Annotated in this window: 59 protein-coding genes and 2 pseudogenes (1 of these 61 running past the window's edge); 38 read left to right on the forward strand and 23 right to left on the reverse strand. The window is 59.3% G+C overall.

Annotated features, from left to right (window positions below; translation table 11 throughout):
* A protein-coding gene (locus tag ISN39_RS07335; protein WP_074067933.1) for a DUF982 domain-containing protein crosses the window boundary here: on the reverse strand, positions 1-68 show its 5' end (the start). 196 nt of this gene lie to the left of the window's left edge; 68 of the gene's 264 nt are visible here — the first part of the coding sequence; its start codon is at positions 66-68; the stop codon falls past the left edge of the window.
* Between the two features lie 600 nt (positions 69-668).
* On the opposite strand from ISN39_RS07335, the gene ISN39_RS07340 reads away from it, so the two are divergent.
* A complete protein-coding gene (locus ISN39_RS07340; protein WP_194729617.1) occupies positions 669-956 on the forward strand; it encodes a DUF1330 domain-containing protein in 288 nt (95 codons plus the stop codon).
* A 265-nt stretch (positions 957-1,221) separates the two neighbouring features.
* On the opposite strand, the gene ISN39_RS07345 is transcribed toward ISN39_RS07340, so the two are convergent.
* The gene (locus ISN39_RS07345) at positions 1,222-2,115 is read right to left on the reverse strand and encodes an NAD(P)H-binding protein (RefSeq protein ID WP_194729618.1); all 894 of its coding nucleotides are present in this window, start codon (positions 2,113-2,115) and stop codon (positions 1,222-1,224) included.
* A gap of 86 nt (positions 2,116-2,201) precedes the next feature.
* Between ISN39_RS07345 and ISN39_RS07350 the strand changes: the two genes are divergently transcribed.
* Both ISN39_RS07350 and ISN39_RS07355 read left to right on the forward strand, forming a co-directional pair.
* A complete protein-coding gene (locus ISN39_RS07350; RefSeq protein ID WP_194730125.1) occupies positions 2,202-3,134 on the forward strand; it encodes a LysR family transcriptional regulator in 933 nt (310 codons plus the stop codon).
* Between the two features lie 174 nt (positions 3,135-3,308).
* Positions 3,309-3,887 carry an alkylhydroperoxidase gene (locus ISN39_RS07355; RefSeq protein ID WP_194729619.1) on the forward strand — a complete coding sequence of 193 codons (579 nt, stop codon included), beginning with the start codon at positions 3,309-3,311 and terminating at the stop codon, positions 3,885-3,887.
* 162 nt (positions 3,888-4,049) lie between these two features.
* Here ISN39_RS07355 and catB read toward each other — a convergent pair.
* Both catB and ISN39_RS07365 read right to left on the reverse strand, forming a co-directional pair.
* Positions 4,050-4,684 (reverse strand): annotated as a pseudogene (gene catB, locus ISN39_RS07360) (type B chloramphenicol O-acetyltransferase).
* A 246-nt stretch (positions 4,685-4,930) separates the two neighbouring features.
* Positions 4,931-5,356, reverse strand: coding sequence for a VOC family protein (locus ISN39_RS07365; RefSeq protein ID WP_074067875.1), 426 nt, complete (start codon positions 5,354-5,356; stop codon positions 4,931-4,933).
* 81 nt (positions 5,357-5,437) lie between these two features.
* Here ISN39_RS07365 and ISN39_RS07370 point away from each other — a divergent pair, with 81 nt between their 5' ends.
* The 3 genes from ISN39_RS07370 to ISN39_RS07380 all read left to right on the forward strand — a co-directional run bounded on the left by ISN39_RS07370 (position 5,438) and on the right by ISN39_RS07380 (position 7,689).
* Complete coding sequence (locus ISN39_RS07370; RefSeq protein WP_194729481.1) at positions 5,438-5,986, forward strand: TetR family transcriptional regulator; 549 nt, start codon at positions 5,438-5,440, stop codon at positions 5,984-5,986.
* Between the two features lie 150 nt (positions 5,987-6,136).
* Positions 6,137-7,243: an AI-2E family transporter gene (locus ISN39_RS07375; RefSeq protein ID WP_194729621.1), complete on the forward strand. Its 1,107-nt coding sequence runs from the start codon at positions 6,137-6,139 to the stop codon at positions 7,241-7,243.
* Entirely contained in the window at positions 7,240-7,689 is a 450-nt protein-coding gene (locus ISN39_RS07380) for a potassium channel family protein (protein WP_194729622.1), read from the forward strand. Before ISN39_RS07375 ends, ISN39_RS07380 begins: the two co-directional genes overlap by 4 nt.
* A 36-nt stretch (positions 7,690-7,725) precedes the next feature.
* Here ISN39_RS07380 and ISN39_RS07385 read toward each other — a convergent pair whose 3' ends face one another.
* The 3 genes from ISN39_RS07385 to ISN39_RS07395 all read right to left on the reverse strand — a co-directional run bounded on the left by ISN39_RS07385 (position 7,726) and on the right by ISN39_RS07395 (position 9,326).
* Positions 7,726-8,145 carry a GNAT family N-acetyltransferase gene (locus ISN39_RS07385; RefSeq protein WP_194729623.1) on the reverse strand — a complete coding sequence of 140 codons (420 nt, stop codon included), beginning with the start codon at positions 8,143-8,145 and terminating at the stop codon, positions 7,726-7,728.
* 408 nt (positions 8,146-8,553) lie between these two features.
* Positions 8,554-8,949, reverse strand: a complete 396-nt coding sequence (locus ISN39_RS07390; RefSeq protein ID WP_194729624.1) for a hypothetical protein — start codon at positions 8,947-8,949, stop codon at positions 8,554-8,556.
* Positions 8,949-9,326 carry a hypothetical protein gene (locus ISN39_RS07395; RefSeq protein WP_194729625.1) on the reverse strand — a complete coding sequence of 126 codons (378 nt, stop codon included), beginning with the start codon at positions 9,324-9,326 and terminating at the stop codon, positions 8,949-8,951. Before ISN39_RS07395 ends, ISN39_RS07390 begins: the two co-directional genes overlap by 1 nt.
* A 572-nt stretch (positions 9,327-9,898) precedes the next feature.
* Between ISN39_RS07395 and ISN39_RS07400 the strand changes: the two genes are divergently transcribed.
* Positions 9,899-10,885, forward strand: a complete 987-nt coding sequence (locus ISN39_RS07400) for a methyltransferase (protein WP_194729626.1) — start codon at positions 9,899-9,901, stop codon at positions 10,883-10,885.
* Between the two features lie 280 nt (positions 10,886-11,165).
* On the opposite strand, the pseudogene ISN39_RS36170 reads toward ISN39_RS07400, so the two are convergent.
* Positions 11,166-11,317, reverse strand: a pseudogene (locus ISN39_RS36170) (IS481 family transposase); the annotation flags it as partial.
* A gap of 106 nt (positions 11,318-11,423) precedes the next feature.
* Here ISN39_RS36170 and ISN39_RS07405 point away from each other — a divergent pair.
* Together ISN39_RS07405 and ISN39_RS07410 are read left to right on the forward strand one after the other, a co-directional pair.
* A complete protein-coding gene (locus ISN39_RS07405) occupies positions 11,424-12,179 on the forward strand; it encodes a nucleotidyltransferase domain-containing protein (protein WP_194729627.1) in 756 nt (251 codons plus the stop codon).
* Positions 12,180-12,214: 35 nt separating this feature from the next.
* A complete protein-coding gene (locus ISN39_RS07410) occupies positions 12,215-12,868 on the forward strand; it encodes an HAD family hydrolase (protein WP_246763303.1) in 654 nt (217 codons plus the stop codon).
* An 88-nt stretch (positions 12,869-12,956) separates the two neighbouring features.
* On the opposite strand, the gene ISN39_RS37605 is transcribed toward ISN39_RS07410, so the two are convergent.
* From ISN39_RS37605 to ISN39_RS07440, 6 genes are all read right to left on the reverse strand, one after another.
* The gene (locus tag ISN39_RS37605; protein WP_275593272.1) at positions 12,957-13,082 is read right to left on the reverse strand and encodes a hypothetical protein; all 126 of its coding nucleotides are present in this window, start codon (positions 13,080-13,082) and stop codon (positions 12,957-12,959) included.
* 285 nt (positions 13,083-13,367) lie between these two features.
* Positions 13,368-13,658: a hypothetical protein gene (locus ISN39_RS07420; protein ID WP_074067951.1), complete on the reverse strand. Its 291-nt coding sequence runs from the start codon at positions 13,656-13,658 to the stop codon at positions 13,368-13,370.
* A gap of 213 nt (positions 13,659-13,871) precedes the next feature.
* A complete protein-coding gene (locus ISN39_RS07425; RefSeq protein ID WP_022715463.1) occupies positions 13,872-14,639 on the reverse strand; it encodes an amino acid ABC transporter ATP-binding protein in 768 nt (255 codons plus the stop codon).
* Between the two features lie 16 nt (positions 14,640-14,655).
* Positions 14,656-15,810 carry an amino acid ABC transporter permease gene (locus ISN39_RS07430; RefSeq protein WP_074067953.1) on the reverse strand — a complete coding sequence of 385 codons (1,155 nt, stop codon included), beginning with the start codon at positions 15,808-15,810 and terminating at the stop codon, positions 14,656-14,658.
* A 1-nt stretch (position 15,811) separates the two neighbouring features.
* Positions 15,812-17,014 carry an amino acid ABC transporter permease gene (locus ISN39_RS07435; protein ID WP_074067955.1) on the reverse strand — a complete coding sequence of 401 codons (1,203 nt, stop codon included), beginning with the start codon at positions 17,012-17,014 and terminating at the stop codon, positions 15,812-15,814.
* Between the two features lie 97 nt (positions 17,015-17,111).
* Positions 17,112-18,137, reverse strand: coding sequence for an amino acid ABC transporter substrate-binding protein (locus ISN39_RS07440; RefSeq protein WP_074067956.1), 1,026 nt, complete (start codon positions 18,135-18,137; stop codon positions 17,112-17,114).
* Positions 18,138-18,504: 367 nt separating this feature from the next.
* On the opposite strand from ISN39_RS07440, the gene ISN39_RS07445 reads away from it, so the two are divergent.
* Entirely contained in the window at positions 18,505-19,695 is a 1,191-nt protein-coding gene (locus ISN39_RS07445) for a cystathionine beta-lyase (protein ID WP_074067958.1), read from the forward strand.
* Here the strand turns inward: ISN39_RS07445 and ISN39_RS07450 are convergent, their stop codons facing one another.
* Complete coding sequence (locus tag ISN39_RS07450) at positions 19,696-20,844, reverse strand: FAD-dependent monooxygenase (protein WP_194729629.1); 1,149 nt, start codon at positions 20,842-20,844, stop codon at positions 19,696-19,698.
* Between the two features lie 23 nt (positions 20,845-20,867).
* Positions 20,868-21,113, reverse strand: a complete 246-nt coding sequence (locus ISN39_RS07455; RefSeq protein WP_028739675.1) for a zinc-finger domain-containing protein — start codon at positions 21,111-21,113, stop codon at positions 20,868-20,870.
* Positions 21,114-21,269: 156 nt separating this feature from the next.
* Here ISN39_RS07455 and ISN39_RS07460 point away from each other — a divergent pair, with 156 nt between their 5' ends.
* The 8 genes from ISN39_RS07460 to ISN39_RS07495 all read left to right on the forward strand — a co-directional run bounded on the left by ISN39_RS07460 (position 21,270) and on the right by ISN39_RS07495 (position 27,870).
* Positions 21,270-22,055, forward strand: coding sequence for an alpha/beta hydrolase (locus tag ISN39_RS07460; protein WP_194729630.1), 786 nt, complete (start codon positions 21,270-21,272; stop codon positions 22,053-22,055).
* A gap of 126 nt (positions 22,056-22,181) precedes the next feature.
* The gene (cysE, locus tag ISN39_RS07465; protein ID WP_039844787.1) at positions 22,182-23,012 is read left to right on the forward strand and encodes a serine O-acetyltransferase; all 831 of its coding nucleotides are present in this window, start codon (positions 22,182-22,184) and stop codon (positions 23,010-23,012) included.
* A gap of 136 nt (positions 23,013-23,148) precedes the next feature.
* Positions 23,149-23,352 (forward strand): DUF3126 family protein, encoded by a 204-nt coding sequence (locus tag ISN39_RS07470; protein ID WP_022715471.1) that lies wholly within the window; start codon positions 23,149-23,151, stop codon positions 23,350-23,352.
* Between the two features lie 159 nt (positions 23,353-23,511).
* Positions 23,512-23,922, forward strand: coding sequence for a DUF3597 domain-containing protein (locus ISN39_RS07475; protein ID WP_194729631.1), 411 nt, complete (start codon positions 23,512-23,514; stop codon positions 23,920-23,922).
* 255 nt (positions 23,923-24,177) lie between these two features.
* Complete coding sequence (locus ISN39_RS07480; protein WP_039844789.1) at positions 24,178-24,546, forward strand: phasin family protein; 369 nt, start codon at positions 24,178-24,180, stop codon at positions 24,544-24,546.
* A gap of 260 nt (positions 24,547-24,806) precedes the next feature.
* The gene (gene clpS / locus ISN39_RS07485) at positions 24,807-25,160 is read left to right on the forward strand and encodes an ATP-dependent Clp protease adapter ClpS (RefSeq protein ID WP_027509391.1); all 354 of its coding nucleotides are present in this window, start codon (positions 24,807-24,809) and stop codon (positions 25,158-25,160) included.
* Positions 25,161-25,170: 10 nt separating this feature from the next.
* Positions 25,171-27,657 (forward strand): ATP-dependent Clp protease ATP-binding subunit ClpA, encoded by a 2,487-nt coding sequence (gene clpA, locus ISN39_RS07490; RefSeq protein WP_074067965.1) that lies wholly within the window; start codon positions 25,171-25,173, stop codon positions 27,655-27,657.
* Between the two features lie 18 nt (positions 27,658-27,675).
* On the forward strand, positions 27,676-27,870 hold the full coding sequence (locus ISN39_RS07495; protein WP_194729632.1) for a hypothetical protein: 195 nt from the start codon (positions 27,676-27,678) through the stop codon (positions 27,868-27,870).
* Positions 27,871-28,006: 136 nt separating this feature from the next.
* Here ISN39_RS07495 and ISN39_RS07500 read toward each other — a convergent pair whose 3' ends face one another.
* From ISN39_RS07500 to ISN39_RS07515, 4 genes are all read right to left on the reverse strand, one after another.
* Positions 28,007-28,438: an HIT family protein gene (locus tag ISN39_RS07500; protein WP_194729633.1), complete on the reverse strand. Its 432-nt coding sequence runs from the start codon at positions 28,436-28,438 to the stop codon at positions 28,007-28,009.
* A gap of 53 nt (positions 28,439-28,491) precedes the next feature.
* Positions 28,492-29,682 carry a GNAT family N-acetyltransferase gene (locus tag ISN39_RS07505; protein WP_074067969.1) on the reverse strand — a complete coding sequence of 397 codons (1,191 nt, stop codon included), beginning with the start codon at positions 29,680-29,682 and terminating at the stop codon, positions 28,492-28,494.
* Between the two features lie 78 nt (positions 29,683-29,760).
* Positions 29,761-30,480: a glycerophosphodiester phosphodiesterase gene (locus tag ISN39_RS07510; protein WP_194729634.1), complete on the reverse strand. Its 720-nt coding sequence runs from the start codon at positions 30,478-30,480 to the stop codon at positions 29,761-29,763.
* Positions 30,477-30,947, reverse strand: a complete 471-nt coding sequence (locus tag ISN39_RS07515) for a RidA family protein (protein ID WP_194729635.1) — start codon at positions 30,945-30,947, stop codon at positions 30,477-30,479. Before ISN39_RS07515 ends, ISN39_RS07510 begins: the two co-directional genes overlap by 4 nt.
* Positions 30,948-31,084: 137 nt before the next feature.
* Between ISN39_RS07515 and ISN39_RS07520 the strand changes: the two genes are divergently transcribed.
* The 16 genes from ISN39_RS07520 to lpxB all read left to right on the forward strand — a co-directional run bounded on the left by ISN39_RS07520 (position 31,085) and on the right by lpxB (position 46,768).
* Positions 31,085-31,924 (forward strand): cell envelope integrity EipB family protein, encoded by an 840-nt coding sequence (locus tag ISN39_RS07520; protein WP_194729636.1) that lies wholly within the window; start codon positions 31,085-31,087, stop codon positions 31,922-31,924.
* A gap of 143 nt (positions 31,925-32,067) precedes the next feature.
* Positions 32,068-32,778 carry a pentapeptide repeat-containing protein gene (locus ISN39_RS07525; protein WP_194729637.1) on the forward strand — a complete coding sequence of 237 codons (711 nt, stop codon included), beginning with the start codon at positions 32,068-32,070 and terminating at the stop codon, positions 32,776-32,778.
* A gap of 52 nt (positions 32,779-32,830) precedes the next feature.
* On the forward strand, positions 32,831-33,475 hold the full coding sequence (locus tag ISN39_RS07530; protein ID WP_074067977.1) for a metallophosphoesterase family protein: 645 nt from the start codon (positions 32,831-32,833) through the stop codon (positions 33,473-33,475).
* 188 nt (positions 33,476-33,663) lie between these two features.
* Complete coding sequence (gene rpsB, locus ISN39_RS07535) at positions 33,664-34,428, forward strand: 30S ribosomal protein S2 (RefSeq protein ID WP_022715483.1); 765 nt, start codon at positions 33,664-33,666, stop codon at positions 34,426-34,428.
* Positions 34,429-34,669: 241 nt separating this feature from the next.
* Positions 34,670-35,596 carry a translation elongation factor Ts gene (gene tsf / locus ISN39_RS07540; protein WP_194729638.1) on the forward strand — a complete coding sequence of 309 codons (927 nt, stop codon included), beginning with the start codon at positions 34,670-34,672 and terminating at the stop codon, positions 35,594-35,596.
* Positions 35,597-35,691: 95 nt separating this feature from the next.
* On the forward strand, positions 35,692-36,414 hold the full coding sequence (gene pyrH / locus ISN39_RS07545; protein ID WP_022715485.1) for a UMP kinase: 723 nt from the start codon (positions 35,692-35,694) through the stop codon (positions 36,412-36,414).
* A 53-nt stretch (positions 36,415-36,467) separates the two neighbouring features.
* Positions 36,468-37,028, forward strand: coding sequence for a ribosome recycling factor (gene frr / locus ISN39_RS07550; RefSeq protein WP_022715486.1), 561 nt, complete (start codon positions 36,468-36,470; stop codon positions 37,026-37,028).
* A gap of 34 nt (positions 37,029-37,062) precedes the next feature.
* A complete protein-coding gene (locus tag ISN39_RS07555) occupies positions 37,063-37,806 on the forward strand; it encodes an isoprenyl transferase (protein WP_194729639.1) in 744 nt (247 codons plus the stop codon).
* A 3-nt stretch (positions 37,807-37,809) separates the two neighbouring features.
* Positions 37,810-38,646: a phosphatidate cytidylyltransferase gene (locus ISN39_RS07560; RefSeq protein ID WP_194729640.1), complete on the forward strand. Its 837-nt coding sequence runs from the start codon at positions 37,810-37,812 to the stop codon at positions 38,644-38,646.
* A 29-nt stretch (positions 38,647-38,675) separates the two neighbouring features.
* Positions 38,676-39,809 (forward strand): RIP metalloprotease RseP, encoded by a 1,134-nt coding sequence (gene rseP / locus ISN39_RS07565; protein ID WP_022715489.1) that lies wholly within the window; start codon positions 38,676-38,678, stop codon positions 39,807-39,809.
* A 194-nt stretch (positions 39,810-40,003) separates the two neighbouring features.
* Positions 40,004-42,346, forward strand: coding sequence for an outer membrane protein assembly factor BamA (gene bamA / locus ISN39_RS07570; RefSeq protein ID WP_074070253.1), 2,343 nt, complete (start codon positions 40,004-40,006; stop codon positions 42,344-42,346).
* A gap of 37 nt (positions 42,347-42,383) precedes the next feature.
* A complete protein-coding gene (gene lpxD / locus ISN39_RS07575; protein WP_074070254.1) occupies positions 42,384-43,445 on the forward strand; it encodes a UDP-3-O-(3-hydroxymyristoyl)glucosamine N-acyltransferase in 1,062 nt (353 codons plus the stop codon).
* Positions 43,442-43,909, forward strand: a complete 468-nt coding sequence (gene fabZ / locus ISN39_RS07580; protein WP_194729641.1) for a 3-hydroxyacyl-ACP dehydratase FabZ — start codon at positions 43,442-43,444, stop codon at positions 43,907-43,909. The genes lpxD and fabZ overlap by 4 nt, the downstream gene beginning before the upstream one ends.
* Positions 43,906-44,724, forward strand: coding sequence for an acyl-ACP--UDP-N-acetylglucosamine O-acyltransferase (lpxA, locus tag ISN39_RS07585; RefSeq protein ID WP_194729642.1), 819 nt, complete (start codon positions 43,906-43,908; stop codon positions 44,722-44,724). Before fabZ ends, lpxA begins: the two co-directional genes overlap by 4 nt.
* Before the next feature lie 2 nt (positions 44,725-44,726).
* Entirely contained in the window at positions 44,727-45,605 is an 879-nt protein-coding gene (locus ISN39_RS07590; protein WP_074067985.1) for an LpxI family protein, read from the forward strand.
* Positions 45,605-46,768, forward strand: coding sequence for a lipid-A-disaccharide synthase (gene lpxB / locus ISN39_RS07595; RefSeq protein ID WP_246763304.1), 1,164 nt, complete (start codon positions 45,605-45,607; stop codon positions 46,766-46,768). Before ISN39_RS07590 ends, lpxB begins: the two co-directional genes overlap by 1 nt.
* 26 nt (positions 46,769-46,794) lie before the next feature.
* On the opposite strand, the gene gltA is transcribed toward lpxB, so the two are convergent.
* Positions 46,795-48,084, reverse strand: coding sequence for a citrate synthase (gene gltA, locus ISN39_RS07600; protein WP_022715495.1), 1,290 nt, complete (start codon positions 48,082-48,084; stop codon positions 46,795-46,797).
* A gap of 941 nt (positions 48,085-49,025) precedes the next feature.
* A complete protein-coding gene (gene lexA / locus ISN39_RS07605; protein ID WP_194729644.1) occupies positions 49,026-49,742 on the reverse strand; it encodes a transcriptional repressor LexA in 717 nt (238 codons plus the stop codon).
* Positions 49,743-49,947: 205 nt separating this feature from the next.
* Here lexA and ISN39_RS07610 point away from each other — a divergent pair, with 205 nt between their 5' ends.
* Together ISN39_RS07610 and kdsA are read left to right on the forward strand one after the other, a co-directional pair.
* Positions 49,948-50,826, forward strand: a complete 879-nt coding sequence (locus ISN39_RS07610) for a VOC family protein (protein WP_194729645.1) — start codon at positions 49,948-49,950, stop codon at positions 50,824-50,826.
* Complete coding sequence (gene kdsA / locus ISN39_RS07615; RefSeq protein ID WP_074067993.1) at positions 50,823-51,668, forward strand: 3-deoxy-8-phosphooctulonate synthase; 846 nt, start codon at positions 50,823-50,825, stop codon at positions 51,666-51,668. Before ISN39_RS07610 ends, kdsA begins: the two co-directional genes overlap by 4 nt.
* Positions 51,669-51,690: 22 nt before the next feature.
* On the opposite strand, the gene ISN39_RS07620 is transcribed toward kdsA, so the two are convergent.
* On the reverse strand, positions 51,691-53,535 hold the full coding sequence (locus ISN39_RS07620; protein ID WP_194729646.1) for a HAMP domain-containing methyl-accepting chemotaxis protein: 1,845 nt from the start codon (positions 53,533-53,535) through the stop codon (positions 51,691-51,693).
* Between the two features lie 79 nt (positions 53,536-53,614).
* Between ISN39_RS07620 and ISN39_RS07625 the strand changes: the two genes are divergently transcribed.
* Both ISN39_RS07625 and eno read left to right on the forward strand, forming a co-directional pair.
* Positions 53,615-53,860, forward strand: a complete 246-nt coding sequence (locus ISN39_RS07625) for a hypothetical protein (RefSeq protein WP_194729647.1) — start codon at positions 53,615-53,617, stop codon at positions 53,858-53,860.
* 116 nt (positions 53,861-53,976) lie between these two features.
* Positions 53,977-55,251: a phosphopyruvate hydratase gene (gene eno / locus ISN39_RS07630; protein ID WP_074067996.1), complete on the forward strand. Its 1,275-nt coding sequence runs from the start codon at positions 53,977-53,979 to the stop codon at positions 55,249-55,251.
* Positions 55,252-55,283 lie beyond the last annotated feature (32 nt).

The following is a 55,283-nucleotide window of genomic DNA, read 5'->3' on the forward strand; positions in this document are numbered from 1 at the left end:
CTGTATTTTTCAGAGCCATTCATCACCAGCATCAGCGGCGCGAACGCTCCGAATTTGTGCCAGTTCATTACACTTGAACTCCTAGCGCCAAACACATTAGTAACTGTGCAAGAGTCGTGCCGTTCGAGGTGGCAGCATGAACGTCTACCGTGACGGGCAGGTTCTTGGCAGTGTTAGCGCCCAAGATGGACACGTCACCCGAAGTAGAAAAACGATCGTTCTTAATTCCAGGTTGGCAGTGGTCTCGTCGGCTTCCCCCGCGAAACCGAGCTCAACAGGAGGCTTGATGCCTCCACCCCTCAAGTTCGCTGCGATCGTAGACAATGCTAGCCAGTTAAATGCTTGAATGGGAAGGTGTCAGACGACTGTTGACATTCATCGGACGGCCAACAGACCTGCTCTCAGGCATTCGAAAGAGCCATTACGCAGCTATCGGGCGATGCAAGGCCGCGCGACAGGGCCTTTACATGAACTGGATACCCGGCCCTTTTAAATCGGATCATTTGAAAGCGGGCGGGGTGGGCTCCGTGGCGGACATCCAGTGTACCCACACACGGACCCCGCGATCCTTCAGTGTACCGTGTCTTCAACGGGTGGAAAGTGGCTATTGCATCAGCGGCGGCGAGGGAGGATTGTCGACTAGGTCAGTGTACACAGGGGGCATTCGAATGGCCGCTTATCTTATCGCAGACATAGAAGTCCACGACGCTCAGGCGTATGAGGAATACAAGAAGAGGGCGTCGTCGACGGTCAAGCAGTTCGGTGGGCGCTACCTGGCTCGTGGCGGAGACCAGGAGGTCCTTGAAGGAAGTTGGATGCCAACGAGGCTTGTCCTGCTGGAGTTTCCTGACATGGCGACGCTGCAGGCATGGTACAGCTCAAGCGAGTACGCCATCGCCAAGCCGTTCCGCCTCGCCAATGCATGCAGCTGTTTAGTCGCCTTGGAGGGCGTGTGAACACCGCGTGCTTGCAAGACTTGCTTTTCCCTCTGCGCCATTGATCTGCCGCGTTCGAAGCAATGCAGCGGTAGTATCCGCATCGAAATACGAGCCGCGACCTTCGTCGATTGCGGCCAAAGGTCCCGAAGTGGCACAATCCGGAAGTGGACCGGACCGTCTACCCCTGAACCCAGAGTGGCCATTGAACTGCATTCGAATCTTGCACTGTGCAAGCTAGGGGAATGGCAGGCCCCCGAGAACGGGTGCACATCCCTAAGGCCCGCTACTGGGACGCAGAGCACCGATCGACTGGTTCAACCGTTGCGACAATGCGCTCTATCGCCGCTGCTAGGGAGATCGTGCCGCGCCGGTTCTCGCTGCCGTCCTGGCGCATGAACAGGCCGTTGGCGATGCCCTCATACATACCGAGAAGCGCGTCCGCCACCTCGGCGGGCACGCCTTCCTCGGCAAGAAGCGCGACGCGACCCTCCGGCGGGACGAGCATCGGCACCACCGGGCGGTCGAGAACCTCCGCGAAGGCCGATGCCACATCACCGGCGCTCCAGTCTTCCGGTCCGGCCAGTTCCACGACGCGCTTCCCGGTCCAGTCCTCGCAGAGCAGGGCTGCCGCGGTGCGCCCGACATCGATCGTGCTCACCATTGGAATCTCCTGAGAGGGTTCGAGGAAGGTCGGGAGCAGTCCTTCGGACACGGCGGTTCCTGCCACCTCGCTCCACGTCTCGACAAAATAGGCTGATCGCAGGAAGGCGGTCGCCGGTGCCACGCCGGCAAGCCGCGCCTCGAACCTGTTGAGGGTGGCGATGACGCCAGTGCCCGAAGCATGCTGCGCTCCGATCGACGACAGGACAACGGCCTTGGACAGATGCGCCCGCCGTGCTGCCTCGACAAGCGTAGCACCGAGTTCGTCCGTGCGTGCATACGGATCACCGCTCACCGGCGGGGGATTGAGCAGGAACGCGCCCGACGCGCCTTTCAGTGCATCGGCCAAGGCCTCGGTATCCTCGATGTTCGCGACGGCGACCGCCGCGCCGAGAGCCGTCCATTTTTCACCCTGTTCCGGGTGACGCACGACGACACGCACGGCCTCGCCGTGTTCGATGAGGGCGCGCGCTGTCTCGCCACCAGCGCGCCCATTTGCTCCAAGCACAACATACATGACTTCTTCTCCGTCATTGGTTGGTCGATCGAAAGACGATAGACGGGGGATTTCCATGCGTCCAATGCATGATGTATATAGTCAGTATGCGTGAAATGGATTTACGTCAGATCGATCTCAACCTGCTGGTGGCGCTCGATGCGCTGCTGGCCGAAATGAACGTCACACGGGCAGCCCACCGGCTTGGCATGAGCCAGCCGGCCGCAAGCCGTGCTTTGGGGCGATTGCGCGCGCTGTTTGCGGACGCGCTCCTGGTCAACGGGCCGGGCGGTTACCTCCTCAGCGCCCGCGCTGAGGAGGTGCGCCCCGTTTTGCGCCGGATACTGGCCGGCATCGGCGAGATGCTGGAGGCGAATCCGTTCGATCCCGCGACGGCGATGGGTCAAGTTCGGCTCCTGATGCCCGATCTTCAGGCCGCCGCGCTCGCGCCGCATTTGCTCGCCCGCCTCGCACGCGAGGCACCGTCCCTTGATCTTGACATTGTCGCGCCGGGCGCGAACGGAATCGAAGCGCTGGAGCACGATGACGCGGATGCGATGGTGGCGCTGATCGACGAAGCACCCGCCGGCATCCGCCGCCGCCGCCTCTATGACGAACAACTTGTGACATTGATGCGCGCGGATCATCCGGCCGCTGTCGGGAAACTCACGCTCGACCGCTTTCTGGCGCTTGAGCATATCGTGGTCAGTGTCACCGGCGTCGGGCCTGCGCCCGTCGATGAGGTGCTTGCGCTCATGGGGCGGAAGCGAAGGGTGAAGCTGCGCGTGCCGAACTTCTTTGCAGCGGTGGAGATAGCCGCCCGCTCAGACCTGATCATGACCCTGCCGTCGAGCCTGGCGCGATCCGCCGCCGACATGAGGCGCTTCGTGTCGCGGCCGCCGCCCCTTGATCTTGGGAGCTTCACGATGAGTCTCGCCTGGCACGCGCGTCAGCAGGACACTCCCAGGCACATCTGGTTGAGGCGCGCCATTGTCGCGGCGGCGGCGGATATGTCATCGGCCGCTGAATCGCACCGCTGAGTCCGCGTTCGAGACCTGATGGCGGGCACCTTTCGGCCCCGAAGCAGTCAGCCAATCCACCGCCCGATTTGGGTGTGGTGGCTGCCGAGTTGAAGGTAGCATATCCATAAAAGATTCGCTTTGCAGCCGGTGCTTGCTATCCTCGCCGGCCTACAGCCGCATTGGAGAGCCATCATGTTCATTAAAACGATCGAACCCGATGAGGCAACGGGCGAAATCGCATCGCTTTACGATGCCGAGAAAAAATCAATGGGCCGCGTGATGCAGGCGACGCAATGCTGGTCCGCCCGCCCCGACGTTATTGTTCCAATTGAGAACTTGCTGCATCAGATACGAGATGGCTTTTCACTCGGTCTCTTGAACTTTCGACTGATCACCTTCGTTGCGGCCCAGCATGTCCCTTCAAGCTACTGCTCTCACGTATACTTCCGCGGCCTTTCTGAGATGCTCGGCAGGGAGCAGGCGCTGGCGGTTCGAAGAGATTACCGGAACGCCGGACTTGACGATCAGCAGGTCGAGATGCTCGCCTACGCGGAGCAGATTACCCGCGATGCATCGCAGATAACCGAAGCCAATATTCAGCGGCTGCGGGAACGCGGCTTCACCGATGCCAACATAGCCGACGTCGCATTGGCCGCCTCGTTCCGCAGCTTCATGAGCCGCTATTTCGATGCGGTGGGTGCCACGGTCGAGCCTGAGTTTCTCGATGACGATCCAGCGGTCAGAGAAGAAATGGCAATCGGTCGAAAGTAGTACGCAAATGGGATAGCCTGGCACTGGCTCGCGATTGATGCTGGGGCTGCTTTTGGCGCGCTTTGCGGCCGACCCGACTGCTGAATGTTCGGTACCGCTATGTCACCTTGTCAGGCAGGTGTGACGGTCCGTCCGGTTGAATTCCGGACGAACCTCTTTGTGTCAGCCTTGGCGATTGGGCGACAGCCAGTGGCGATGGAGTGCCTCCACGTCGCCGCTGTCAAGATTGGCATCGCCTTCCTCAACTGGGCATCAGACCAATCCCACCACTTCATTTCGAGCAGCAGTTCAATTTTCCTATCCTCGAAACGCTTGCGGATTGGTTTGGCGGGATTGCCTCCAACTATGGTGTACGGCTCGACATCACGTGTTACCACTGCACGCGTTCCGAGCAATGCTCCATCGCCAACTTTGACACCAGGCATGACGACAACCTCAGAGCCGATCCAGACATCGTTGCCGACCACGGTGTCGCCGCCTGGCAGGTATCCGTTTTCCGCGCCGCTGAATTCGGGTACCTCCGGCATCCAGAAAAACGGAAACGTGCTGATCCATTCATGACGGTGCCCCTGATTACCTGCCATAATGAAGGCAGTGCCCGACCCGATTGAGCAGAAGCTCCCGATTACGAGCTTATCGGCTCCCACTTCGTCCAAACGGTAGCGGGCGCAATCGTCAAAGCTGTGGCCATGGTAGTAGCCCGAATAATAGCTGTATCGCCCAACGATTATGTTGGGATTTGTGACCTGCTTGTCGAGCGTAATGCCCTTGAAAGGGCTTTCAAAATAGTTGTTCATCGATGTTCTCTCTACATACGCTTCCTGATCGCTTGCGCCATGGCAAACGGATGCAAGGCGAGAAGCCGTTCAGACTCTCGCTGAGCTCCTCGCGTTAGCGCGGGAGCACGATGTAGGGGGTACTCGATGCGTTGATCATGCCGACTTCATATCGCAAAAACTGGTGTAAGCCAACGACGGCAATTAGCGCGAAGCCGCCAAGGTACCAAGGCCTTCTATCACCCCTTGGTCGGCTGGGACCTCAAACTATCGCGGGAGGGAACCAGCCTCGTACATCTCCCCGTACTGGTCGCTCGGGGGGATCGGCTTGATGATATCGATAAGGACCCCATTCGGGTCGGCTGTTATAAAATGCCTCTGGCCAAATTCCTCATCCCGAAGCTCAAGACGGATGGGCAGGCCCGCTTTCAACAGCCTCTGATATGATCCGTCTACGTCCTCAACCTCGAAATTGAGTAGCAACCCCGACGCTTTGCCTCGAGCCCCTTCTGGGATCGTGCTGTGACTGCCGTCGAGCACAGCCAGGGCCACATGTTCGCTGTCTTTGGACTGCAGATGAACATACCAATCTGCTGAAAACTGCGCTTCGAAGCCAAAGTGTTCGATGTAGAAGGCTGCTGTCGCGGCGACGTCGTCCGTCATAATGACCGGGTAGTAGCTCGTTGTCTTCATGGCTTTCGCTCCTGATCAACATCAATTACATTCAATCTGCATGTTTATAGAAACATTCTGCCTGTATGTAAAGGAATGCCGATGGCACGCAACAATCGAGAACGGACAGATGCCACTCGGACAGCACTGCTGGATGCCGCCAGAGCCCTCTTCGTGGATAGAGGCTATGCCGAAACCGCGACTCCGAATATCGTCGCTGCAGCGAACGTGACGCGCGGCGCACTCTACCACCACTTCCCGGACAAGAAGGCGCTGTTCACCGCAGTGGTCGAAAGGGAAGGCGCTGCCGTAGCTTCCGAAATAGAGGAGCGGTCGTCGGCAACGTCCTCTGCGCGTGATGCAATCCTCGCTGGGGCGGCCGCATACTTCGACGCGATGGCCGTGCCAGGGCGGACCAGGCTTCTGCTGCTGCAGGCTCCGGCTCTCGTCAACGAGGATCAGGTCGAGAGCACTCTCAGGAGCGGGCTCTCGGCACTCTTGGCAACTTCAGGGTCGCTGGGCCTCGTCGACCCACTGACGGTCCTTCTTTCGGCCGCGTTCGACCGGGCGGCACTCGAAATTGATAGGGGCCGGAAGAGGTCGGACTACGAGGAGGCGATCGTAACGTTGATCGACGGCCTCGTGGATTGAACGTCCGCGTACGGCGCATTGCTGTCGAGACGTTCGTCTGCAGTCGGCCCGAAGCGGTCCTTACAGAAGTTGCCGGCTGCCGTATCCCCTTTTCATGACGTAATGTATGATGGAACGTTGGAGACGATGTATCTGGACCAGGAGGGGGAAATGGATACTAGCGCGTCGAACGCGGACATTGCGCCGTCAAGACTGTCAATCGTCCATATTGCGCTTCAATTGGGACTCGTCGCCCTTCTAGTCTATGTCTGCGCTAGGATCATACAGCCTTTCCTGGGCGTCCTGCTTTGGTCGGCGATCCTGGCGGTCATGCTTCATCCTTTGCATATCCGCCTATCCGACCGGCTCGGCAATCGCTGGTCGGCATTTCTCATCGGCATGGTCGGGGTTGCCGTCGTGCTGGTACCTATGTACGTCGTGGTCACATCGCTTGGGTCTTCCATTTATTCGCTTATTTCCGGCTTGCAGAACCGCAGCCTGACTATTCCCCCGGCTCCAACGTGGCTTGGCGATCTGCCGATGGTCGGAGCCAAGCTCTCGGAGGGTTGGTCGCTCGCTGCCGCCAACCTACCCTTGGCACTCAGCGAATACGGCCAGATGCTGACCAAGCCCGCTGCGTGGCTCGCATCCTTCGCTGGAGGTTTGGCCGCTGGCGGCCTATCTTTCGTTCTTTCAATCGTGATCGCCGCCGTGCTGATCGCGTATGCCAGGGGTGCTGCGGCCTTTGCCCTCAGTCTGCTGGAGCTAGTCACCAACAGCAAGGTGCGCGGGGAACGGCTCCTCCATCTGACTGCTGCGACAATCCGAGGCGTGGCGGTCGGGGTGGTCGGCGTGGCGGTGATCCAGTCGCTGCTCGTTGGCGTGGGCTTCTTCGCTATTGGCCTCCCGGCGGCCGGGACTCTGACGCTTGTCACGTTTCTAATAGCGCTCGTGCAGGTGCCGGCGCTGCTGCTGACCCTGCCTGTCATGGCCTATGTCTTTGCCACGGAAGCAACAACAACAGCAGTAATCTTCGCCGTTTGGGCCTTCGTCGCGGGGGTGAGCGACAATATCCTCAAACCATTGATGCTCGGCCGCGGATTGGACGTGCCGATGCCGGTCATTTTGGTCGGTGTCATCGGGGGGATGATAGCCGACGGCCTTCTGGGTATATTTGTTGGCCCCGTGCTGCTGGCGGTCGGCTTTGTGTTGCTGATGGAATGGATGCATGAGCGCCGGGTCGGAGACGAAGCGCAGCTCGAAGGGCCGGCGCCATGATTGCAATTGTTGCTCTCGGCTTGCTTGCGATGTCGATATGCCTCGCGCTGCAGGCACTGGCTTCAGTGCTCGCCGCTCGCTACTTTGCTCATGCCCGCACACAACCCGTGGGCCTAAAGCCGTGGCGGACGATCTTCCTGCAATTCTCGATTTTGATGGTCATGCTCATGGTGGGCAATATTGTCCAGGTCGCATTTTGGGCACTGCTATATAGCTTGCTTGGGGCTTTCGAGGACTTCGAAACGGCAGTGTATTTTTCGGGCGTCACCTTCACCTCGCTTGGCTATGGCGACGTGGTGCTTGATGGCCGTATCCGGCTGCTGGGGCCGCTACAGGCGGCCAATGGACTGATGATGTTCGGGATCACGACCGCCCTCTTTTTTTCGGCTATCCAGCAGGCAATGGGGAAATTGGCCGCGGCAAATAGAACCGCGCGTGAGCCGTAGGATACTGGAGCAATGACCGCTTGTGGCCATAAGCGGTCATTTCAAAAGCTTTGCCATAAGAGGATTAGGCCGGTGTGCATCGACAATTTCCCAGCCAATTTTGTAATAGAAACCCACTGCGTCGGGCGCTGCGTGGGCTTCTAGCCTGACTGCCTCGTGAGCCATGGCTAGTCTCTCGACGGCGGTCATCATGGCTCGGCCGATACCTTGCCGCTGGCGCTCCGCAACGATTGCAACCGTGCGAACCACCCCATTCCCGTTCCCAGTGAGATCAAGACGGACGGCACCGACGCACTCATTGCCATCGACAAAAATCAGCGGAAGATGCTCCGGCTTTCTGTCGTCAGGATGGTGATCGTCGTATCCAGACAATCCGCGCAGATCGAACAGCACATGCCGTCGAATCTGATGATACGCCTCCCATTCAGATTCGCTCGATACCCGTACTAGCTTCAAATCAGCAGCCTCTCGCAGTAGAACGATTATAGGGGCGGTCCATCGGGGCGCAATGACCGCAATTGGCGCGTTTCCGGAAGCGGCCGATATTGTTGAAAATGTCCGCCGCCTAAGCCAAAGAGGACGTTTGCGTAGAATATCGTTCCGCCCGGAGGCCGATCCCGAATCCTGATTCCGGATAAAGCCTCGCGATGAACTGAGATTGCCAACGCTTGCTCTATCGTGTGTAGGACTTTTTCAACAATATCGGTCAAAACCGGACGTCGCGCCACACGATGTTGGAATGTACATTTCAATTGGCGCGCAGGGCGAGATGAAACTGGGCACCACTATGTCATTGTTGCGCCTGTTGATTTCTAAGATCGCTTTCCGGAGCCGAGGGTCTACTTTGCGCACGTGGCCGCCATTTTACGGCGAAGCACACTCCGGCAGGCGCAGCGGCTTCTTTATCTTCGCGAGCTCTTCCGCCTTGGCGCAATCAGGAAAGCCGACGAGCCGCATGGTTTCGATCAACCGCTGGCGCTCCGCTTCGTTGAATCCGGGAATATTGACAAATCCCTCGACGGTCAAATTGGGAAACCGCCTGAGTGCGTCCGTTACTGAGACCTTCGCCTCTTCAGTTCGGCCAAGAGCCGCAAGCGCGCCAGAACGCATCACCCAGTGTTTCCTTCCATAGTTTTCCGGCGTCAAGCGGTCCAGCATCCGCAGGGCATCCTCATACCGGCCAGCCATGAAGTAGGCATGAGTGAAAATCCTGGCACTCCACATCGGGAAACCGGGGTTGAGACTGACCGCCTTCACCACTAGATTTTCATCTCGATCCGGATGCCATGAACAAGCTTGCCGCTCTTATTGAGCACCCGCCCGGCCGGCTGCGGGGCCATAGGATGGACGACCAAGCATCCCTTTCCATCCCACGCCTCAATCGCCCGGATCACGTCGCGATTGTCCGGCATCATGGTCCCGTCTGGCGAAATATCGTGAATTGGTCCGCCGACCGAATCGAAGATGAAGACCGAAGGCCACCGGTGGTGATGGACCGGTTCTTCCTCATCGGACTTCAAGGTAACCTCAAGCACACGCAAATTGTCGTTCTCGAAAAGCACCTTATGGTTGGCGGGCGCGGCCACAACCGCATCGAGCGCCGGGTCCCATCTGGCCGGGTTGGTCTGGTCGGTCATTGCTTTCCTCACCATTGGTGATCGGCGGCCCGATAGCCGTCATCCAAAAACTGATATCAGCAAACAGCCGGGAAGCCTATCCCAGACCTCCCGGAGCAGTTGCTGTTCGAGCACACAATCAAGCCGTTGCTGTCGGACACGCCCAAGGCACTTATTGTCTCGGGAAGCTTGGCTCCCTAGAAAATTTCGGCCTGAAGTGTCCAGTTGTAGTCGGGGGCGCATTTGGAGGCCGCTGGCGAATCGCGTCGCAGGTGAATCTGTTCGAATCTCGACCGGCGAAATGGCGCGCCGGACGAGATTCGAACCGCTAGTGCTCCGTACGTCCGTTTTCGGCCCAAAGCGGCCAATCACTCAGCTAAATATAGTGTCGGCTTCGCGCCTTGTCGGCCGTTCGAGGCGGCGATAGACATTCTCAGAAGCCGACGTTCGTTCAGCTTTGCTAAGATTATCCGTTACGTCATCGTGTCGGTCGCTCGAAACAATGATTTTGTCTTCACTTTCCGGAGAACGGAGGTTCTAATTTTATGGGAGCTGCTTCGAAGTCGGTCCTGGATCGCGGAAGGGGACGTGACATGGTGGATTCTGATCGGATCGACAACCTGATCGCAGCGGTGCCCCCCGCCTTGGCGCTTCGCGCCGGGCTAGACCTTGGCATCTTCACCCAACTTGGTGGCAGCGCGGTGACTGCTGACAGCCTTGGGGCCGTGCTCAAAGTCGAGCCCGACCGTCTGTCGCGGCTCCTCTACGCGCTCGCCAGCATCGGTCTCCTCGAAGTCAAGGATGGCCAATTTAGCAACGGAGCCGAAGCGTCCGCCTTCCTCGACGCGTCCAAGCCGACCTATCGCGGCGGCGATCATGCGCTCCTGCGCGAGCTCTGGGGAGCCGACCTGCTAACCGCAGAGTCGCTGCGACAGAACCGGCCGGCTGCGCTGCACGACTTTTCCGAAGCGGGGCCTGAGGCCGCGGCGGCATTCAGCCGCATGCTCGCACCGGGTGGGGTGATTTTCGGCCGACATCTGGCCCAGGAGATAGACCTCTCGGCGATCGGTTCGGTGATCGACATCGGTGGGGGGCCCGGGACCATTCTCGTTGGCCTTCGCGAGCGGCGGCCGCAGATTGCGGCGACGCTGATGGAACTCCCAACGGTCGCAGCGGTCGCGCCAGATATCCTGTCAGAATACGGTGCCAACGACGTGGTTGTCGAAGAGGGGGACATAACTGTCGCGCCATCGAACGGTCGGCACGATCTGGCGATCCTGAAGGCCGTCGTCCAGGTCCTTCCGCCGGACCAGGCGCGCAGTTCGATCCTGAACGCGGCGCGTTGCCTCACACCCGGAGGCGAGATCGCAATTGCGGGGTGGGGTGTTGTCGATGACGACCGCCTTGGCCCGCCTGAGGGTGTCTTTCTGAATCTCACCTTCTTGAACCTCTATCGCCACGGCGAATCGTACACTGAAGGTCAGTATCGTGCGTGGATGACCGAGGCTGGATTGCGGGATATCTCCAGGTCGCGCCTGACGGACGGCTCCACGTTGTTTCGTGCGCGCCTCACGGGCTGATCGTGGCTGAATGGTTGGTTTCGGACGCAAGGCACTCCGAGGCGCGAAGCTAACTTTACCACACCAAACGCGCTGGTCTGCTTTCAAGCCCGTCCAACTTGAAAGCTGACTATCCGTTTGCGGCCTCATTTGGCCGGAGAGACAATGGTGCACAATGACTGGTGTTGGCGCTTTCCGGAAGTGATCGCTCGACCGCTTTCGGCCAGACCTAGGGAGGCGAGTCAGAATGCCTGCCATGGCCGAACCGACTGAACCGGCCCTTGCGTAAACAAATTAGTATGAACTCGCCCTTGAAGGCGGCGCACCACAGATCGTTCGGCAGCAAGGGATGAGCTAAGGCCGTTCCCTTACCGCGAAAGCGTGGCGTTTACGGGCATGGGCGACCAGCCCGTGCCGGTCGAGAACGGCATGCACCGTGCTCTTGGACGGCACAAAACGTCACCCATCTCTCGGGCAGGCATATTGATTTTAAAGTGAAATTTGCCGTACCTAGAGGCGTTGCCAATCTGGTCTCTGAATGTCCAATGATGGAGTTAGGATGCCGAAGCAGATCGACGAAGCCTTGCGGATGACCGGCCCCGTCCTCTCAGCGCGATTTGATGGCTATTCTTTCGCATTTGCTGCTGGTTCGATCATTCGCGGGGAGGGTACAGAAAACTCCGACATCGACCTGGTGGTCGTGTTCGAGAGGCTCGATCGTGCATGGAGGGAGTCGTTCGTTGACAACGGTCTCCCCTTTGAAGCGTTCGTACATGATCCAGAGACGCTCAACTGGTTTTTTGAGCGCGACTTGAATTCCGGCCATCCGCTAATCGTAGACATGGTAGCGTCCGGACGGATTATAGGGCCGGGCAAGGAGAACGGCCGGGTTTGGCAAAGCCATGCTGCGCAATTGCTGAAGGACGGTCCACCTGAGCTTGCCGGACAGGAGCTGGACGCTCTCCGATATCTAATCACCGATTTGTTGGACGATCTTCGGGGTGAACGCAGCGGAGCTGAAATCCGCGCGATTGCGTCCCAGCTTCATCAGCCTCTTGCCGATCTGATGCTTCTTGGCGGCACATGGTCCGGGAAAGGAAAATGGATTCCCCGCCTTCTGAAGCAGCTCGACAACGAGTTGTTTGAGACGTTCGACGTAGGTTTCAAACGCGCCGCTGAAGGGCGGGCTGGAGAGCTTTGCCGTTTGACAGAAGCGGAACTGGCTCGCAAAGGTGGCCGGTATTTCGATGGAGATCGCCGCGAGGCGCCCCTTGATGCCCGCAAGGCAAGTGCCGTGCCGGGACAGTCCCGCTGACTTGCGATTAGCTGGGCTTCGATGCAGGATTTGGGATGGTGAAAATCTTTTTTGATGTTGATGGTGTTCTCATCGATGGCTGGCATTCAGATCCGTCGCTTCGCAAGCCCTGGGATGCGACGATCGAGGCTGATCTCGGCGTTGACCGGGAAGCATTCGGCAACCTCTTCTTTGGAAATGCGGGCGACCGTTCGATCTCGCTTATGGCTGAATGCATCACCGGCAAACGCGATCTCGCTGAGGCGCTTGCCGAGATTCTCCCGGAGGTTGGATATCACGGCGATGCGAAGGACTTCATGAGATATTGGTTCGAAAAGGATTCGAATCTCAACAGGGAGGTCTTTGATCTGGTCGAGAGCATAAGGAGCGGCAGTGATGTCGAGCTCTACGTCGCAACCGGCCAGGAGCATCACCGGGCGCGATTTCTCTGGAACGAGCTCGGCTTCTCGAAGCTGTTCGACCGTATGTTTTACAGTGCGGAAATTCGATACGCGAAGAAGGACATCCGCTTTTTCGAGGCGATCAATTCCCGATTGAGCATCGGCTCCGGCGAGCGCCCGATATTTTTCGACGACCAGCCCGAAATCGTGGCGGTGGCGAGGCAGGCCGGCTGGGACGCAAATCCGTTCGTTTCCGCGTCAAACATTCGCCAGCTCCCGCGGCTGCGCCATCTTTGGGCATCCGGGTGATCGTCGGTGGATATGGTCCGCGTTTCCGCCCTGGAATGCGCGCAAACGCTGTACGCTTCGCAGGGCGGCTAGGCGGGAGGTGAATCCGTCAGTGGCTTCCGGCTTTCTTGCTGGCGAGCAGCATCACATAGTCTTCGGCCGCGTCCGCAAGCGCGAGCGCCACTTCGGCAGGCGTCCAGCCGTGTTGCTGCAAGCGCTTGATCATTTCGAACATCGCGGCTTCGACTTCCGTGCGGCAGTTCAGAGGATGCTCCGGTCTGCCATTTGCATGCTGAGAACCTTGAATTTCTATCATTTTCTCTGCCCCCGTGTTTTGGACCCCGTGCTATTTCAGGCGCCATTTTAGGCAAAGAGCATCGCATAACTTCACGCTGAAGCAAGTGGATGCCTAATCAAGAGTTAAAGCAGACCGTTGCATGACGTCATTTGACGACATTTCAGCAAACCGCGCATTGGCGAATTGGTGGGCTGGAATGCCACCATGCCCTGTCGCGGCGCCTTAGCGGTCATCACCCCAGTCGAAAAACGGGCGGTAGACGCGCCTTGCAATCATCAGGCTGCGGTCGGGACGGATGATGTAGGTCTCCTCCACCTCGCGTCCCCTGTTATCGTAAAATGTATGCGGGAATGAGGAACCGATCGGTGATTTCGTCAGCTTCGTGCGGGGCTGGCCGCTATAGGTGATGCTGCCGGGGATGGGCTCCAAGCCGGGACCGGAAATGTCGCCTACGGCCGTACATCCTGCGATCAATGCCCCCACGATAAGAATTGCGGCAAACTTGGCTTTCATCGGGGTGCTCCATGACGTGGGTCGGCAATGCTATCCTAGATAGGTATGCCCCTCCGCTTTTCCATGGCCGAACGAACGCCGATCCTTCAGTGTACGCTGCCAATCAGGCGGGTATTTCGGCAACCAGGTTGTGAGCGATGGGAATGCTCGCTGGCGATAAAAAAGCCGCCGGAGGACCTCTCCGGCGGCTTTTCTCAAGGCAGTTTCGTTGGCTCAATGCAGGATCTGGCTGAGGAAGAGTTTGGTGCGCTCGTGCTGCGGGTTGTCGAAAAATTCGGCGGGCGAATTCTGTTCGACGATCTGGCCCTGGTCCATGAAAATGACGCGGTTTGCGACCTGACGGGCAAAGCCCATTTCGTGGGTCACGCAGAGCATCGTCATGCCTTCTTCCGCAAGACCAACCATCGTATCCAGCACTTCCTTGATCATTTCCGGATCGAGCGCCGAGGTCGGCTCGTCGAAAAGCATGATCTTCGGGTTCATGCATAGCGAGCGGGCAATCGCCACGCGCTGCTGCTGGCCGCCGGAAAGCTGGCCGGGATACTTGTTCGCCTGTTCCGGGATCTTGACGCGCTTCAGGAAGTGCATGGCGACCTCTTCGGCCTGCTTTTTCGGCATCTTGCGCACCCAGATCGGCGCCAGCGTGCAGTTTTCGAGGATCGTCAGATGCGGGAACAGATTGAAGTGCTGGAACACCATGCCGACTTCGCGGCGCACTTCGTCGATCTTCTTCAGGTCGTTCGTGAGCTCCGTGCCGTCAACGAGGATGTGACCCTTCTGGTGCTCTTCCAGACGGTTGATGCAGCGGATCATCGTCGACTTGCCGGAGCCCGACGGGCCAGCGATGACGATGCGCTCGCCGCGCATGACCTTGAGGTTGATGTCGCGCAGTACGTGGAAATCGCCGTACCACTTGTTCATGTTGATGATCTCGACCGCCACATCCGTTGCGGAGACGGTCATTTTCTTGGGTTCAGCCATGTTTATTCCCTCATTCTTATCGTTTGTGGCCGGTGTCGAGGTAGCGTTCCATGAACACGGAATAGCGCGACATGCCGAAGCAGAAGATCCAGAAGACGAAGCCTGCAAAGACGAGGCCTGTCAGCGGCGTGACCGAGCTTGCCCAGTTGGCGTCGGTGAAGTTCAGGCGGACGATACCAAGCAGGTCGAACATGCTGATGATCGAAACGAGCGACGTATCCTTGAACATGCCGATGAACGTGTTGACGATGCCCGGGATGACCAGCTTGATCGCCTGCGGCAGCACGATGAGCCGCATCTTTTGCCAATAGCCGAGCCCGAGTGAGTCGGCTCCCTCATACTGGCCCTTCGGGATCGCCTGCAGGCCGCCGCGAATGACTTCTGCCATATAGGCGGAGGCGAAGATCGATACGCCGATCACCGCGCGCATCAGTTTGTCGACATTCCAGCCGGTCGGCAGGAAGAGGGGCAGCATGACGCTTGCCATGAAGAGGACCGTAATCAGCGGTATGCCGCGGATCACTTCGATGAAAGTGACGCAGACCATCTTCACGACGGGCATTGTCGATCGCCGGCCAAGCGCCAGCACGATGCCGAATGGCAGCGAGACCGCCATGCCGACGAAGGAAACGACCAGCGTCACGAGCAGGCCGCCCCAGAGCGGCGTGTCGACGACTTCAAGGCCGAAGCCGCCATAGAGCATGAAGAACGAAACGATCGGCAGCACGGCGAAGAGCAGGATCGCGTTCAGACCTTTGCGCGGTACCGACGGGATCAGCATCGGGATCAGCAGCAGTGCAAAGAGGATGAAGACGATCGTCGGACGCCAGCGCTCGTCGAGCGGATAACGGCCGAATACGAACTGATCCAATTTCGCATTGACGAAGGCCCAGCAGGCGCCGCTCCAACCATCGGGCTGAATGCCGCCTTGAACCGCGGTTGCACAGAAGGTGCGGTCGGTACCCGTCCACACGGCCTGGATGAACAGCCAGTCGATCATCTGCGGCAGGACCCAGGCGAGGGCGGCGATCGCAAGCACCGTCAGCAGGATGTCCTTGGGCGTTGCAAGCAGGTTGCGCCGTATCCAGGCGACAGCGCCGCGTTCGCCGGGCGGCGGCGGTTCAGCCGTGAGGATCGCCGTTCTGACAAAGGGGGTGTTGGCAACGGACATCTTATCTCTCCACCAGTGCCATCTTGGCGTTGAACCAGTTCATGAACAGCGACGTGAGGATGCTGAGGCTGAGATAGACGACGATCCAGATCAGCACGATTTCGATGGACTGGCCGGTCTGGTTGAGGGTCGTTCCGCCGACGGCGACAAGGTCCGCAAAGCCGATCGCAATGGCGAGCGACGAGTTCTTCGTCAGGTTCAGATACTGGCTCGTCAGCGGCGGAATGATGATGCGGAAGGCTTGCGGCACCACCACAAGACGGGTGATGCCAGAAGGATGCAGTCCGAGTGCGCCTGCCGCCTCCGACTGTCCTTTGGCTACGCCGCGAATGCCGGCGCGGACGATCTCGGCAATGAAGGCTGCCGTATAGAAGGAAAGCGCCAGGAAGAGTGACATGAATTCCGGGCCGACGACCGAGCCGCCCGTCAGGTTGAACTTGCCGGCGACCGGAACGTCGAATGACATCGGCAGGCCGGTCACCAGGAAGGCAAGGACCGGCAGGCCGGCGATCAGTGCGATCGATGCCCAGATCGTATGGAACGGCTGGCCAGTCGCGGCCTGGCGCTTATGCGCCCAGCGCGCGGTTATAATGGCGGCGATGATGCCGACGATAAAGGCGATCAGAACCGCCCACATGCCTGGTTCGAAGATCGGCTTCGGAAAAGCCAGACCGCGATTGTTCAGGAACATGTTCAAGGGCAGGTGATACGATTCTCTGACCGCGGGCAGAATGGCAAGAACGCCGGAATACCAGAAGAAGATGACAAGCAGCGGCGGGATGTTGCGGAACACTTCGACATAGACCGTGCACAGCTTGGCAATCAGCCAGTTGTGCGACAGGCGCCCGATGCCGACGATAAAGCCGATGATCGTTGCGGTGATGATACCCGTAACCGCGACCAGGAGGGTATTCAAGAAGCCGACGAGGAGGGCGCGGCCATAGGTCGAGTCACTGGAGTAGGAAATCAGCGATTGGCCGACCTCGAAGCCGGCGCGTCCTCTGAGGAAGGCGAAACCAGAGGCCGTATTGCTGCGTGCGAGATTCTCGATCGTGTTGTCCACAATCCACCAGACCACCCCGGCGATCACGAGGACGGTGAGAACCTGATAAAAGATACCCCGGTATTTGGGATCATACATGGCGGACCGGAAGGTCCCGCCGGTTTTAGGCAACGGTGTCGTGCCCAGAGCCTCTTGCGTCATGCCGAGCCAATTCCCCTATGTGCCCGTTTTGGGCTTTTTTCTTGGACGTGGGAAAGGCGGTTGCCCGCCTTTCCGGTATTTCATTCCAGGCCAGCGATCAGCGGACCGGGGGCGCGTACTGGATGCCGCCCTTGCTCCACAGAGCGTTCAGGCCGCGTTCGATCTTGAGCGGGCTGCCCTGACCGATGTTGCGCTCGAAGACTTCGCCGTAATTGCCGACGCCTTTGATCACATTATACGCCCAATCGTTGGTGAGGCCGAGGTCGGTGCCGATCTTGGTGTCGGCTTCGGAACCGAGGAAGCGCTTGATATCCGGGTTCGGCGAGTTCTTCATCTCGTCGACATTGGCCTGGGTAATGCCGAAGTCTTCAGCATTGACCAGAGCGAAGGCCGTCCAGGAGACGACATCGAACCACTGGTCGTCACCCTGGCGAACGGCCGGGCCGAGCGGTTCCTTGGAGATGATCTCCGGAAGGATCATGTGCTCGTCGGGGTTCTTCAGCGTCAGACGCAGAGAATAAAGGCCGGACTGATCGGTCGTGTAAACGTCGCAACGGCCGGAGTCGTATGCGGCGTTGACTTCCTCGAGCTTTTCGAAAACGACCGGGTTGTACTGAAGGTTGTTGGCCTTGAAGTAGTCGGCGAGGTTGAGTTCGGTGGTCGTGCCAGCCTGAACGCAGACGGCAGCGCCGGAAAGCTCGAGAGCCGACTTAACGTTCAGGCCCTTGCGAACCATGAAGCCTTGACCGTCGTAATAGGTGACCGCGCGGAAGTTGAAGCCGAGAGCGGTATCGCGGTTGATCGTCCAGGTCGTGTTACGCGACAAGACGTCGACTTCGCCGGACTGCAGGGCCGGGAAGCGGTCTTTCGCGGAAAGAGGCGTATACTTGACCTTTGTCGGATCGCCGAACACGGCTGAAGCGACCGCCTTGCAGAAATCGACGTCGAAGCCGGCCCAGTTGCCGGACGCGTCAGGCTGAGCAAAGCCGACGAGGCCGCTGTTGACGCCGCACTGGACGAAACCCTTTGCCTTCACGTCAGCGAGAGTGGCTGCCGAGGCAGCCGAGGCGCCAAGGGCGAAAACTGCTGCGCCGACGGCGGCGGACAGGAGCTTAATCTTCATTTTTCCCAACCTTTATCTGTTGTCTTATGTTTTTGTGGAGGGGACGGCTGAAGCAAACCATTCGCCCCCCAATTCTCGACACCCTCCCGGCGCGAGCGGTTCTATCACAGTCGCAAATATCACCACGGTCAAGTGTCGCGGTTCACAATTGCGGCAGAAATTAGCATTTTGGTAAAATGCGCCGCCCTGATAGGCATTTGAGCAGGAAATGGGCAGCCCTTTGCGGAAAATTGTCGCGTAATCCACTGATATATCTGATAAAGTAACGAACTGGGGAATTTGCGTAGCCTTCGCCGGGGTTGACCGTTTTGCGGGGCGGGTCCAGAAGTGCAGCTTTGCATCATTCCGCCAAGGGCCATTCCAGATTATGAAAGACAGAGACAATTTACTGCAGAACGCGGGCATCAATACGCGCCTGACGCATATCGGCAACGATCCTTCGGACTACTTCGGTTTCGTCAATCCACCGGTCGTCCATGCCTCCACGGTGCTCTTCCCCAATGCCAGGACGATGGAGACGCGGTCGCAGAAATATACTTACGGCACCCGCGGGACGCCGACGACGGATGCGCTCTGCGATGCAATCAATGCGCTTGAGGGGTCTGCCGGAACGATCCTGGTTCCTACGGGCCTTGCCGCCGTTACTGTGCCGTTGCTCGCATTTCTCTCGTCCGGCGATCATGTTCTCATCGTCGATTCGGTCTATACGCCGACGCGGCATTTCTGCGACACGCTGCTGACGCGTCTCGGCGTCGAGGTCGAATATTACGACCCGGCGATCGGCGCCGGCATCGAGCAGCTTTTCAAGCCGAACACGAAGCTGGTGCACACCGAGGCGCCAGGGTCGAATACGTTCGAAATGCAGGACATTCCGGCAATTGCCGCAATCGGCCACAAGCATGGTGCGGTCGTTGCAATGGACAATACCTGGGCGACCCCGGTCTATTTCCGGCCGCTCGACTTCGGCGTCGATATTTCGATCCACGCCGCGACAAAATATCCCTCCGGCCACTCCGACATCCTGATGGGCACGGTTTCGGCCAATGCCACGCATTGGGAGCAGTTGAAGGAAGCCAATATCACGCTCGGCATTTGCGGCGCTCCGGACGACGCCTACCAGATCCTGCGCGGCCTGCGCACCATGGGTGTACGGCTTGAGCGGCACTATGAAAGCGCGCTGACGATCGCCAAATGGCTTGAGGGCAGGGATGAAGTCGCGCGCGTCCTGCATCCGGCTCTGTCGAGCTTCCCGTCGCACGAACTCTGGAAGCGTGATTTCAAGGGAGCGAGCGGCATCTTCTCCTTCGTGCTCGCAGCCGATGCGCCGGAGAAATTCAAGGCGAAGGCGCATGCTTTCCTCGACGCACTGCAGATCTTCGGCCTGGGTTATTCCTGGGGCGGCTTCGAGAGCCTTGCAGTCCACGTCAATCTCAATGATCGCCGTATCCGCAAGGCGCCGCAGGAAGGGCCCGTCATCCGGCTTCAGATCGGTCTTGAAGACGTGGTAGACATCAAGGCCGATATCGAACGTGGTTTTGCAGCCGCCAATGCCGTCTGATCAGTCGGTCGGACGGTAGCCGTAGACCCAGTCGAGATCCGCCGCGAGGCTTTGCGGCGCCTTCAGCAAAAGAACGATATCGCGGCCGATGCGCACCGGACCGCGGGCATGATAAGCGAAGCGGTTGAAGGCGCCGCGCTTGCGAATTTTTGCGACGCGCGGCGCGCGCTGTTGTTCGAAGCGAAGCAGAGCTTCCTTTACAGGATGGGCTGCAAGCAGCGCCGCGAGCTCGTAGGAATCTTCGATTGCCATCGCCGCGCCTTGGGCCGCAAAAGGCGTCATGGCGTGAGCCGCGTCGCCGATAAGGACGGTGTCACTTCCGTTTTGCCAGTTGCCCTCCGTCGCCTCGTAGAGCGGCCAGAAGGTAATCCGGGCGTCACCGAACAGTGATTTGATATCGGCACTCCATCCGGAAAAGCGCGATGAGAGCTGCTTCAATTGCTGCTCCGTTGGATCGTTGCGCCAGTCCTGCGGCGCAGCATTGCCGGCCGTGATGGCGACCAGATTGAGGCTGCCGGTCTCCTTCAGCGGATAGCAGATGAGATGGGCCGACGGCCCGAGGAATGCCGAGACATTGGCGCGATCGAGGAACGCCGGCGCGGAATTGCCGGCGATCGTGAAGCGATAGGCTATGTCGCCGGAAAAGTGCGGCGAGGGACTTCCCTTGATCGACTGCCGCAGCGTCGACCAGACGCCGTCGGCACCGATGATTACATCCGGCCGGCGGGTGGTTTCAGGAAGTGCGCCCGGGGCGATCCGATGGCCGAGATGGATCGTGCAACGAGGGTTTGCTTCGACTGCCGTAAGCAGCGCCCCCTGCAGCGTCGCGCGGTGCACGACGCCGTAGGGAGCGCCCCAGCGGATGCGAGCGAAGTCGCCTGCGGGAACGGCCGCAAGCGGGCGGAGCGTATCGCCGGAGAAAAGGCGAATGAATTGCGGCTCGAGCCAGACTTTTTCGATGTCCTGCAGGACGCCGAGTTTTGCGAGGATACGCGAGGCGTTCGGCGAGATTTGCAGGCCGGCGCCGACCTCTGCAAGCGCGGCAGCCTGCTCGAAAATATCCGAACTGATGCCGCGTTTAGCCAGGGCCAGAGCCGCGGTCAGGCCCGCAGTTCCGGCGCCGATGATGGCGGCGTGTTCGACCGGCATCTGATGTCCGATCTTGAGTGAATTTACGCTGCCTTGACGTGGAAGACGCAACCGGCCGGGTTCGTCTGGCTCGGCTTCAGCGCGCCGTTGAAGCGATAAAGCGTCGAACAGTAGGAGCAGACCTTTTCGTTGTCGTCGCCCATGTCGATGAAGATGTGCGGATGATCGAAGGGCACGGATGCGCCGGTGCACATGAACTCCTTCACGCCGACTTCGATTACGCGGTGTCCGCCGTCGTTCTGGAAGTGGGGAATGTTGTGGCCGGCCATGTCTGTCTCCGAATGCTTTGAAATGTGCGCGGACATTATAATCGTTCGCCTCAAATGTGTAGAGCCAAAGCGCCGCACGGCACATGGTTTTTTGGCGCGGCGAGGGTTCACCTCCGCTGCTCGATAAAATATGGTCCGGCCAAAAAGGACGGCATTATGAATCTGAATACGCCCGCATTTTCCAGTTTCACCCACGGCGGCCTGAAACTTGTCTTTTTCGACGAAGGGGATCCCAACGGCCCACCGGTGCTGCTCATTCATGGTTTTGCTTCGACCGCCAACGTCAACTGGGTGCATCCTGGCTGGGTGAAGACGCTGGGCGATGCAGGCTATCGGGTGATCGCGATGGATAATCGCGGCCACGGGAAAAGCGACAAACCGCACGATGCCGAAGCCTACCGGCCGTGGATCATGGCGGAAGATGCCGTGGCGCTTCTCGACCATCTAGGCATTCCGCAAGCCAATGTCATGGGCTACTCGATGGGCGCGCGGATTTCGGTCTTCACGGCGCTTGCCCATCCGCATCGCGTGCGTTCGCTGGTGCTCGGCGGCCTTGGCATCGGGATGACGGATGGCGTCGGCGATTGGGATCCGATTGCCGATGCGCTGCTCGCGCCCTCGCTGGACGACGTCACGCATTCCCGCGGGCGCATGTTCCGCGCCTTCGCTGAGCAGACCAGGAGCGACCGGCAGGCGCTCGCTTCCTGCATCCGGGGATCGCGCGATCTCGTGGCGCGGGCCGACATGGGCAGGATCGATGCGCCGACTTTGATCGGCGTTGGAACAAAAGACGATATTGCAGGTTCGGCAGAGGAACTGGCGGGCTTGATGCCGCATGCCGAGGCGCTGGACATTCCGGGCCGCGACCATATGTTGGCGGTTGGAGACAAGGTATTCAAGAAGGCGGTTCTAGAGTTCTATGAGAGAGTCGCCGGGCGGTGACAGTCCGTCTCAGAGTGCCGTGATTACCGAAAAATCATCCTAAAAAAGCATAGGACCGGCACCCATTTATGTTCTGGGCATTATGCCCTATATAATGTTGTTCCGACGGAAACGAGGAGACCTGGAATGGTCGCGAAGACTGACGTTCGTTTTGAGGCACCAAACCCGCTGAAGGTCATGGATCCGATCTGGGACAGCCTGCGCGAAGAAGCGCGTGTTGCTGCCGAGAAGGATCCGGTGCTGGCGGCTTTCCTTTATTCGACGGTGATCAACCACCGTTCGCTGGAAGAATGCGTCATTCATCGTATCTGCGAACGCCTCGACCATCCCGACATGCAGGCGACGCTGCTTCGCCAGGTCTTCGACGGAATGCTCGAAGACTGGCCGGAATGGAGCGATATCCTGCGCGTCGATATTCAGGCCGTCTACGACCGCGACCCGGCATGCCTGCGCTTCATGGAGGCGGTGCTGTATTTCAAGGGATTCCATGCGCTGCAGACGCATCGCCTGGCCCACTGGCTCCTCAATCACGGGCGCCGGGATCTGGCGCTCTATCTGCAGAGCCGGTCGTCCAGCGTCTTCCAGACGGACATCAATCCGGCAGCGCGCATCGGCCGGGGAATCTTCCTCGATCACGCGACCGGCCTCGTCGTCGGCGAAACGGCGGTAATCGGCGACAACGTCTCGATCCTGCATGGCGTCACGCTTGGCGGCACGGGCAAGGAGGGTGCTGACCGTCATCCGAAGATCGGCAGCGGCGTGCTTATCGGGGCGGGCGCGAAGATTCTCGGCAATATCCAGATCGGCTATTGCTCGCGTGTGGCGGCCGGCTCGGTCGTTCTAAAGGCCGTCCCGCCGAAGACGACGGTTGCTGGCGTGCCGGCGAAGGTGGTCGGGGAGGCCGGGTGTTCGGAACCGTCGCGCATCATGGACCAGGTGATCGGCGCCGATATCTGATCCGATTATATTTGTCAGAACGGAAAAGCTGGCGAAATCCTGAGGGGAAAGCCGGGGCAGATATGCCCCGGCAACCTTTACAGCTCCGCTTTTCCTGTGCAAGAAGCGGCCAACGAAGACCGCTAGGAGACCAAGTGTGAAGCCTGAAGAACTCAAGAAGCTCGACGCCTATTTCAAGAAGACGCTCAATCCGCAGATCGTCGTCAAGGCGCGCCCGCGCAAGGATGATTCCGCGGAAGTTTATCTCGGCGAAGAATTCCTGGGTGTCGTCTATGTCGACGACGAAGACGGCGATCGTTCCTACAACTTTTCGATGGCGATCCTCGACGTCGATCTCTGATCTTAGGGCGGGCCGCATCATTGCGGCTTGCCTTGCCGGACGGCATCGGCTCGTCGGCAGCCTGCTCGGCAACAATTTAGCCATCCGCGCTGGATGAGTTCGTCCTCCGCCCCATTTTAGTTTCTGCGAATGCAACCAAACTAAATTGGAGGATGAGACGTGGGTATTTTCGATAAAATCAAGAACGCGATTTTCGGCGGCGAAGCGCAGGCAGCACCGGTGACCGAGGCGGCCGCGCCGAAAATGGAACCTGCGCAAAGGCCGGCCGCGCCATCGGCAGCACCATCCGTAACCCCAACGACCGCGCCCACGACGGTCGATATCGTTCCGATTCTCGATGCTGCCGTCAAAAAGAGCGGACAGAAGCTGGATTGGCGGCACTCGATCGTCGACCTGATGAAAGCGGTCGGTATGGATGCGAGCCTTTCCGAGCGCAAGGAACTTGCCGCGGAGCTCGGATATTCGGGAGACACAGGCGATTCCGCCAAAATGAACATGTTTCTTCACAAGGCGCTCATGAAGAAGCTGTCCGAAAATGGCGGCAAGGTTCCCGCAGATCTGATGGATTGAGACAGCCTTTGCCGACCTCAAGATTGTGGCTTCGCGAAATTTTTTATGAAGCCTCAGCATGAAGCCTCAGGTTGTGGACCCCTGATATATGTTTTGAAAATCAATCGGCGACGTACGTTGCTCTTTTTTCAAGGCGCTTTAGAGCAGCGTCATGCAATCCCCGGTAGTTGTGCAACGCACAAAATCGCTTGACTATTTGTGCGACGCAGCTACCTTTTGCAACAGCCAAGTACCACAAAAGGAGGAGACGAAAACATGTTCAACTTCGACGACACGAGCCGGAAGAGCAAGGAAGCCATGGACACGATGCTGAAGAGCTATTCCGACACGGCCAAGGGCGTCCAGGCGATCGCCACCGAAGCTGCCGAATATTCCAAGAAATCCTTCCAGGACGCCGTCAATCATTTCGAGACGCTCTCGGGCGCCCGAAGCTTCGAAACGGTCTTCGAATTGCAGACCGGCTTCATCAAGTCTTCCTACGAGAATTTTATCGCCGAGGCGACGAAGATGGGGGAAATGTACGCCGATCTCGCCAAGGGCGCCTATAAGCCTTACGAACCGCCGGTATCGGCTCCGTCCGCGAAGTCGCCCAAGGCTCCTCAGGTGACGCCCGCAGCTGCCTAAATGCGATGGTGCGAACAGCGCACCCTTGAAAAACGAAGACCGGCAACGCATCTGCGGCCGGTCTTTTTTTGTTTCCAGAAGCCCTTCAAGAATTCGAATGGGACTTTTTTAGTCTTTGCGTCGAGTCCTGCGGAATTGTGATTGCAGTCGCAAACAAGGGGCTTAAAATCGCTCTATTATGAACTAAGTTAGTGTTTCAGATATCCGGCGGGTAAAGCAGCCTCCCATGCACCACCGGATAGACCGAGGAATGAATGACAATGATCGCAAAGCCGATCCGGATGCAGAACGACAGCGAAAGGAACGGGGACAACGGAAATCGCGGAACCTCGGTCATCACACGCACAAAGCCGAAGACCAAGAAGCCTAATCTCTACCGCGTGCTCATCCTGAATGACGACTACACTCCCATGGAATTCGTCATCCACATTCTGGAGCGTTTTTTTCAGAAGGATCGTGAAAGTGCCACCCGCATCATGCTTCATGTCCATAACCACGGCGTCGGCGAATGCGGGATATTTACATACGAGGTAGCGGAGACGAAGGTAAGCCAGGTGATGGACTTCGCCCGTCAGCACCAGCATCCGCTGCAGTGCGTCATGGAAAAGAAGTGAGGATCTCAACGTGCCAACATTTTCGCCTAGTCTTGAGAAGGCGCTCCATCAGGCACTGACCTTTGCCAACGAGCGGCATCACGAATATGCGACGCTCGAGCATCTGCTGCTCGCCTTGATCGACGATGCCGATGCGGCAGCTGTCATGGGTGCATGCAATGTCGACCTCGACGCGCTGCGCAAGACGCTGATCGAATACGTCGACAACGAACTTTCCAATCTGGTCACCGGATATGACGAGGACTCCAAGCCAACCTCTGGCTTCCAGCGCGTCATCCAGCGTGCCGTGATCCATGTGCAATCGTCCGGCCGCGAAGAAGTGACGGGGGCGAATGTCCTTGTCGCGATCTTTGCCGAGCGCGAAAGCCACGCGGCCTATTTCCTGCAGGAGCAGGAAATGACCCGATACGACGCGGTCAACTACATCTCCCACGGAATCGGCAAGCGCCCGGGCTCTTCGGAAGTGCGCACGCCGCGGGGCGCCGACGAGGAAGCGGAAAGCAAGCCGACTGCATCGCGCGGCGGTGAGGATGAAGGTGGCGCCAAGAAGCAGCAGGATGCTCTGAAGGCCTATTGCGTCAATCTCAACGAGAAGGCCAAGAGCGGTAAGATCGATCCGTTGATCGGCCGTAACTCGGAAGTCAGCCGTACGATCCAGGTGCTGTGCCGCCGCTCCAAGAACAACCCGCTTTATGTGGGCGATCCGGGCGTCGGCAAGACGGCGATTGCTGAGGGCCTCGCCAAGCGCATCGTCGAAGGCAAGGTGCCGGAAGCGCTCGCCGACGCCACCATCTTCTCGCTGGACATGGGCACGCTGCTTGCCGGCACGCGTTACCGTGGCGATTTTGAAGAGCGCCTGAAGCAGGTCGTCAAGGAACTCGAAGAATATCCGGGGGCCGTGCTCTTCATCGACGAAATCCATACCGTCATTGGTGCGGGCGCCACCTCTGGCGGCGCGATGGATGCATCGAACCTTCTGAAGCCGGCGCTTTCGTCCGGCGCGATCCGCTGCATCGGTTCGACGACCTACAAGGAATACCGCCAGTTCTTCGAGAAGGACCGGGCTTTGGTTCGCCGTTTCCAGAAGATCGATGTCAACGAGCCGTCGATCGATGATGCGATCGAAATCATGAAGGGCCTGAAGCCTTATTTCGAAGAGTACCACCACCTGCGCTACTCGAACGACGCCATCAAGTCGGCGGTCGAGCTGTCGGCCCGCTATATCTCCGACCGCAAGCTGCCTGACAAGGCGATCGACGTCATCGATGAAACGGGTGCCGCTCAGATGCTGCTGCCGCCATCCAGGCGCCGCAAGCTGATTACCGAAAAGGAGATCGAGGCGACGGTCGCGACGATGGCCCGCATTCCGCCAAAGAGCGTTTCGAAGGACGACGAAGCCGTTCTCGCCAACCTGGAGCAGGAACTGCGCTCGGTGGTCTACGGCCAGGATACGGCAATCGAAGCCCTTTCGACCTCGATCAAGCTGGCGCGTGCCGGGCTCCGCGAGCCGAACAAGCCGATCGGCGCCTACGTCTTCTCCGGCCCGACCGGCGTCGGCAAGACGGAAGTGGCCAAGCAGCTCGCGTCGTCGCTTGGCGTCGAGATGCTGCGCTTCGACATGTCGGAATATATGGAACGGCACACGGTTTCTCGTCTGCTCGGCGCACCTCCCGGCTATGTTGGCTTCGACCAGGGTGGGCTTTTGACCGACGGCGTCGACCAGCATCCGCATTGCGTGGTCCTTCTCGACGAGATCGAGAAGGCGCATCCGGATATCTACAATATCCTGCTGCAGGTCATGGACCACGGGGCGCTGACCGACCATAACGGCAAGAAGATCGACTTCCGCAACGTCATCTTGATCATGACGACCAATGCGGGCGCGTCGGAAATGGCCAAGGCCGCAATCGGGTTCGGTTCGTCCAAGCGCACCGGCGAGGATGAGGAGGCGCTGACCCGCCTGTTCACGCCGGAATTCCGCAACCGTCTCGACGCGATCATTCCCTTCGCGTCACTGCCTACGGCCGTCATCCACAAGGTCGTGCAGAAGTTCATCATGCAGCTGGAGGCTCAGCTTTCTGAACGCAACGTCACTTTCGACCTGCAGGAGGAAGCGATCGACTGGCTTGCGGAAAAGGGTTACGACGAGAAGATGGGAGCCCGCCCGCTTGCCCGCGTCATTCAGGATGCGATCAAGAAGCCGCTGGCGAACGAAATCCTCTTCGGCAAGCTGAAGAAGGGCGGCGTCGTGAACGTCACGGTCGGCCCGAAGGAAGACGGCAAGCCCGGTATCATCCTCGAAGCGATCCCCGAATCCGCGCCGATCAAGCCGAAGCCGGAAGCCGAAACCGTTCATCCGGAAACCGACGACGAGGATGACGGCGAGCTGAAGACGAAGGCAAAAGCCAAGAAGACGGCGGTGAAGAAGGCGAAGGCTGAGGTCAGGGACGCACCGAAGAAGGCGAGCGCAGTGCCGAAGGTACCGCGGAGGAAATAGTCCGTCGCCGTGACGTGAATGAAGAAGGCCGCAGCGATGCGGCCTTTGATTTTTCTAGGTTTTTTTCAGGGGCGCAAGGCCGCTCCAACTGAGCGTGTCAACATCTTTGAGCTTTGGCGCGATCAGCGGTCTCTGGACCCCTGGCGGGAGGTCGCGAACCCGCCGAAAATCGACAGGCGGGAAACCTACGTGTATCTCCACCGGACGGACTGATAAGGCTGAAGAGCCTTTCCTTTCTGACACGTGTACGCCGATCTTGACCGATCTCAGCTGCTCGAAGTTCGGAACGGTCAAGGCTGGGCTCGCCGCAGTCATTCGACGGGCTCTGCAAAATTAATAGTTCCTGAAACTAGTTCCCAAGCTCACCCTTTATCTTTTCGGCATTCGCGGCAAGCACGCCGCCATCCTCCATCTTGCCGGAATGCGGCTTGAGGGCAACGCCCTCGTGGCGCGGGATGATGTGGAAGTGCAAGTGGAAGACGCTCTGGCCGGCGGCCGGTTCGTTGAATTGGCAGACCAGGACACCGTCGGCATCGAAAGCCTCTTTCACGGCCTTCGCGATCTTCTGGACGACGGGAATCGTCTGCGCGAGGACCGTGGGGTCGGCATCGAAAATATTGCGCGACGGCGCCTTCGGCACGACCAGGACATGGCCGGGGGCCTGCGGCATGACGTCCATGAAGGCTACCGTATGCTCGTCCTCGTAGATGCGGTGCGACGGGATCTCGCCGCGCAGGATCTTGGCGAAGATATTGCTGTCATCGTAAGCGGCGCTGGTCATCTCGAAATCTCCTCGTTCTCCGGTGATCGGGTAGCGCAGCAAAGGCGCGAGCGTCAATCCTCCTGCTGCCGCTCGCCTTTGCGGAACGGACTGTGCTCGGCGAGGATCTCGTTCATGTGCTCGACGTCCTCGCGTTCGCGTTCCAGATAGTCGGCAATCGCGCGCCGCAGGCCGGCATGGGCGACATAGTGCGCCGAATGTGTTGTCACCGGCAGGTAACCGCGCGCGAGCTTATGCTCGCCCTGCGCGCCCGCCTCGACGCGCTTCAGGCCCTTGGCGAGCGCGAAGTCGATCGCCTGATGATAACAGACCTCGAAATGCAGGAAGGGATGGTCTTCGCCGCAGCCCCAGTGGCGGCCGTAGAGCGTATCGCCGCCGATAAAGTTGATGGCGCCCGCTATATAGCGGCCGTTGCGCTTGGCCATCACCAGCAGGACATCTTCGGGCATACGCTCGCCGATCAGCGAATAGAACTTGCGGGTCAGGTATGGCCGCCCCCATTTGCGGCCGCCGGTATCCATGTAGAAAGCGAAGAACTGGTCCCAGATGCGCTCGGTGAGATCGCTGCCGGTCAGCCAGTCGATACTAATGCCGTTTTCGAGCGCCGTGCGGCGCTCCTTGCGCAGCGCCTTGCGCTTGCGCGAGGCCAGCGTTTCGAGGAATTCCTCGTGATTGGCATAGCCCTCGTTGATGAAATGGAACTGCTGGTCGGTCCGGTGCAGGTAGCCGTCGGTCTCGAAGACGCCGATCTCGTCTTCAGGCACGAATGTGACGTGCGCCGAGGAGACGCCGAGGCGACGGACGACTTCCTTCAGGCCGTCGGCAACGGCGTTCTGGATCGGCCGCCGTTCAAGGCCCTCGGCAACGAGCAAGCGCGGACCGGTCGCCGGCGTGAACGGGATCGAACATTGCAGCTTCGGATAATAGCGCCCGCCCGCGCGCTCGAAAGCATCTGCCCAGCCGTGGTCGAAGACGTATTCGCCCTGGCTGTGATTCTTCAGATAACCGGGCAGAGCGCCGATCAGCTCGCCCCTGTCCGTCTCAAGCAGCAGATGATGGCCGAGCCAGCCGGTTTGCGCGGTGGCAGAGCCTGACTCTTCGAGCGCGGAGAGGAAGGCGTGCGACAGGAAGGGGTTATAGGCGAGCGCCTTGCCTTCCTTGGACGTTCCGGAAAGCCGGGACCAGCTCTCCGGGGAAATCGCGGTGAAGGACCGTTCGACGCGGATCGATAGTTCGTCTGTCATGGAGCAAATGCGAGGCCCTTGGGAGGAGGATATTGGCTCCCCTTCAGTCTGCGCACGATCTTGTCCAAAAAGCGAGCGTCAAACCGAACCGCGGGGATCGAAACCTTCGAACGTCATCTGATCGGCATTCTCGACGGTGTGCTTGCGCGCCTTCTCGTCGCGGACCGTCCAGGTGATGACCGGGATGCCCTTCGCGCGCTGGCCGGTGATGAAGGCATTCGGCAGATCGGCGAAGAAATAGGAGATGAAATCGAGGCCGATTTCCATGGCCCGTTCGTGGTTGGCGAATTCTTCCGGCTTGTTGCCGCCGGCGGTAAGGCCGAGCGGGTAGGGCGCGTTCAAGGCTTTGAGGTCGCGCAGCAGCCAATGGTCGAAGCTCATGAGCGCGACCTTGCCGTCATAGCCTTCCAGCACTTCGACCACCGCTTCGGCAAAGCCCTCGTCATCCGCCTCGCGGCCCTTGAGTTCGAGGACGAGCGGAACCTTGCCCTTCACGAGATCGAGCAATTGCCTGAGCGTCGGGATCTTGTCGGTCGTGCCGCCGACGGACAGCAGGCCGAGTTCCCTGGAGGTGCGCTCGCGGATATCGCCCTTTATGCTACAGAGACGTTCGAGGTTCTCGTCATGAAAGATGACCGGCACGCTATCGGAGGCATAATGGAGATCGCATTCGATCGCGAAGCCGGCTTCGACGGCGCGGGCAAAGGCGGTGAGCGTATTTTCCCAGACGAGCTTGTTGGTGTCGTGGTAGCCGCGATGGGCGACCGGCAGTTCCTTGATCCAGGCGGCGGAGGTCATGACGCAATTTCCATGATGGCATCGATTTCGACGGCGGCGTTGAGCGGCAGCGCCGCCATGCCGACGGCGGCACGGGCATGCTTTCCGGCCCCGCCGAGGACGCCGGCGATCAGGTTTGATGCACCGTTGATGACAAGATGCTGTTCGACGAATTCCGGGGTAGAGGCGACGAAGCCGTTGAGCTTGATGACGCGCTTGATGCGGCCGAGATCGCCGCCGAGCGCAGCCTTCGCCTGAGCGAGAATGTTGATGGCGCAAAGCTCAGCGCCGCGCTGGCCGGCGGGAACGTCGACATTCCTGCCAAGATGGCCGCTCACGGCGACCTTGCCGCCTTCGAGCGGAAGCTGGCCGGAAATGTAGAGAAGGTTGCCGCTGATCACATAGGGAACATAATTGGCAGCGGGTGCGGCGGCTTCCGGCAGAGTTATCCCCATTTCCGTCAGGCGGGCCGCGATTTCAATCGACATTTTCGTCTCCGCTTTTTGTTTCAGTTCTTCAAAAAATTATGCATCGGGACTAGAATCTTGCGTATGACGGTTTCGAGCCTCGATTTGGCCGAAAGCGTTCTTATAACATCGCGGCCGAGTCCAACAGGAGATAATGGATGTTCCGACCGAGTCTTGCCGCCCTTCTTCTTGCCGGCGTCGCAACAGGTGCCTGGGCGGCCGCGCCTGCCTCCGGCGCTGCGATCGCCTCCGGTCTTGTCGCCCACCGGGCGATCTACGATCTCGAACTGAAGGACGCGACCGAGCGCTCTGGCATCGCCGGCATGTACGGCCGCATGGTCTACGAATTCAACGGCAATTATTGCGACGGCTTCACCACCAATTTCCGCTTCGTGACGCAGATCAACACCGGCGACAGCACCCGCGTCAGCGACCAGCAGACGAAGACCTTCGAAAACGTGAAGGACCGCCGCTTCACCTTCGAAACGAAGTCTTTCACGGACGATCAGCTCGACAAGGAAGTCAACGGCGAGGCAAACGACAAGCCGGACGGCGTGACAGTCGATCTGACCCGCCCTCAAAGCAAGGAACTGCAGCTTGCCGAAAGCCGCTTCCCGACCGAGCACATGCTCGACGTGATCGAGAATGCCAAGGCGGGCAGGCGTTTCTTTGAAGCCCGCGTCTTCGATGGCTCGGACGATGGGGACAAGCCCCTGGCGACGACGACCGTGGTCGGCAAGCAGATTACGCCGGTTGCCGGTGACGAGGCGGATGCGGGCAATGCCGGCGCGTTTTCCAAGACGGCCGTCTGGCCGGTGACGATCTCCTATTTCAACGAGAATACGAAATCAGACGCGCTACCGGTCTATCGCATGTCATTCAAGCTTTATGAGAACGGCATTACGCGCGATCTCACCATGGATTATGGTGATTTCGTTCTGACCGGCAGGCTCGCGAAGCTGGAAATGCTGGATAACAAGGCCGACACCTGCAAGTGAACCGCTGGCGGCATGGAGGCGCATCTTAGACAACGTGTTATGCCCTATTTCTCTTTTTCTGGTGCATAATAGAAGTGCAGGACGGACGTTGTCCTGCGCGGGCCTGCCGCCGTTGACGGGGCGGGGCCGATAGGGGGTGGGATATGAAGAACTTGTCACGGATTGCACGTTCAGGTCTTGCGGTGGCGCTCCTTGCTGCTGCAGCCGCGGTATCGGGCGGTCATGTGATGGCGGCCGATTGCCACGACACGCCTAACGCAGGCGTTGACTGGAGCGAATGCACCAAGAAGAACCTGATGCTTGAAGGCAGCGACTTCGAAAAAGCCAGTCTCGCAGGCACGGATCTGTCGCAGACCAGCCTCAAGAATGCGAACCTTGCCGCGGCAAACCTCGAGAAAGCGACCCTGATACGGGCTTGGCTTGAAGGTGCAAAGGCCGACGAGGCCAGATTCGACAAGATCGAAGCCTACCGGGTCGTGTTCCAGAATGCGTCGGCGCAGCGCGCTTCCTTCATCAGCGCTGAGCTGCAGCGCGCGGATTTCACTGGCGCACAGCTTTCAGGTGCGAACTTCGAAAAGGCCGAGCTCGGGCGCGCGACTTTTGAAACGGCCGTATTGACCGGAGCCAGGTTTGCGCTTGCCAATCTCTCCCGCGCCGATCTCAGCGGCGCGAGCTTCGAAGGTTCGATCGATTTCGATCGCGCCTTCATGTTCCTGACGAGAATAGAGGGGCTCGATCTCTCCGCAGCAACCGGGCTTCAGCAGTCGCAGATCGAACTGGCCTGCGGCGATACGTCGACCAAGCTTCCTGCCGGTCTTACGATACCGAAGAACTGGCCCTGCGCAACGGACTGAGTGAGCGCGCAAACGGTGGCAATGAAATCAATGTCCCGCGGGAGGCGCCGGCATGAATTTCACATTTGCGGTTGGCGACATCCATGGCTGCCTGGAGCCGTTGAGAGAGATGCTTGATCGCATCGGGGCATACGCACGCGCCGGCACGGTGGTTTTCATCGGCGACTATATCGACCGCGGCCCTGACAGCAAGGGAGTGATTGATCTCCTGATGAACGGATCGGGCAGCGAGTCCTGGCGATGGGTATGTCTGAAGGGTAACCACGAGGATATGATGCTGCGCGCCTGCGCTAACGATGACGAGCGTATCTGGTGGTTGGAAAACGGCGGGATTGAAACGGAGCTTTCCTATGGGGGCAAAGTAGCCGCAAACCATATGCTGTGGGCCAGTCAGTTGTCGTTGATGTATGCCGATAGCCACCGGATCTTCGTGCATGCCGGCGTTGTTCCGGATTTACCGCTGGAGATGCAGGCCCCCCAAGACCTGCTCTGGCTTCGGGTTCCCGACGACTATTCAGCCGACTATTGGGGAAAACACCTGTGTCATGGACACACGCCCTCGGACGCGAATCCGCTGACCGTTGGCAACCGCACGAATATCGACAGCGGATGCGTGTTCGGCGGTCCGCTTTCCTGCGCCGTGTTTGAAGATTCGCTGGCCGGCGGACCGGTCGAGTTTATCCAAGTGCAGGGCTAGGGGCAGTCAGATGCCAGTTTTTTTGAGCGAACGCCTTGCATTTTCGGCGGATCGACGGTAAGGGCAGCCGCATTCCACACGTAAGGCATGGGATCGTCCGGGAGAAATCCGGATTTTTCCGCCGGTGGCATCTTCGAAGAGGATGCTGTTCGCCTTGCGGAGGTTCAACCGGAAAAGGAGTCAAAGGCATGGCATTGCCTGATTTTTCTATGCGCCAGCTTCTGGAAGCTGGTGTTCACTTCGGCCACCAGACCCATCGCTGGAACCCGAAGATGAAGCCGTACATTTTCGGCGATCGTAACAACATCCACATCATCGATCTGGCTCAGACCGTTCCGATGCTTTCGCGCGCACTGCAGGTTGTCAGCGACACCGTTGCCCGTGGCGGCCGCGTTCTCTTCGTCGGTACCAAGCGCCAGGCTTCCGAGCTCATCGCTGACTCGGCCAAGCGTTCGGCCCAGTACTACGTCAACTCGCGCTGGCTCGGCGGCATGATGACGAACTGGAAGACGATCTCCAACTCGATCCAGCGTCTGCGCAAGCTCGACGAAATCCTTTCCAACGAAGCCCAGGGCTTCACCAAGAAGGAACGTCTGAACCTCGAGCGCGAGCGTGAAAAGCTCGACAAGGCTCTTGGTGGTATCAAGGACATGGGCGGTACCCCGGACCTGATGTTCATCATCGATACCAACAAGGAAAAAATCGCGATCGACGAAGCCAAGCGCCTCGGCATCCCGGTTGTCGCAATCATCGACTCGAACTGCGATCCGGACCTGATCGACTATCCGATCCCGGGCAACGACGACGCTTCGCGCGCTATCGCTCTCTACTGCGACCTGATCTCCCGCGCCGCTATCGACGGTATCGCCCGTCAGCAGAGCGCATCGGGCCGCGACCTTGGCGCTTCCGTTGAAGCTCCGATCGAGCCGACGCTCGACGAGGCTCAAGCCTGATAAACAGGCGGACGGGCCTAAAGGTCCGTCCAGCTTGACTGGATTGGGAAAGGCCGCGCGAGACTTTGCGAAGCTCCGGCGGCCTTGACCTTTTTAGGGCGGTAGGTTCAGGCCGGTCCGCCCAACGAGTTCTGATATGGCGCGTCTTCATCACGCTGTCATACATAAAGGTACATTTCGTGCCTCAATCCGGTGGCGCAGAGCATTTTGCGGACCACCGTAAACCGACAAGAGGAAGCTTATGACCGAGATTACGGCTGCAATGGTGAAGGAACTGCGCGAAAAGACCGGCGCAGGCATGATGGACTGCAAGAAGGCTCTCGCTGAAACCAATGGCGACATGGAAGCGGCGATCGACTGGCTGCGCGCCAAGGGCATCGCCAAGGCTGACAAGAAGTCGGGCCGCACCGCTGCCGAAGGTCTCGTCGGCGTTGCCAGCCAAGGCACCAAGGCCGTCGTGGTCGAAGTCAACTCCGAAACCGACTTCGTTGCCCGTAACGACGCCTTCCAGGATCTCGTCCGCGGCATCGCAAAGGTTGCCGTTTCGACCAACGGTTCTGCCGAGGCCGTCGCTGCTGCGACCTATCCGGCTTCCGGCAAGTCCGTTGCTGACACGATCAAGGACGCGATCGCGACCATCGGCGAAAACATGAACCTGCGCCGCTCGATTGCCCTCTCCGTCGAGGACGGCGTCGTCGCCACCTACATCCACAACGCCGTTTCCGACGGCCTCGGCAAGCTGGGCGTTCTGGTTGCGCTGAAGTCGACCGGCAACAAGGAGGCGCTGAACGCCATCGGCCGCCAGATCGCCATGCACATCGCTGCGACCTCGCCGCTCGCCATCCGTCCGGAAGAAGTCGACGCCGCTGTCGCCGAGCGCGAACGCAACGTCTTCATCGAGCAGTCGCGCGCTTCCGGCAAGCCGGACAACATCATCGAAAAGATGGTTGAAGGCCGCATGCGCAAGTTCTTCGAAGAAGTCGCGCTGGTTTCCCAGGCTTTCGTCATCAATCCGGACCTGACGGTCGGTGCCGCACTCAAGGAAGCTGAAAAAACCGTCGGTGCGCCGATCGAGATCACCGGCATGGCACGCCTGCTGCTCGGCGAAGGCGTCGAGAAGGAAGAAACCGACTTCGCAGCCGAAGTCGCGGCTGCCGCCAAGGGCTGATAAAACCTCATATAATGTGAAAACGGCAGGGCATCGCGTGACAACGCGGTGCCCTTCGTGTATCCGGCAATCATGCCAACATACGAGGAGCCAAGATGTCGTCAGAGCCTGTCTATAAACGCGTTCTACTCAAGGCTTCCGGCGAAGCGCTCATGGGCAGCCAGGGATTCGGTATCGACGTTGCGGTAGCGGACCGCATCGCGTCGGATATCGCCGAAGCCCGCCAGATGGGCGTCGAAGTCGGTGTTGTCGTCGGCGGCGGCAATATCTTCCGCGGCGTAGCCGTCGCCTCCAAGGGCGGCGACCGAGTGACGGGCGACCACATGGGAATGCTCGGAACCGTGATCAACGCGCTGGCGCTCGCAACGTCGCTGCGCAAGCTGAACATCGATACGGTCGTGCTTTCGGCAATCTCCATGCCGGAACTCTGCGAGAGCTTCTCGCAGCGCGCGACGCTCTACCATCTGTCGATGGGCCGCGTGGTCATCTTCGCGGGCGGCACTGGCAATCCTTTTTTCACGACCGATTCTGCCGCAGCCCTTCGAGCCGCCGAGATGGGCGCCCAGGCGATCTTCAAGGGCACCCAGGTGGACGGAATCTATTCCGCCGACCCGAAGAAGGATCCGTTTGCGACGCGCTTCGACCGGCTGACGCACCAGGAAGTGCTCGACAAGGGCCTTGCCGTGATGGACGTCGCGGCTGTCGCCCTCGCGCGCGAAAATTCCATTCCGATCATCGTCTTCTCGATCCACGAGAAAGGCGGTTTTGCTGAAATCTTGACGGGCGGTGGCCTCAAGACCATCGTATCGGACAACTGATAGAGAGACGGCGCTGGACGGCCGCGCGTCTTCGACTGACAGGAGTATTGAGCATGACTGAAGCTACAGACATCAAGGAACTGAAGCGCCGCATGGACGGCGCGATTTCCGCATTCAAACACGATATCGCGTCGCTGCGTACCGGCCGCGCCTCGGCCAACATCCTGGACCCGGTGACGGTCGAAGCCTATGGTTCGCGCTTGCCGCTCAATCAGGTCGCCAATATCACCGTGCCGGAGCCGCGCATGCTTTCGGTATCCGTCTGGGACAAGTCGATGGTAAGCGCGACGGAACGTGCGATCCGCGAGTCAAACCTCGGACTCAACCCGATCGTCGACGGCCAAAACCTGCGCATTCCTTTGCCGGAACTCAACGAAGAGCGTCGAAAGTCGCTGGTCAAGGTCGCGCATGACTACGCCGAGAAAAGCAAGGTTGCGATCCGCCATGTACGCCGCGACGGCATGGACGGCCTTAAGAAAGCCGAAAAGGACGGTGTCATAAGCCAGGACGAAAGCCGGGCGCAATCAGATCGTGTGCAGAAGATGACGGATGAGATGATTTCCGAGATCGATCGCTTGCTTGCCGACAAGGAAAAGGAAATCATGCAGGTCTAGGGCTTTGCCTGCGCCCCTGGAGACCGGACGGGAAATGTCGGAACCAGTATTCTTGAGTATGCCAGAACATGTTGCCATCATCATGGATGGCAACGGCCGTTGGGCAAAGCAGCGAGGGCTGCCGCGCGCGATGGGTCACCGCAAAGGTGTGGAAGCCGTTCGCGAGACCGTGCGCGCCGCAGGCGATGCCGGCATCAGGTACCTGACGCTCTTTGCCTTTTCTTCAGAGAACTGGCGCCGGCCGGAAGCGGAGGTCTCCGACCTCATGGGATTGCTCAAGGCCTTCATCCGGCGCGACCTCGCCGAACTGCATGCGCAGAATGTGCGGATCAGGATCATCGGCGACCGGCATAGTCTTCGCAGCGATATCCTCAACCTCCTGCTCGAAGCCGAAGAGACGACGCGGGACAATACCGCGCTGACGCTGGTCATCGCTTTCAACTACGGCTCGCGCGACGAGATCGCCAGAGCCATGGTGAGCCTTGCCGAAGATGTCGAGGCTGGGCGGCTGCGAGCCCGGGAGATCACACCCGAGCTCGTCAATGCCCGGCTGGATACGGCCGGCATTCCCGATCCCGATCTAATCATTCGCACCAGCGGCGAGGAGCGCCTTTCGAACTTCCTTTTGTGGCAGGCCGCTTATTCCGAATTCGTCTTCGTACCGGAATACTGGCCGGATTTCGGCCGGGAGCTCTTCTATGCCGCGCTCGAGAAGTTCGCGGCGCGCGACCGCCGATTCGGCGGCCTGTCGCCGCAGGCCGCGGCAGTAGGCACCTGATTGATGCAGCAGGAACTGAAACTCCGCATTATCTCCGGTGTCATTCTGGCAATCATCGTGCTCGCGGTGACCTGGTACGGCGGCTTCGCCTTCCGCCTGCTCTCGGCGGTAATTGCCCTGCTTATCTATTATGAATGGTCGACAATCACGCGGCTGCAAACCGAACAGCCGGTCGCGAATGTGGCAGGCTGGGTGGGGCAGGCGGCGATCGCGGCTGCAATCCTGCTCGGACGCTTCGACTTTGCGTTGAGCCTGCTTGTTTTCTTTTTTGCGATTGCTGTCGGCTTCGTGGCGGCGCAGAGCGCCAGCCGCTGGTTTCCGGCTGGCATCGTCTATGCCGGACTGACCGGCATCGCACTTGCCGAAATCCGCGGCGGGGACGCTGCAGGGCTGCAAGCCATGCTCTTCGTCTTCGCGGTGGTCTGGGCAACCGACATCCTTGCCTATTTCGTCGGCCGAGCAGTCGGCGGGCCAAAGCTCGCACCGAGGATTTCGCCGGGAAAGACGCAATCCGGCGCTTTGGGCGGCGCGGTTTCGGCTGTGATTGCGGGCAGTGTCATCGCCTACTTCTTCATTCCCGAGGCGGACTGGCTGATGGCGGCCGCCGTCGCCTTCATTCTTTCCGTCTGCAGCCAGGCAGGCGATCTCTTCGAATCCTTCATCAAGCGGCGATTCGGTGTGAAGGATTCCAGTCATCTCATTCCGGGACACGGTGGCGTTATGGATCGCGTCGACGGGCTAATATTCGCTTGTTTTGCAGCCTTCTTGCTCGCGACATTATTTTCCCTGATAAAGGGTGACGGCATGGCGCCGCTTGGCGCCGCTTTGTTCGGGTTCTGATATCTGCGCAGGGCGCAGCGGAAGGATTTATGGAAGGCATGACCGGTATATTCGGCTTTCTAACGGGTTATATCATTCCGTTCGTTCTGGTCCTCTCGCTGCTCGTTTTCGTGCACGAGATGGGCCACTATCTGGTCGGCCGCTGGAGCGGCATCCGCGTGCTCGCTTTTTCTGTCGGCTTCGGACCAGAGCTTGCGGGCTTTACCGATCGGCATGGAACGCGCTGGAAGATCTCGGCGATCCCGCTTGGCGGCTATGTGCGCTTCTTCGGCGACGAGGACGCCTCGAGCAAGCCGGACATGGATAAGCTCGAATCGATGTCGGAAGCGGATAGAGCGCGCTCATTTGCCGGCGCGAAGCTCTGGAAGCGCGCAGCGACGGTGGCCGCAGGTCCCATCGCCAACTTTCTGCTGGCGATCATCATCTTTGCGGTTCTTTTCTCGATCTACGGCCGCTCGATCGCCGATCCGGTCGTCGCCGAAGTGAAGCCGGAGAGCGCTGCCGCCGAGGCCGGAATCCTGCCCGGTGACCTGCTGATCGCAATCGACGGCGGGAAGGTCGATACGTTCGACGATGTGCGCCGCTATGTAAGCGTTCGCCCGGAACAGCGGATCGTCGTTACCATCGAGCGGAACGGCGAGAAGATGGACTTGCCGATGGTGCCGAAGCGCACCGACATGACGGACCAGTTCGGCAACAAGATGGAGATCGGTCTGATCGGCATCGTGACGAACCAGGAGGTCGGCCATTTCCGCGTGCAGACATATACGCCGCTCGCAGCCTTGGAGGAAGGCGCCGTTCAGACCTGGCATATCGTCACCGGTACCTTCAAATATATCGGCAATCTTTTCGCGGGCTACATGAAGCCCGATCAGCTCGGCGGACCGATCCGCGTGGCCCAGGCGTCCGGCCAGATGGCAACGCTTGGTGTTGCAGCCCTGCTTCAGCTTGCCGCGGTGTTGTCCGTTTCCATCGGATTACTGAATTTGATGCCTGTTCCGGTACTTGATGGCGGGCATTTGATGTTCTATGCGATTGAGGCAGTGAGGGGTAAACCTTTAGGGGCATCGGCCCAGGAAATTGCATTTCGCATTGGTCTGGCTATGGTCCTTTCACTGATGGTTTTTGCTACCTGGAACGACATTAGCGCGTTGATAGGTTAACGCGCGCGGTGAAGGGAAATTACCGTTTATTTACGATGTTTCAAAGCTGTAGTGGCGAATGGGTCACGCTTCGAAATGAAGTAAACAGAAATTAACTTGCTGCCTTGCTTGTAGGGCAAAAGCGGGTAAAACGACACACGTGCCGGAATCGGGTTCGCCCGGCGACGGGGACGAGAAAAAAGGTAATGGGTGAAATGAAGGCTGGTTCAAGATTTTTGAACGCAGTATCGGCGGTTGCGCTGTCTGCAGGTATTGTTGCTTCGGGCGCAGGCGCAATTACAATCGTCTCTGCGACGGCTGCGGAAGCAGCGGTTATCCAGCGGATCGATGTACGTGGAGCGAGCCGCGTCGGCGCTGAGGCAGTCCGGTCCAATCTCACCATCGCCCCAGGCAGGAACTTCTCGAATACCGACATCGATGACTCGGTAAAGCAGCTCTACGGCACGGGGTACTTCTCCGATGTCAAAATCTCCGTCTCCGGCAGCACGCTGGTAGTGACCGTCGAGGAAGCCCAGCTCGTCAATCAGGTCGTTTTCAACGGCAATCGCAAGGTCAAGGACGACAAGCTGGCCTCGGTTGTACAGACGCATGCCTCCGGTCCCTACAACGATGCGCTGATCCAGGCCGATATCGCGGCGATCAAGGAAGCCTACGCGGCAACGGGCCGCAGCGAAGTGCAGGTCACGACGCAGGTCGTTCCGCTTGGCGAAGGTCGCGTCAACCTCGCTTTCGTCATCGATGAAGGCGACCGCACGAAGATCGCAGCCATCAATTTCGTGGGCAACAATGCCTACAGCACCGGTCGTCTAGCTGCCGTCATTAGCACCAAGCGCTCGAACTTCCTCTCGTTCCTGACCCGCAAGGACGTTTACAGCGAAGATCGCCTGCATGCCGACGAAGAGGCGCTGCGCCAGTTCTATTTCAACCGCGGCTATGCCGACTTCAAGATCATCTCTTCGGATGCTACTTTTGACGAAGCCACGAACAAGTACACGCTGACCTTCAATATCGAGGAAGGACCGCGTTACGACTTCGGTCCGGTAACCGTACAGTCGACCGTAGAAGGCGTAACCGGCGAGCAGCTTCAAGGCCTGGTAGTGACGCGTGAAGGCGAAGTCTACAGCGCCAAGGACGTCCAGAGGTCCATGGAAGCCATTTCGGATCAGGTTGCTTCGGCAGGCTATCCATTCGCCCGCGTGACGCCGCGCGGCAACCGCGACCTCGGCAACAATACGATCGGTGTCGAATACCTCGTCGACCAGGGCGAACGTGCCTACATCGAGCGCATCGAAATCCGCGGCAACAGCCGCACGCGCGATTACGTCATCCGCCGCGAATTCGACATGAGCGAAGGCGACGCCTTCAATCAGCAGATGATCACAAAGGCCAAGCGCCGTCTCGAAGCGCTCGGCTTCTTCTCGTCGGTGAATATCTCGACCGCGCCGGGCAGCTCGCCTGACCGCGTCGTTGTCATCGTCGATGTTCAGGATCAGTCGACGGGTTCGTTCGGTATCGGTGCCGGTTACGCCGCAGGCGGCGACGGTCTGATCCTGGAAGCGTCCATTGAAGAAAAGAACTTCCTGGGTCGCGGCCAGTATATCAGGGTTTCTGCCGGTGGCGGTGTCGAAGGCTCGCAGAGTTATGGTTTGAGCTTCACCGAGCCTTACTTCCTCGGTTATCGCCTTGCGACCGGTTTCGACCTCAATCACAGCGAAACCTCGAGCAACGATAATTACGACTATACCGAAGATAGCGTCGTTCTCCGCGCGACGGCGCCGATCACCGAGGATCTGGCGACGACGTTCCGCTACAACTTCAAGCGGATGAACTACGATGCCGACGGCAGCGATCTGAGCGATCTTTCGACACCCTATCAGGATCTTGTGAACGATGGACCTTGGATCCGTTCATCGATTTCCAATACGCTGACCTATAACACGCTCGACGACATGACGCTCCCGCGCGAGGGGATATACGCGACGTTGACGCAGGAAATTGCCGGCTTGGGTGGCGACTCGCAGTTTTACAAGATCTACGGGAAGGCGCGCTATTATCATCTGCTGGCTGACGATGCCGATATCATTGGATCTGTTGCGGCCGGTGCGGGCCATGTTGTCGGCCTCGGCAAAGACCTAAACATCTTCGACCAGTTCACATTGGGCAACAACGACATCCGCGGCTTCGAAAACAAGGGTATCGGTCCTCGCGTTGGTGGCGGACCGGATGATCCGCTCGGAGGAACGACTTATTTTACCGTCTCGGCGGAAGCGACCTTCCCGATGCCCGGATTCCCGCGTGACTTTGGTCTTCGTGGCGCGGTCTTCGCTGATGCGGGTACATTGTTTGGAAATGATGTTGACGTGAGTTCGCCAGAATTCGTGAGAGGCGATAGCGCAGCACTTCGTGCGTCCGTCGGTGTTGGCCTTGTCTGGCAATCGCCGTTCGGCGCGCTGCGCGTCGACTACGCGATCCCCGTCGTGAAGGAAGATTACGACCAAACACAGTACTTCAAGTTTGGCATCAACAACCAATTCTGATATCGGCAATCCAGAATCGAAAACTGGAGCTTTGCCGGTGGAGCAGAACAATTTCTTTCCGCCCCGCGACGGCGTCAAACTTTCAGAGTTGGCGCAATATCTCGGGGCGGAACTTGCCGACCCTGAAAATGGCGACATCCTTATCCGATCGGTGTCGCCGGTCAGCCGTGCGAAGGCCGGTGATCTTTGCTACATCATCTCACGCAGGAGCCGTGCCGAGCTTGAAACCTGTCGGGCGTCGGCAGTCCTTTGCGAGCCCGCGATAAGATCGGCGGTACCTCCTCATATTCCGGTTCTCTTGTCGAAGAACCCCCATGCCGCTTTTGCGATGGCAGGCGGGCATCTCCATCCGGCTGCTTTGAAGCCACTGGCAACAATGTCTTCGACGGCAGAGATCGCGGCGACTGCGGCGGTCGATCCGACGGCGCGGCTGGAACCGGGCGTGATCGTCGAGCCTTTGGCTGTCATCGGCGCGAATGCGGAAATCGGTCAGGGAACACGGATCGGCGCCGGCGCGCTTATCGGTCCCGGTGTCAAGATCGGCCGCGATTGCACGATCGCCGGCGGTGCCAGCGTGATATGCGCGCTCTTGGGCAATGGCGTGATCGTGCACAACGGTGCGTGTATTGGCCAGGATGGCTTCGGATATGCGCCAGGCCCCAGAGGCATGATCAAGATCGTTCAGATCGGCCGGGTCATCATCCAGGACAATGTCGAGATCGGCGCGAACACGACGATCGATCGCGGCACGATGGACGACACGGTCGTCGGCGAGGGAACGAAGATCGACAACCAGGTGCAGATAGGCCACAACGTCAGGATCGGGCGTCATTGCGCGATCGTTTCGCAGGTCGGCATCGCCGGCAGTGCGGTTATTGGAAACGGTGTGCAGATCGGCGGTCAGACTGGTATCAATGGCCATATTACGATTGGCGATGGCGTACAGATCGCGGCAAAGAGCGGCGTCATTCAGAGCATTCCTGCCGGTGAGCGTTATGGCGGCATTCCGGCACGTCCGGTAAAGGATTTTCTTCGAGAGTCGGCGGAGATAATGGCGCGCGCGAGCGCTCGGGCTCATAAAACGGGAGATCAAGAATGACTGAAGGGGTCAAGGAGACGCTTGCTTCGGCGGACATCATGGAGATCATGAAGCTTCTGCCGCATCGCTATCCGTTTTTGCTGGTCGACCGGATTATTGAGATCGATGGCGATGATTCCGCGATCGGCATCAAGAACGTCACTGCCAACGAGCCTCATTTCACCGGCCACTTTCCCGAGTCGCCGATCATGCCGGGTGTGCTGCTGATCGAAGGCATGGCGCAGACGGCGGGTGCGATCTGCGCGCGCAAGGATGGAACGAGCGGTAACCTCGTCTATTTCATGACCATCGACAATGCACGTTTCCGCAAGCCCGTCATCCCGGGCGATCGGGTCGAATTTCATGTGAAGAAGAAGAAGCAGCGCGGTAATATCTGGAAGTTCCATTGCGACGCCAAGGTCGACGGCGCATTGGCCGCGGAAGCTGATATCGGCGCGATGATTCTTCGTAAGGACGAGGCATGAGCACGATCGCAGGGAGCGCCCGCATCCATGCCATGGCCGTTGTCGAGGATGGCGCGGTCATCGGCGAAGGCGTGACCGTCGGTCCGTTTTGCCATGTCGGTCCGAAGGTTGTTCTTCATGACAATGCCGAACTGCTGGCGCATGTCGTGGTGACCGGCAGAACCGAGATCGGCAAAGGCACCCGGATTTTCCCGATGGCGGTCATCGGCGGCGACCCCCAGAGCGTGCACCATGGCGGCGAGGAGACGACGCTGACGGTGGGCGAGAATTGCACCATCCGCGAAGGCGTGACGATGAATACCGGCACCGCAGATTTCGGCGGCAAGACAATCGTCGGCGACAACAACCTGTTTCTCGCCAATTCTCATGTCGCCCATGACTGCCGTGTCGGCAATCACGTCATCATGTCGAACAATGTCATGCTCGCCGGGCATGTGACGATCGAGGATCGGGTCATTCTCGGCGGCGGATCGGCCGTGCATCAGTTCACGCGTGTCGGCCGCCAGGCCTTCGTCGGCGGCCTTTCGGCTGTCAGCTACGATGTCATTCCGTATGGGATGCTCAATGGAAATCCCGGTTTGCTGGGCGGTCTCAACGTTGTCGGCATGACGCGGGCCGGGATTGATCGCGCTGTCATCCATACGGTGCGGCGGGCTTACAAGGCGATTTTTGAAGGATCAGGTTCGATCCGCGACAACGCGGCAGCGATCCGCGACGAATATGCCGATTGCGAGCCGGTGATGCATATCCTCGATTTCATTGCCGCGGAAAGCGACCGCGCGCTGTCATCGCCGACGCGAGGACAGAAAGGCTGACCTTGTCTCCCGCCGGTGATACCGACAAAGGCCGTCTGGCGATCATTGCGGGAAACGGTCTTCTGCCGTCTTATGTCGCCGAGGCGGCGCGGGCAGCCGGCGAGGATCCATTCGTGATTTCGCTGAAGGGTGAACTTGACCGGTCATGGGAGGACTATGACCATGCAGTCATCGGCGTCGGTGATTTGTCGGCGCTGGCAGAAATTTTCAAGCGCAACAACATCACCCGCGTCGTCATGTCTGGCGGCGTTCGCCGTCGCCCCGAATGGCGGGAAGTGAGGCCAACCTGGCGGACGGTCGCAAAGATGCCGGGTGTGGTGCGTACGCTGCTTTCGGGCGGCGACGATACGGTGTTGCAGATGGTCATCAAGCTCATCGAAGACGACGGCCGGCGCGTCGTCGGCGCGCAGGATATTGCCCCCGACCTGCTGGCGGCTGTCGGGCCGATCGGCGTCATGTCGCCGGGGAATGACGACAAGATCGATATCCTGAAGGCGGCAGCAGCCGCCGAAGCGCTTGGTGCGCTCGATGTCGGGCAGGGCGCAGTCTCCGTCGGCGGACGCATCGTGGCGCTCGAAGGCGCGGAAGGGACCGACGGAATGCTTGAGCGCGTCGCATCGCTGCGTAGCGCCGGGCGTATATCGCCGCGCCGCCGTGGCGTGCTGGTCAAGCTCTGCAAGCCGCAGCAGGATGTCCGCGCCGACCTTCCGTCGATCGGCCTCTCCACGGTGACGAATGCCAAGGCGGCGGGCTTGGCGGGAATTGCAATCGAGGCGGGACGTGCTCTCGTGCTGGATCGCCAGGCTGTTATCAAGGCAGCCGACGAAGCCGGGCTTTTTGTCTGCGGGCTCGATCGCGGCCTACCGTCATGGGGGCTGTGATGAAGATCGCGATCGTGGCAGGCGAGGTTTCCGGAGACCTTCTCGGCGCCGATCTCGTGGCTGCACTGAAGCGCAGGCATGCCGGGATTGAACTTGTCGGCGTCGGCGGCGACGCGCTGGAGGCACAGGGGCTGAAGTCGCTCTTCGACTTCTCCGAGCTTTCGATTATGGGCGTCACACAGGTGCTTGGAAACTTGCCGAAGCTTGTCGCCCGCATCAGGCAGACGACGGCTGCAATCATTGCGGCAAAGCCCGATATTCTGATCGTCATCGACAGCCCGGATTTCACCCATCGCGTTGCCAAACGTGTTCGCGAAGCCCTGCCGGAACTCCCGGTCGTCAATTATGTCTGTCCCAGCGTTTGGGCGTGGAAGGAATATCGCGCCCAGCAGATGCTCGCTTATGTCGACCATGTGCTGGCCGTTCTGCCATTCGAGCCCGCGGTGATGGAGCAGCTCGGCGGACCGCAGACGACCTATGTCGGCCACCGGCTGACGGCGGATGCGGATTTGATTGCCGCCAGGCGCGGCCGGGCAGAAAAGCTCAAGACCGTCGCGGAGGGCCGGAAAACGATCATGCTGCTCCCGGGCTCGCGCTCGTCGGAGATCACAAAGCTGCTTCCCTATTTTCGCGATGCTGTCAATGAGCTCGTCGCCCGCGGTGGCACAATGCGGGTTCTCATGCCGACCGTCAGCCGCAGGGAATCGATGGTTCGCAACCTCGTGAAGGACTGGGAAACGAAACCGGAGATCCTGACTGGCAATGAACAGAAATGGCGGGCTTTCGCGGAGGCCGATGCGGCAATGGCTGCCTCGGGGACTGTCATCCTCGAGCTTGCACTTACAGGCGTGCCGACAGTCTCAGTCTATAAGACAGACTGGATCATCACTATGATGACGCGGCGCATCAAGACGTGGACGGGAGCAATCCCTAATCTGATCGCCGACTATGCCGTCGTCCCGGAATACATCAACGAGGTCGTTCGTGGCGCGAGCCTGGCGCGCTGGATGGAACGCCTTTCCAGCGACACGCTCCAGCGGCGCGCAATGCTCGAAGGTTTCGACCTTGTCTGGCAGCGCATGCAGACGGAAAAGCCGCCGGGCGAGAAAGCGGCGGATATCGTTCTCGACATTCTGGACAAGAAAAAACCCGGCCGTCTCTGACCGGGTTTTTTTCGGGCGGAAGCGGCTTAGCGCTTCGAAACCGGAACGTAGTCGCGCAGCGGTTCGCCGATATAGAGCTGGCGCGGACGGCCGATGCGCTGCTGTGGATCCTCGATCATCTCGTTCCACTGGGCGATCCAGCCGACCGTGCGGGCCAACGCAAAGAGCACCGTGAACATCGTCGTGGGGAAGCCCAGCGCCTTCAGCGTGATGCCGGAATAGAAGTCGATGTTCGGGTAGAGCTTCTTTTCGATGAAGTATTCGTCGGTCAGCGCGATGCGTTCCAGCTCCATCGCGACTTCGAGAAGCGGATCGTCCTTGTGACCGAGTTCGGCGAGAACCTCGTGCGTCGTCTTCTGCATGATCTTGGCGCGCGGATCGTAGTTCTTGTAGACACGGTGACCGAAGCCCATGAGGCGGAACGGGTCATTCTTGTCCTTGGCGCGGGCGATATATTCCGGAATGCGCTCGACCGAGCCGATTTCCGAAAGCATGTTGAGCGCCGCCTCGTTGGCACCGCCATGAGCCGGGCCCCAAAGGCAGGCAATGCCGGCCGCGATGCATGCGAACGGGTTGGCGCCCGAAGAGCCGGCGAGGCGAACCGTCGAGGTCGAGGCGTTCTGCTCGTGATCGGCGTGCAGGATGAAGATACGGTCCATGGCGCGCGAGAGGACCGGGTTCACGACATATTCTTCGCACGGTACCGCGAAGCACATGCGCAGGAAGTTCGAGGCGTAGTCGAGATCGTTCTTCGGATAAACGAACGGCTGGCCGATATAGTACTTGTAGGCCATGGCCGCGATAGTCGGCATCTTGGCTATCATGCGCAGGCTTGCGACCATGCGCTGATGCGGATCGGTGATGTCTGTCGAGTCGTGGTAGAAGGCAGACAGAGCGCCGACACAGCCGCACATGACGGCCATCGGATGGGCGTCGCGGCGGAAGCCGGTGAAGAAGCGAGACATCTGCTCGTGCACCATGGTGTGATGCGTGACGCGGTAGTCGAAATCCTTCTTCTGGGCAGCCGTCGGCAATTCGCCGTAAAGCAGCAGATAGCAGACTTCCAGGAAGTCGCCATGTTCGGCAAGCTGTTCGATCGGGTAGCCGCGATGCAGCAGAATGCCTTCATCGCCGTCGATATAGGTGATCTTCGATTCACAGGAAGCGGTCGAGGTGAAACCAGGATCGTACGTGAAGGAACCGGTGTTTTTATAGAGTGCACCAATATCGATGACATCCGGACCGATCGTTCCGCTTTTCACGGAAAGATTGGCGGTTTTGTCGCCGATTTTGATTGTTGCGCTTTGATCCGTCATGCTGATCCTCCAAACTGGCGGCGGCGCCATAAAAGCGCCATAGGGTTAAGCGTCCTCTCCGATAGCTATATGATCACGGCGCCAATGCCAAGTTACCGTGGCGCCATTTTGTGCATCGCAGTATCAACTTTTAGACACTCCTGCGATGCCGGAGGCGCATAGCGGAAGCCAATGATTTAATTCGGCTTTTGCAATCCAATTTTTTGGACTTTTTTCAATCGATTATTGTTGCTGAAACGCCCTCAGGGCTGCATTCTGGTTGTATTCATAGGGTGTCAGCGGGCTGGGTGCATGCCGGAGTTGAAAACGGCCGAGCTGCGCATTTCCGCTTCAGCAGATGTCGCGGACAAGCAGTGTGCGCGCTTCCCGGCTTGCGCTTTTGGAATGCGGGAAGAAGCCTTTGGCAAAAGCAGAGCTCTCGCCCGTCAATAGCCACCGTTCAGTCCCGTAGCCACCGATCAGTCATTGTGGCTGCATACCCAAGGCTTTCGGCCTGCAAATGGCAAGCTAAGGAGCCGCTCAGGGCACACGCCTGCGCTTTGCGACGGTTTTTTCGGGCTTGGGGCGGCGATCTGGTTTGCGTCCGGCACGAACGTTGCGCTCAGCGCTTTGGCTTTGACCGATCGCAGCCGTGAGGGCGCTGCGACCCGCGAAAGACGGAGGGAAAGCGAAATTTTCACCGGAGCAGCAGGAAGAGGCAAGAAATGCGATGCGGAACGGTGCCACGCCCGGCTTGCGATGCCGCGGACATCGTCGTCACGCTGGCAAGGCTGCGGTTCGGCGCCTGCCGATGCGGCGCAGTGCATTTCGCGAATGAAACCTTGCGGAAAACCGGCGCCGTACCGTGCTTTGGACAACCGCCTTCGAGAAACTCGATCGCCCCTAGAGCCGCCACGCCTATGAGTGGCGCGCCGTCGCCTTTGCCGGCGACGCGCTGCCGGTCAATGGTAGCGGCGGATAAGGCCGACGAGCTTACCCTGAACCTTTACGCGATCCGGTCCAAAGATGCGCGTCTCGTAGGCGGGGTTCGCCGCTTCCAGCGCGATGGACGCACCCTTGCGTCGGAACCGCTTCAGCGTCGCTTCCTCGTCATCGACCAGTGCCACGACAATGTCGCCGGGATTGGCGGTGTTGGTGTTGCGGATGATGACCGTGTCGCCATCGAAGATGCCAGCATCGATCATCGAATCGCCCTTGACCTCAAGCGCGTAGTGTTCGCCGGAGCCGAGCATATCGGCCGGAACGTTGATGTCGTGCGTGTTGTTCTGGATCGCCGAGATCGGCACGCCTGCCGCAATACGGCCCATGACGGGAACCGAAATGGAGCTGGTATTGTCTTCGTTCGCCGGCTTCGGCGCGGCGGCAGCAGGCTGCGGCTTGCCGAGGCTGCCCTCGATGACGCTCGGCGAAAAGCCGCGGCGGGGCTGGATGCTCGGGCTGTAGGCTTCCGGCAGCTTGATCACTTCAAGCGCGCGGGCGCGATTCGGTAGGCGACGAATGAAACCGCGCTCTTCCAAAGCGGTAATCAGCCGGTGGATGCCGGATTTGGACGCGAGATCCAGCGCATCCTTCATTTCGTCGAACGATGGCGGAACGCCGGATTCCTTCATACGCTCATGAATGAAGAGGAGAAGCTCCTGTTGTTTGCGTGTCAGCATCGAAGTTTAACCCCAAATTCGTGAAACAAAGCCAGAACGGACACTATATGTTCCATATGTGTTCCGCAAGTACCTAAATTTTCGTAAAACTTCGTCTCAACTGCGTTCATTTTTGGAAACTTTTGTTTGCCGGATCAGCGCTTTCAGCTTGCATTGACCACATAGCGGCACACATCTTCAGCACATTAAATGGAGACCTGACGCCATGCTGCATCCGTTGGATCATCTTGTTCTACCGGTCACCAACATCGATCTCGCGCGGGAGCGGCTGGGACGATTGGGGTTCACGGTTGCCGCCGAGGGCCGTCATCCTTTCGGCACGGTGAATGCTTGCGTTTTTTTCGCCGACAAGACCTATCTCGAGCCGCTTGGTGTCGCGAGCGCGAAAGAATGTGAAGAATCAGTGCGGCACGGAAACGTCTTTGTGGCGCGCGACCAGGCCTTTCGTTTCCGGTGCGGCAATGACGGATTCTCTGCGGCCGCATTCAGCACGGAGGACGCGGACGCCGACCATGCTCATTTCGTTCGTGCGAGAAAGAGCGGCGGCGCCATGTTGGAGTTTTCGCGCCTGATCAAGATGCCGGACGGGTCGCAATCGACAGGCACTTTCAAGCTTGCCTTTGCCGCCGATCTTCGGGTGCCGGATTTCTTCCTCTTTGACTGCCAGCGCATCAACGCCTTTCCGGCCGATCGGAGCGCGCTGGAAAAGCATGCGAACGGTGCAACCGGTATCTCGGAGATGGTGCTAAGCGCGCCCGAGCCTGAAGCCTTCGGCTCGTTCCTTCAGTTGGCCGTGTCTACGACGGAAATCGAGCGGACACCGTTTGGCGTGGCGATCGCGGCAGCGAATGCCAGGATCAGTCTTCTGTCGCCGGAAGGGATGGAGGCTTATTTCGATTCGGTGCCGTTATCCGTGGATAAGGGGCTAAGAGGCAGCGCTGTCGTTTTCCGCACCACCGATCTTGCCGTGACAGAAGCGCTTTTGGCTGATAACGGGATGCCCTATACACGCAAGAACAACAGAGTCCTGGTGAAGCCTGCGCCCGGCCAAGGTGCGATCTTCGCCTTCGAGGAGATCCGATGAGCAATACGAATTCCGAAGTCGCAGTCGGCGAAGGTGCCGGCCGCGTCGTATTTTCAAACAGTGGCAGGCTGTCGCTGATCGCCGGCGCATGCGAAATGGAGAGCCGCGACCATGCCTTCATGGTTGCGGGCACGCTCAAGGAGCTTTGCGGCAAGCTCGGCATCGGGCTCGTTTACAAGACCTCCTTCGACAAGGCGAACCGCTCTTCGCTGTCGAGCAAACGCGGTATCGGTCTAGAGAAGGGCTTGGAAGTCTTCGCCGACCTCAAGAAGGAACTCGGCATTCCGGTTCTGACAGATATCCATTCGGAAGAGCAATGCGCGCTGGTCGCCGAGGTCGTGGACGTTCTGCAGATCCCGGCCTTCCTCTCCCGTCAGACGGACCTGCTTGTCGCAGCCGCGAAGACCGGCCGTGTCATCAACGTCAAGAAGGGCCAGTTTCTCGCTCCCTGGGACATGAAGAATGTTCTCGCCAAGCTAAATCAGAGCGGCAATTCGAATGTTCTGCTTTGTGAGCGTGGCGCGTCCTTCGGTTACAATACGCTGGTCTCGGACATGCGCTCGTTGCCGATCATGGCGGCCATGGGGGCTCCGGTCATTTTCGATGCGACCCATTCCGTACAACAGCCCGGCGGCCAGGGCACGACGTCGGGCGGGGAGCGCCAGTTCGTCGAGACGCTGGCGCGGGCGGCAGTTGCGGTCGGAGTTGCAGGTGTCTTCATCGAGACCCACCAGGATCCGGACAATGCCCCCTGCGACGGCCCAAACATGGTGTATTTGAACGACATGCCGCGGCTTCTGGAAAAGCTGCTGGCCCTCGACGCCGTCGCCAAGGCGGCCTGATACTGGCGGAAGGTGCCCGCCGTCAACCGGCGAGCGCCATCCTTTGGCTTGAGTACGACCGCGTTGCGGCGGACGCCGTTACGTCGTCGAGAAGGAAACGGGCCAGCAGGTGATTGAGGTGTATCGCCTCGTCACCGAGCTCGCGGCAGGCGGCACTTGTCTGTTCAACCATCGCCGCGTTCTGCTGCGTGACGCTGTCCATAGTGTTGACGGCGGCGTTGACTTCCAGGAGAGCGGTCGTTTGTTCGGTGGAGGAACGCACGATCGACTCGATCAGCGCGGTGACCTTCAGAACCTGCTGATCGATATTGCTGAGCGCTTCACCGGTGCGGTTGACCAAGGCAACGCCGGCCGAAACCTGGCTGGAAGACGTCTCGATCAGCTGCTTGATTTCCTTTGCCAGATTGGCGGAGCGGCCGGCAAGGTCGCGCACTTCCTGTGCAACGACCGCAAAACCCTTTCCGGCCTCGCCCGCGCGGGCGGCTTCCACGCCGGCATTGAGCGCGAGCAGGTTGGTCTGGAAGGCGATTTCGTCGATGACGTTGATGATATCGCCGATCTGCGCAGATGATGTCTCGATCTTCTCCATCGCAGCGACCGCCTCGTGCACGACGGTTGCCGAATAGCTGGCGCTTTCCTTCGTCGCCCTCATCATCACGTTGGCTTCATTGGCCCGTTCCGACGAGTTCTTGACGGTGACCGTGATCTGGTCGAGCGCCGAGGCCGCCTGCTCCAGCGAGGCGGCTTGATGCTCTGTTCGCCGGGCCAGATCGTTTGTGCTCGATGCGATTTCGCCGGAGCCGGTCCTTACTACATTCGTCACGGTCGAAATTTCCCTCATTGCCTCAGAAAGCGTGCGGACGCTCGAATTGAACTGCTCGCGCAGCTTCTCGTAGGCTGCGTCGAAAGGCTCGCTAAGCTGGACCGTGAGATCGCCGCCGGAGAGCCGTTCCAGGCCGCGGCTCAGGCTGGCGATGACGCCCTCGCGGACGGCTTCCTCGTCTGCCTTGGCAGCGGCAAGCGCCGCATCGCGCTGTGCTTGGGCCTGACATTCGGCATCCTGGCGCGCACGGATATTGTTCCGCTCTTCGGCGGATTCGCGGAAGACGGTGACGGCGCGCGCCATCTCCCCGATCTCGTCGGCCCGGCGGCTGAAGGGCACATCCTTCGAATAGTCGCCGCCAGCAAGGATGGCCATATAGTCGCGCATCCCCGAGAGCGGCACGATGGCGCGGCGGCGGAAGACGTAAAGGCCGCCAAGAAGCAGGCAAAGCGAGACTGCGGCAGCCGCGAGCGTGATAGCCGAAAGGATGCGTGTCTGTTCGGCGGCGTCCTTTTCAGCGGACGCCAGGAAGGTGTTCGCCATATCGACGAGTTCGTTGACGGCGTTTTCATGGATATGGAAATTCGTCGCAAGCTTTTCGAAGGACGCCGGAATGACTGCGGAGTCATTCTTGACAATGGCCGGCGCGAGTTCCTCCTGCATCACCTTCCAGAACACGCCGCCTTTGACAAGGACATCGTTCAAGAGCTTCTGCTTAAGGTCCGAGCTGAGCGCGGTCGCCAGCCAATATTTGCGGCGGTCCTCGTAGGCGGGTTTCAGGACATGTTCGATGCGCTCGACGTTCTTCTTGGCAACGTCGGGGCGCTGCACCGCTTCGAGCGCAAGCATGTAAGACTCAACGAGGTAGAGGGGCGGCGGCAGGATATCGGCGACGAGATCCTTGCCGTAGATGATTTGCTTGTACATCTCGCCGTTCACCCGCAGCTTATTGAAGGCATAATTCTGTATGCCGATCGAAGCGATCAATCCCGCGGCGACGACCATCGCGAAGATAGCAAGGCTGCGTGCAATATTGAGTTTCATCCTGCGCCCCATGAATTGAATAGCGAACAGATGCTGTTCGTTTGAAATTATTCTGGAATTTCCGAGGGGACCTGAAATCGTGAAGGTCCGTATATCAGGCGGATTTGGACCGCACGAGGAATCGCATCATGCAATACTACTTGCCGGAGAGCGGGGCAGTATTTCCTCAATGAGTATTAATCATAATATTGATTGGTTACTGACCGATAAATTTACAACCAGATCGAAAGTGACGGGTGTCATTTCAAAACCTGAGGTTCCGAAACGCCTGAGCAAGCTCTCGGCAGGGATCGATGGGGTGCGAGCGGCTTCTTCAAAAGCCTGACATATTCGGGCTATAGGCCATGCCATGCCGTGTGTCGTCGGTGTGGCATTGTAATTTGCGTGCCTTCGATTAAACAGGCTTCGAACGATTTATCACCCACCGAGCAGGAAGAGATCATGACTGCAATTACCGACATTATCGCCCGCGAGATTCTCGACAGCCGTGGCAATCCGACCGTTGAAGTCGATGTCTATCTCGAAGACGGCAGTATGGGCCGTGCGGCTGTGCCGTCCGGCGCCTCGACCGGTGCGCACGAGGCCGTCGAAGTTCGCGACGGCGGCAAGCGCTATCTCGGCAAGGGTGTTGAAAAGGCCGTCGAGGCTGCCAACACGGAAATCTTCGACGCGATCGGCGGCATCGATGCCGAGAACCAGATCCAGATCGACAACATCATGATCGAACTGGACGGCACGGCGAACAAGTCCCGCCTCGGCGCCAATGCCATCCTCGGCGTATCGCTCGCCGTCGCCAAGGCTGCCGCCCAGGCTGCCGGCCTGCCGCTCTATCGCTACGTTGGGGGCGCGAGCGCGCATCTGCTGCCGGTTCCGATGATGAACATCATCAACGGCGGCGCGCATGCCGACAATCCGATCGACTTCCAGGAGTTCATGATCATGCCGGTCGGCGCCGATTCGATCCGCGAAGCGGTTCGCATGGGCTCGGAAGTCTTCCACGTCCTCAAGAAGGAGCTTTCGGCCCAGGGGCACAACACCAATGTCGGCGACGAGGGCGGATTCGCGCCGGGCCTGAAGAGCGCGCCCGAAGCGCTCGATTTCATCATGAAGTCGATCGAGAAAGCCGGCTACAAGCCGGGCGATGACATCTGCCTCGGTCTCGATTGCGCTTCGACGGAGTTCTTCAAGGACGGCAAGTATGTTCTCGAAGGAGAGGGCCGCACGCTTGAATCGGGCGCCATGGCTGAATACCTCGCCGATCTCGCCGGCAAGTACCCGATCATCTCGATCGAGGACGGCATGGCTGAAGACGATTGGGACGGCTGGAAAGCCCTGACGGACCTCGCAGGCAAGAAGGTGCAGCTGGTGGGCGACGATCTTTTCGTCACCAACTCGGAGCGCCTGCGCGACGGCATCCGCATGGGTGTCGCCAACTCGATCCTCGTGAAGGTCAACCAGATCGGATCGCTGACCGAAACGCTCGACGCCGTCAACACCGCGCACAAGGCAGCCTATACCGCCGTCATGTCGCACCGCTCGGGCGAGACCGAAGACTCCACGATCGCCGATCTCGCCGTCGCGACCAACTGCGGTCAGATCAAGACCGGCTCGCTGTCGCGCTCCGACCGTCTGGCGAAGTACAACCAGCTGATCCGCATCGAAGAGGGCCTTGGCCCGCAGGCTCGCTACGCCGGCCGCTCGATCATCCGTGGCTGATAGCCTTTAAAAATCAGATCCTTGAAACCCGC

This window comes from Rhizobium sp. 007, assembly GCF_015353075.1.
In the GTDB taxonomy this organism is placed as follows: Bacteria; Pseudomonadota; Alphaproteobacteria; order Rhizobiales; family Rhizobiaceae; genus Rhizobium.

Bases quoted from the DNA above. Each gene is read 5' to 3' on its own strand.
- ISN39_RS07495 (WP_194729632.1), top strand. From the start codon at position 27,676: ATGAAGAAGGCCGCAGCGATGCGGCCTTTGATTTTTCTAGGTTTTTTT.
- ISN39_RS07375 (WP_194729621.1), top strand. From the start codon at position 6,137: ATGGATACTAGCGCGTCGAACGCGGACATTGCGCCGTCAAGACTGTCA.
- ISN39_RS37605 (WP_275593272.1), bottom strand. From the start codon at position 13,082: ATGTTCGAAATGATCAAGCGCTTGCAGCAACACGGCTGGACGCCTGCC.
- rpsB (WP_022715483.1), top strand. From the start codon at position 33,664: ATGGCATTGCCTGATTTTTCTATGCGCCAGCTTCTGGAAGCTGGTGTT.
- ISN39_RS07405 (WP_194729627.1), top strand. From the start codon at position 11,424: ATGCCGAAGCAGATCGACGAAGCCTTGCGGATGACCGGCCCCGTCCTC.
- ISN39_RS07480 (WP_039844789.1), top strand. From the start codon at position 24,178: ATGTTCAACTTCGACGACACGAGCCGGAAGAGCAAGGAAGCCATGGAC.
- ISN39_RS07355 (WP_194729619.1), top strand. From the start codon at position 3,309: ATGTTCATTAAAACGATCGAACCCGATGAGGCAACGGGCGAAATCGCA.
- lpxB (WP_246763304.1), top strand. From the start codon at position 45,605: ATGAAGATCGCGATCGTGGCAGGCGAGGTTTCCGGAGACCTTCTCGGC.
- cysE (WP_039844787.1), top strand. From the start codon at position 22,182: ATGGTCGCGAAGACTGACGTTCGTTTTGAGGCACCAAACCCGCTGAAG.
- ISN39_RS07515 (WP_194729635.1), bottom strand. From the start codon at position 30,947: ATGTCGATTGAAATCGCGGCCCGCCTGACGGAAATGGGGATAACTCTG.
- eno (WP_074067996.1), top strand. From the start codon at position 53,977: ATGACTGCAATTACCGACATTATCGCCCGCGAGATTCTCGACAGCCGT.
- ISN39_RS07620 (WP_194729646.1), bottom strand. From the start codon at position 53,535: ATGAAACTCAATATTGCACGCAGCCTTGCTATCTTCGCGATGGTCGTC.
- ISN39_RS07340 (WP_194729617.1), top strand. From the start codon at position 669: ATGGCCGCTTATCTTATCGCAGACATAGAAGTCCACGACGCTCAGGCG.
- ISN39_RS07555 (WP_194729639.1), top strand. From the start codon at position 37,063: ATGTCGGAACCAGTATTCTTGAGTATGCCAGAACATGTTGCCATCATC.
- ISN39_RS07505 (WP_074067969.1), bottom strand. From the start codon at position 29,682: ATGACAGACGAACTATCGATCCGCGTCGAACGGTCCTTCACCGCGATT.
- ISN39_RS07425 (WP_022715463.1), bottom strand. From the start codon at position 14,639: ATGGCTGAACCCAAGAAAATGACCGTCTCCGCAACGGATGTGGCGGTC.
- ISN39_RS07460 (WP_194729630.1), top strand. From the start codon at position 21,270: ATGAATCTGAATACGCCCGCATTTTCCAGTTTCACCCACGGCGGCCTG.
- lpxA (WP_194729642.1), top strand. From the start codon at position 43,906: ATGAGCACGATCGCAGGGAGCGCCCGCATCCATGCCATGGCCGTTGTC.
- bamA (WP_074070253.1), top strand. From the start codon at position 40,004: ATGAAGGCTGGTTCAAGATTTTTGAACGCAGTATCGGCGGTTGCGCTG.
- ISN39_RS07395 (WP_194729625.1), bottom strand. From the start codon at position 9,326: ATGACCGACCAGACCAACCCGGCCAGATGGGACCCGGCGCTCGATGCG.
- ISN39_RS07430 (WP_074067953.1), bottom strand. From the start codon at position 15,810: ATGTCCGTTGCCAACACCCCCTTTGTCAGAACGGCGATCCTCACGGCT.
- gltA (WP_022715495.1), bottom strand. From the start codon at position 48,084: ATGACGGATCAAAGCGCAACAATCAAAATCGGCGACAAAACCGCCAAT.
- ISN39_RS07560 (WP_194729640.1), top strand. From the start codon at position 37,810: ATGCAGCAGGAACTGAAACTCCGCATTATCTCCGGTGTCATTCTGGCA.
- ISN39_RS07345 (WP_194729618.1), bottom strand. From the start codon at position 2,115: ATGTATGTTGTGCTTGGAGCAAATGGGCGCGCTGGTGGCGAGACAGCG.
- frr (WP_022715486.1), top strand. From the start codon at position 36,468: ATGACTGAAGCTACAGACATCAAGGAACTGAAGCGCCGCATGGACGGC.
- ISN39_RS07455 (WP_028739675.1), bottom strand. From the start codon at position 21,113: ATGGCCGGCCACAACATTCCCCACTTCCAGAACGACGGCGGACACCGC.
- ISN39_RS07400 (WP_194729626.1), top strand. From the start codon at position 9,899: ATGGTGGATTCTGATCGGATCGACAACCTGATCGCAGCGGTGCCCCCC.
- rseP (WP_022715489.1), top strand. From the start codon at position 38,676: ATGGAAGGCATGACCGGTATATTCGGCTTTCTAACGGGTTATATCATT.
- ISN39_RS07445 (WP_074067958.1), top strand. From the start codon at position 18,505: ATGAAAGACAGAGACAATTTACTGCAGAACGCGGGCATCAATACGCGC.
- ISN39_RS07350 (WP_194730125.1), top strand. From the start codon at position 2,202: ATGCGTGAAATGGATTTACGTCAGATCGATCTCAACCTGCTGGTGGCG.
- ISN39_RS07365 (WP_074067875.1), bottom strand. From the start codon at position 5,356: ATGAAGACAACGAGCTACTACCCGGTCATTATGACGGACGACGTCGCC.
- ISN39_RS07520 (WP_194729636.1), top strand. From the start codon at position 31,085: ATGTTCCGACCGAGTCTTGCCGCCCTTCTTCTTGCCGGCGTCGCAACA.
- ISN39_RS07435 (WP_074067955.1), bottom strand. From the start codon at position 17,014: ATGACGCAAGAGGCTCTGGGCACGACACCGTTGCCTAAAACCGGCGGG.
- tsf (WP_194729638.1), top strand. From the start codon at position 34,670: ATGACCGAGATTACGGCTGCAATGGTGAAGGAACTGCGCGAAAAGACC.
- ISN39_RS07510 (WP_194729634.1), bottom strand. From the start codon at position 30,480: ATGACCTCCGCCGCCTGGATCAAGGAACTGCCGGTCGCCCATCGCGGC.
- pyrH (WP_022715485.1), top strand. From the start codon at position 35,692: ATGTCGTCAGAGCCTGTCTATAAACGCGTTCTACTCAAGGCTTCCGGC.
- kdsA (WP_074067993.1), top strand. From the start codon at position 50,823: ATGAGCAATACGAATTCCGAAGTCGCAGTCGGCGAAGGTGCCGGCCGC.
- ISN39_RS07450 (WP_194729629.1), bottom strand. From the start codon at position 20,844: ATGCCGGTCGAACACGCCGCCATCATCGGCGCCGGAACTGCGGGCCTG.
- ISN39_RS07500 (WP_194729633.1), bottom strand. From the start codon at position 28,438: ATGACCAGCGCCGCTTACGATGACAGCAATATCTTCGCCAAGATCCTG.
- ISN39_RS07420 (WP_074067951.1), bottom strand. From the start codon at position 13,658: ATGAAAGCCAAGTTTGCCGCAATTCTTATCGTGGGGGCATTGATCGCA.
- ISN39_RS07370 (WP_194729481.1), top strand. From the start codon at position 5,438: ATGGCACGCAACAATCGAGAACGGACAGATGCCACTCGGACAGCACTG.
- ISN39_RS07440 (WP_074067956.1), bottom strand. From the start codon at position 18,137: ATGAAGATTAAGCTCCTGTCCGCCGCCGTCGGCGCAGCAGTTTTCGCC.
- fabZ (WP_194729641.1), top strand. From the start codon at position 43,442: ATGACTGAAGGGGTCAAGGAGACGCTTGCTTCGGCGGACATCATGGAG.
- ISN39_RS07410 (WP_246763303.1), top strand. From the start codon at position 12,215: ATGGTGAAAATCTTTTTTGATGTTGATGGTGTTCTCATCGATGGCTGG.
- ISN39_RS07610 (WP_194729645.1), top strand. From the start codon at position 49,948: ATGCTGCATCCGTTGGATCATCTTGTTCTACCGGTCACCAACATCGAT.
- ISN39_RS07525 (WP_194729637.1), top strand. From the start codon at position 32,068: ATGAAGAACTTGTCACGGATTGCACGTTCAGGTCTTGCGGTGGCGCTC.
- clpS (WP_027509391.1), top strand. From the start codon at position 24,807: ATGATCGCAAAGCCGATCCGGATGCAGAACGACAGCGAAAGGAACGGG.
- lexA (WP_194729644.1), bottom strand. From the start codon at position 49,742: ATGCTGACACGCAAACAACAGGAGCTTCTCCTCTTCATTCATGAGCGT.
- ISN39_RS07380 (WP_194729622.1), top strand. From the start codon at position 7,240: ATGATTGCAATTGTTGCTCTCGGCTTGCTTGCGATGTCGATATGCCTC.
- ISN39_RS07530 (WP_074067977.1), top strand. From the start codon at position 32,831: ATGAATTTCACATTTGCGGTTGGCGACATCCATGGCTGCCTGGAGCCG.